Source organism: Pseudomonas ulcerans (assembly GCF_036324125.1).
In the GTDB taxonomy this organism is placed as follows: Bacteria; Pseudomonadota; Gammaproteobacteria; order Pseudomonadales; family Pseudomonadaceae; genus Aquipseudomonas; species Aquipseudomonas ulcerans.
In genome coordinates, this window is the sequence record NZ_JAZDQN010000007.1 from 171,819 (window position 1) to 226,740 (window position 54,922).

57 protein-coding genes and 1 pseudogene (2 of these 58 only partly in view) are annotated in these 54,922 nt (G+C 63.3%); 31 read left to right on the top strand and 27 right to left on the bottom strand.

Going from position 1 to position 54,922, the window contains the following annotated elements; genetic code table 11:
- The 9 genes from deoA to V0R59_RS09195 form a co-directional block, all read right to left on the bottom strand.
- A protein-coding gene (gene deoA, locus V0R59_RS09155) for a thymidine phosphorylase (protein ID WP_330076994.1) crosses the window boundary here: on the bottom strand, positions 1-491 show its start. The gene continues 832 nt to the left of window position 1, outside the view; 491 of the gene's 1,323 nt are visible here — the first part of the coding sequence; the start codon lies at positions 489-491; its stop codon lies beyond the left edge, outside the window.
- The gene (gene deoC, locus V0R59_RS09160) at positions 491-1,264 is read right to left on the bottom strand and encodes a deoxyribose-phosphate aldolase (protein WP_330076993.1); all 774 of its coding nucleotides are present in this window, start codon (positions 1,262-1,264) and stop codon (positions 491-493) included. The genes deoA and deoC overlap by 1 nt, the downstream gene beginning before the upstream one ends.
- A 31-nt stretch (positions 1,265-1,295) precedes the next feature.
- The gene (locus V0R59_RS09165; RefSeq protein WP_330076992.1) at positions 1,296-2,555 is read right to left on the bottom strand and encodes a NupC/NupG family nucleoside CNT transporter; all 1,260 of its coding nucleotides are present in this window, start codon (positions 2,553-2,555) and stop codon (positions 1,296-1,298) included.
- A gap of 63 nt (positions 2,556-2,618) precedes the next feature.
- Positions 2,619-3,035, bottom strand: a complete 417-nt coding sequence (locus V0R59_RS09170; protein ID WP_330076991.1) for a cytidine deaminase — start codon at positions 3,033-3,035, stop codon at positions 2,619-2,621.
- The gene (locus tag V0R59_RS09175; protein WP_330076990.1) at positions 3,025-4,737 is read right to left on the bottom strand and encodes a bifunctional metallophosphatase/5'-nucleotidase; all 1,713 of its coding nucleotides are present in this window, start codon (positions 4,735-4,737) and stop codon (positions 3,025-3,027) included. The genes V0R59_RS09170 and V0R59_RS09175 overlap by 11 nt, the downstream gene beginning before the upstream one ends.
- A gap of 16 nt (positions 4,738-4,753) precedes the next feature.
- A complete protein-coding gene (locus tag V0R59_RS09180; protein WP_330076989.1) occupies positions 4,754-5,395 on the bottom strand; it encodes a MotA/TolQ/ExbB proton channel family protein in 642 nt (213 codons plus the stop codon).
- A gap of 62 nt (positions 5,396-5,457) precedes the next feature.
- The gene (locus V0R59_RS09185; RefSeq protein WP_330076988.1) at positions 5,458-7,758 is read right to left on the bottom strand and encodes a TonB-dependent receptor; all 2,301 of its coding nucleotides are present in this window, start codon (positions 7,756-7,758) and stop codon (positions 5,458-5,460) included.
- Positions 7,759-7,876: 118 nt separating this feature from the next.
- Positions 7,877-8,644 carry an energy transducer TonB family protein gene (locus V0R59_RS09190; RefSeq protein WP_330076987.1) on the bottom strand — a complete coding sequence of 256 codons (768 nt, stop codon included), beginning with the start codon at positions 8,642-8,644 and terminating at the stop codon, positions 7,877-7,879.
- Between the two features lie 3 nt (positions 8,645-8,647).
- Positions 8,648-9,055 (bottom strand): ExbD/TolR family protein, encoded by a 408-nt coding sequence (locus V0R59_RS09195; protein ID WP_330076986.1) that lies wholly within the window; start codon positions 9,053-9,055, stop codon positions 8,648-8,650.
- 266 nt (positions 9,056-9,321) lie between these two features.
- On the opposite strand from V0R59_RS09195, the gene aphA reads away from it, so the two are divergent.
- Positions 9,322-9,963: an acid phosphatase AphA gene (aphA, locus tag V0R59_RS09200; RefSeq protein WP_330076985.1), complete on the top strand. Its 642-nt coding sequence runs from the start codon at positions 9,322-9,324 to the stop codon at positions 9,961-9,963.
- A 217-nt stretch (positions 9,964-10,180) separates the two neighbouring features.
- On the opposite strand, the gene V0R59_RS09205 is transcribed toward aphA, so the two are convergent.
- The 5 genes from V0R59_RS09205 to V0R59_RS09225 all read right to left on the bottom strand — a co-directional run bounded on the left by V0R59_RS09205 (position 10,181) and on the right by V0R59_RS09225 (position 16,808).
- A complete protein-coding gene (locus tag V0R59_RS09205) occupies positions 10,181-11,443 on the bottom strand; it encodes an NAD(P)/FAD-dependent oxidoreductase (RefSeq protein WP_330076984.1) in 1,263 nt (420 codons plus the stop codon).
- A 3-nt stretch (positions 11,444-11,446) separates the two neighbouring features.
- On the bottom strand, positions 11,447-13,024 hold the full coding sequence (locus tag V0R59_RS09210) for an aldehyde dehydrogenase (NADP(+)) (protein ID WP_330076983.1): 1,578 nt from the start codon (positions 13,022-13,024) through the stop codon (positions 11,447-11,449).
- Positions 13,025-13,117: 93 nt separating this feature from the next.
- Complete coding sequence (locus V0R59_RS09215; protein ID WP_330076982.1) at positions 13,118-14,065, bottom strand: dihydrodipicolinate synthase family protein; 948 nt, start codon at positions 14,063-14,065, stop codon at positions 13,118-13,120.
- Between the two features lie 154 nt (positions 14,066-14,219).
- Entirely contained in the window at positions 14,220-15,146 is a 927-nt protein-coding gene (locus V0R59_RS09220) for a 4-hydroxyproline epimerase (protein WP_330076981.1), read from the bottom strand.
- 33 nt (positions 15,147-15,179) lie between these two features.
- A complete protein-coding gene (locus tag V0R59_RS09225; protein WP_330076980.1) occupies positions 15,180-16,808 on the bottom strand; it encodes an APC family permease in 1,629 nt (542 codons plus the stop codon).
- A gap of 461 nt (positions 16,809-17,269) precedes the next feature.
- Here V0R59_RS09225 and V0R59_RS09230 point away from each other — a divergent pair, with 461 nt between their 5' ends.
- From V0R59_RS09230 to V0R59_RS09305, 16 genes are all read left to right on the top strand, one after another.
- Positions 17,270-18,154 carry an AraC family transcriptional regulator gene (locus V0R59_RS09230; RefSeq protein WP_330076979.1) on the top strand — a complete coding sequence of 295 codons (885 nt, stop codon included), beginning with the start codon at positions 17,270-17,272 and terminating at the stop codon, positions 18,152-18,154.
- Positions 18,155-18,200: 46 nt separating this feature from the next.
- On the top strand, positions 18,201-18,875 hold the full coding sequence (locus V0R59_RS09235) for a tellurite resistance TerB family protein (RefSeq protein ID WP_330076978.1): 675 nt from the start codon (positions 18,201-18,203) through the stop codon (positions 18,873-18,875).
- A gap of 137 nt (positions 18,876-19,012) precedes the next feature.
- Positions 19,013-20,635, top strand: coding sequence for a methyl-accepting chemotaxis protein (locus V0R59_RS09240; RefSeq protein WP_330076977.1), 1,623 nt, complete (start codon positions 19,013-19,015; stop codon positions 20,633-20,635).
- Between the two features lie 7 nt (positions 20,636-20,642).
- Entirely contained in the window at positions 20,643-21,170 is a 528-nt protein-coding gene (locus V0R59_RS09245; RefSeq protein WP_330076976.1) for a chemotaxis protein CheW, read from the top strand.
- Positions 21,167-22,429: a CheR family methyltransferase gene (locus V0R59_RS09250; protein WP_330076975.1), complete on the top strand. Its 1,263-nt coding sequence runs from the start codon at positions 21,167-21,169 to the stop codon at positions 22,427-22,429. The genes V0R59_RS09245 and V0R59_RS09250 overlap by 4 nt, the downstream gene beginning before the upstream one ends.
- Complete coding sequence (locus V0R59_RS09255) at positions 22,426-23,085, top strand: chemotaxis protein CheW (RefSeq protein ID WP_330076974.1); 660 nt, start codon at positions 22,426-22,428, stop codon at positions 23,083-23,085. The genes V0R59_RS09250 and V0R59_RS09255 overlap by 4 nt, the downstream gene beginning before the upstream one ends.
- Positions 23,082-25,367: a hybrid sensor histidine kinase/response regulator gene (locus V0R59_RS09260; RefSeq protein WP_330076973.1), complete on the top strand. Its 2,286-nt coding sequence runs from the start codon at positions 23,082-23,084 to the stop codon at positions 25,365-25,367. Before V0R59_RS09255 ends, V0R59_RS09260 begins: the two co-directional genes overlap by 4 nt.
- Positions 25,364-26,377, top strand: coding sequence for a chemotaxis response regulator protein-glutamate methylesterase (gene cheB / locus V0R59_RS09265; RefSeq protein ID WP_330076972.1), 1,014 nt, complete (start codon positions 25,364-25,366; stop codon positions 26,375-26,377). The genes V0R59_RS09260 and cheB overlap by 4 nt, the downstream gene beginning before the upstream one ends.
- A gap of 51 nt (positions 26,378-26,428) precedes the next feature.
- Entirely contained in the window at positions 26,429-27,433 is a 1,005-nt protein-coding gene (locus V0R59_RS09270) for a PleD family two-component system response regulator (protein ID WP_330076971.1), read from the top strand.
- Between the two features lie 209 nt (positions 27,434-27,642).
- Positions 27,643-28,738, top strand: a protein-coding gene (gene prfB / locus V0R59_RS09275; RefSeq protein WP_330076970.1) for a peptide chain release factor 2 whose coding sequence is annotated in 2 segments (ribosomal slippage) — positions 27,643-27,714 and positions 27,716-28,738 — 1,095 coding nt in all. Because the reading frame shifts where the segments join, the coding sequence is not laid out codon by codon here.
- A 92-nt stretch (positions 28,739-28,830) separates the two neighbouring features.
- A complete protein-coding gene (gene lysS / locus V0R59_RS09280) occupies positions 28,831-30,333 on the top strand; it encodes a lysine--tRNA ligase (RefSeq protein WP_330076969.1) in 1,503 nt (500 codons plus the stop codon).
- A gap of 237 nt (positions 30,334-30,570) precedes the next feature.
- Positions 30,571-31,275 carry a TetR/AcrR family transcriptional regulator gene (locus tag V0R59_RS09285; protein WP_330076968.1) on the top strand — a complete coding sequence of 235 codons (705 nt, stop codon included), beginning with the start codon at positions 30,571-30,573 and terminating at the stop codon, positions 31,273-31,275.
- Positions 31,276-31,302: 27 nt separating this feature from the next.
- Positions 31,303-31,848: a hypothetical protein gene (locus tag V0R59_RS09290; protein WP_330076967.1), complete on the top strand. Its 546-nt coding sequence runs from the start codon at positions 31,303-31,305 to the stop codon at positions 31,846-31,848.
- Positions 31,849-31,867: 19 nt separating this feature from the next.
- Entirely contained in the window at positions 31,868-33,145 is a 1,278-nt protein-coding gene (locus tag V0R59_RS09295; protein ID WP_330076966.1) for a flavohemoglobin expression-modulating QEGLA motif protein, read from the top strand.
- Entirely contained in the window at positions 33,117-34,040 is a 924-nt protein-coding gene (locus V0R59_RS09300; RefSeq protein ID WP_330076965.1) for an alpha/beta hydrolase, read from the top strand. Before V0R59_RS09295 ends, V0R59_RS09300 begins: the two co-directional genes overlap by 29 nt.
- The gene (locus tag V0R59_RS09305; RefSeq protein ID WP_330076964.1) at positions 34,037-34,363 is read left to right on the top strand and encodes a hypothetical protein; all 327 of its coding nucleotides are present in this window, start codon (positions 34,037-34,039) and stop codon (positions 34,361-34,363) included. The genes V0R59_RS09300 and V0R59_RS09305 overlap by 4 nt, the downstream gene beginning before the upstream one ends.
- A 25-nt stretch (positions 34,364-34,388) precedes the next feature.
- Here the strand turns inward: V0R59_RS09305 and V0R59_RS09310 are convergent, their stop codons facing one another.
- Positions 34,389-34,712, bottom strand: coding sequence for a type II toxin-antitoxin system RelE family toxin (locus V0R59_RS09310; protein ID WP_330076963.1), 324 nt, complete (start codon positions 34,710-34,712; stop codon positions 34,389-34,391).
- A complete protein-coding gene (locus V0R59_RS09315) occupies positions 34,675-34,950 on the bottom strand; it encodes a type II toxin-antitoxin system Phd/YefM family antitoxin (RefSeq protein ID WP_330077008.1) in 276 nt (91 codons plus the stop codon). Before V0R59_RS09315 ends, V0R59_RS09310 begins: the two co-directional genes overlap by 38 nt.
- An 80-nt stretch (positions 34,951-35,030) precedes the next feature.
- Between V0R59_RS09315 and V0R59_RS09320 the strand changes: the two genes are divergently transcribed.
- A complete protein-coding gene (locus V0R59_RS09320; RefSeq protein ID WP_330076962.1) occupies positions 35,031-35,153 on the top strand; it encodes a hypothetical protein in 123 nt (40 codons plus the stop codon).
- A 3-nt stretch (positions 35,154-35,156) separates the two neighbouring features.
- Here V0R59_RS09320 and V0R59_RS09325 read toward each other — a convergent pair whose 3' ends face one another.
- The 3 genes and pseudogenes from V0R59_RS09325 to V0R59_RS09335 all read right to left on the bottom strand — a co-directional run.
- On the bottom strand, positions 35,157-35,945 hold the full coding sequence (locus tag V0R59_RS09325; RefSeq protein WP_330076961.1) for an OmpA family protein: 789 nt from the start codon (positions 35,943-35,945) through the stop codon (positions 35,157-35,159).
- 45 nt (positions 35,946-35,990) lie between these two features.
- Entirely contained in the window at positions 35,991-36,419 is a 429-nt protein-coding gene (locus tag V0R59_RS09330) for a DUF4398 domain-containing protein (RefSeq protein ID WP_330076960.1), read from the bottom strand.
- A gap of 237 nt (positions 36,420-36,656) precedes the next feature.
- A pseudogene (locus tag V0R59_RS09335) lies at positions 36,657-36,755 on the bottom strand (pilin assembly protein); the annotation flags it as partial.
- Positions 36,756-36,966: 211 nt separating this feature from the next.
- Here V0R59_RS09335 and V0R59_RS09340 point away from each other — a divergent pair.
- Genes V0R59_RS09340 through V0R59_RS09350 form a run of 3 tightly spaced genes read left to right on the top strand, consistent with a single transcriptional unit; the run spans position 36,967 to position 41,343 of the window.
- Entirely contained in the window at positions 36,967-38,586 is a 1,620-nt protein-coding gene (locus tag V0R59_RS09340) for a hypothetical protein (protein ID WP_330076959.1), read from the top strand.
- Positions 38,579-39,571 (top strand): hypothetical protein, encoded by a 993-nt coding sequence (locus V0R59_RS09345; protein ID WP_330076958.1) that lies wholly within the window; start codon positions 38,579-38,581, stop codon positions 39,569-39,571. The genes V0R59_RS09340 and V0R59_RS09345 overlap by 8 nt, the downstream gene beginning before the upstream one ends.
- Entirely contained in the window at positions 39,571-41,343 is a 1,773-nt protein-coding gene (locus V0R59_RS09350; protein WP_330076957.1) for a P-loop NTPase fold protein, read from the top strand. Before V0R59_RS09345 ends, V0R59_RS09350 begins: the two co-directional genes overlap by 1 nt.
- A gap of 33 nt (positions 41,344-41,376) precedes the next feature.
- On the opposite strand, the gene V0R59_RS09355 is transcribed toward V0R59_RS09350, so the two are convergent.
- Positions 41,377-41,697, bottom strand: a complete 321-nt coding sequence (locus V0R59_RS09355) for a hypothetical protein (RefSeq protein ID WP_330076956.1) — start codon at positions 41,695-41,697, stop codon at positions 41,377-41,379.
- A 95-nt stretch (positions 41,698-41,792) separates the two neighbouring features.
- Positions 41,793-42,092, bottom strand: a complete 300-nt coding sequence (locus V0R59_RS09360) for a hypothetical protein (RefSeq protein ID WP_330076955.1) — start codon at positions 42,090-42,092, stop codon at positions 41,793-41,795.
- Positions 42,093-42,221: 129 nt separating this feature from the next.
- On the opposite strand from V0R59_RS09360, the gene ppc reads away from it, so the two are divergent.
- From ppc to V0R59_RS09395, 7 genes are all read left to right on the top strand, one after another.
- Positions 42,222-44,849: a phosphoenolpyruvate carboxylase gene (ppc, locus tag V0R59_RS09365; RefSeq protein ID WP_330076954.1), complete on the top strand. Its 2,628-nt coding sequence runs from the start codon at positions 42,222-42,224 to the stop codon at positions 44,847-44,849.
- Between the two features lie 266 nt (positions 44,850-45,115).
- A complete protein-coding gene (gene adk, locus V0R59_RS09370; protein WP_330076953.1) occupies positions 45,116-45,763 on the top strand; it encodes an adenylate kinase in 648 nt (215 codons plus the stop codon).
- 84 nt (positions 45,764-45,847) lie between these two features.
- Positions 45,848-46,525 carry a tRNA (adenosine(37)-N6)-threonylcarbamoyltransferase complex dimerization subunit type 1 TsaB gene (tsaB, locus tag V0R59_RS09375; protein ID WP_330076952.1) on the top strand — a complete coding sequence of 226 codons (678 nt, stop codon included), beginning with the start codon at positions 45,848-45,850 and terminating at the stop codon, positions 46,523-46,525.
- 126 nt (positions 46,526-46,651) lie between these two features.
- On the top strand, positions 46,652-46,945 hold the full coding sequence (locus tag V0R59_RS09380) for a hypothetical protein (RefSeq protein WP_330076951.1): 294 nt from the start codon (positions 46,652-46,654) through the stop codon (positions 46,943-46,945).
- Positions 46,946-46,949: 4 nt separating this feature from the next.
- Positions 46,950-47,819, top strand: a complete 870-nt coding sequence (locus V0R59_RS09385; RefSeq protein ID WP_330076950.1) for a DUF72 domain-containing protein — start codon at positions 46,950-46,952, stop codon at positions 47,817-47,819.
- Between the two features lie 30 nt (positions 47,820-47,849).
- A complete protein-coding gene (locus tag V0R59_RS09390; protein ID WP_330076949.1) occupies positions 47,850-48,680 on the top strand; it encodes an isocitrate lyase/PEP mutase family protein in 831 nt (276 codons plus the stop codon).
- A 6-nt stretch (positions 48,681-48,686) separates the two neighbouring features.
- Positions 48,687-49,379, top strand: coding sequence for an extensin-like domain-containing protein (locus V0R59_RS09395; RefSeq protein ID WP_330076948.1), 693 nt, complete (start codon positions 48,687-48,689; stop codon positions 49,377-49,379).
- Here V0R59_RS09395 and V0R59_RS09400 read toward each other — a convergent pair.
- Positions 49,376-49,996 carry an energy transducer TonB gene (locus V0R59_RS09400; RefSeq protein WP_330076947.1) on the bottom strand — a complete coding sequence of 207 codons (621 nt, stop codon included), beginning with the start codon at positions 49,994-49,996 and terminating at the stop codon, positions 49,376-49,378. The genes V0R59_RS09395 and V0R59_RS09400 overlap by 4 nt on opposite strands.
- Positions 49,997-50,087: 91 nt before the next feature.
- Between V0R59_RS09400 and V0R59_RS09405 the strand changes: the two genes are divergently transcribed.
- The gene (locus V0R59_RS09405) at positions 50,088-50,867 is read left to right on the top strand and encodes a class I SAM-dependent methyltransferase (protein WP_330076946.1); all 780 of its coding nucleotides are present in this window, start codon (positions 50,088-50,090) and stop codon (positions 50,865-50,867) included.
- A gap of 146 nt (positions 50,868-51,013) precedes the next feature.
- Here the strand turns inward: V0R59_RS09405 and V0R59_RS09410 are convergent, their stop codons facing one another.
- From V0R59_RS09410 to V0R59_RS09420, 3 genes are all read right to left on the bottom strand, one after another.
- Positions 51,014-51,649, bottom strand: coding sequence for a TetR/AcrR family transcriptional regulator (locus V0R59_RS09410; protein WP_330076945.1), 636 nt, complete (start codon positions 51,647-51,649; stop codon positions 51,014-51,016).
- 114 nt (positions 51,650-51,763) lie between these two features.
- A complete protein-coding gene (locus tag V0R59_RS09415) occupies positions 51,764-51,967 on the bottom strand; it encodes a tautomerase family protein (protein WP_330076944.1) in 204 nt (67 codons plus the stop codon).
- Between the two features lie 31 nt (positions 51,968-51,998).
- Positions 51,999-52,727 (bottom strand): SDR family NAD(P)-dependent oxidoreductase, encoded by a 729-nt coding sequence (locus tag V0R59_RS09420; RefSeq protein ID WP_330076943.1) that lies wholly within the window; start codon positions 52,725-52,727, stop codon positions 51,999-52,001.
- A gap of 120 nt (positions 52,728-52,847) precedes the next feature.
- Here V0R59_RS09420 and V0R59_RS09425 point away from each other — a divergent pair, with 120 nt between their 5' ends.
- Positions 52,848-53,774 carry a LysR family transcriptional regulator gene (locus V0R59_RS09425; protein WP_330076942.1) on the top strand — a complete coding sequence of 309 codons (927 nt, stop codon included), beginning with the start codon at positions 52,848-52,850 and terminating at the stop codon, positions 53,772-53,774.
- Between the two features lie 28 nt (positions 53,775-53,802).
- Here the strand turns inward: V0R59_RS09425 and V0R59_RS09430 are convergent, their stop codons facing one another.
- Entirely contained in the window at positions 53,803-54,087 is a 285-nt protein-coding gene (locus V0R59_RS09430) for a type II toxin-antitoxin system RelE family toxin (protein ID WP_330076941.1), read from the bottom strand.
- A gap of 10 nt (positions 54,088-54,097) precedes the next feature.
- Positions 54,098-54,331 carry a type II toxin-antitoxin system Phd/YefM family antitoxin gene (locus V0R59_RS09435; RefSeq protein ID WP_330077007.1) on the bottom strand — a complete coding sequence of 78 codons (234 nt, stop codon included), beginning with the start codon at positions 54,329-54,331 and terminating at the stop codon, positions 54,098-54,100.
- Positions 54,332-54,604: 273 nt separating this feature from the next.
- Here V0R59_RS09435 and V0R59_RS09440 point away from each other — a divergent pair, with 273 nt between their 5' ends.
- On the top strand, positions 54,605-54,922 hold the beginning of the coding sequence (locus V0R59_RS09440) for an efflux RND transporter periplasmic adaptor subunit (RefSeq protein ID WP_330076940.1). 783 nt of this gene lie beyond the right edge of the window; 318 of the gene's 1,101 nt are visible here — the first part of the coding sequence; its start codon is at positions 54,605-54,607; its stop codon lies off the right edge, out of view.

Here is a 54,922-nt window from a genome sequence, read left to right on the forward strand (position 1 = left end):
CGCTTGTCCGCCGGGGCCAGGTCGTTGGTCTGGCCGATGATGGCGCAGCCGACGTTGGCCACCACTTCGCGCAGGCGTGCCATGTCCGGCTGGCTGTCGTAGCCGGGGATGCTGTCGAGCTTGTCCAGGGTGCCGCCGGTATGGCCCAGGCCGCGCCCGGAAATCATCGGCACGTAGCAGCCGCAGGCGGCCAGCAGCGGGGCCAGGGGCAGGCTGACCAGATCGCCGATGCCGCCGGTGGAGTGCTTGTCCACCACCGGGCCCGGCAGGTTCCAGCCCAGCACCCGGCCAGAGTCGCGCATGGCCGTGGCCAGGGCGATGCGCTCGCCGACCTGCAGGCCCTTGAGCAGCACGGCCATGGCGAAGGCGGCGACCTGGCCCTCGCTGATGCTGAAGTCGGTGATGCCGCTGACGAAGCGGCGGATATCGGCGTCGTCGAGCACCTTGCCGTCGCGTTTACGCCGGATCACTTCCTGTGGCAGCCAGACCATCAGTAGCGCCCTCCGTCCGCCGGAGCCGGAACCCCGAGGCGGTTGAGCAGGTCGCCGAGCAGGCTGGACGCGCCGAAGCGCAGGTGCCGTGGCGAGATCCATTGCCCGCCGTTGATGGCCTCGGCCAGCTCCAGGTAGACCCGTGCATCGTCCAGGGTCTTCAGGCCGCCGGCCGGCTTCAGGCCGACATTGACGCCGCTGGACGCGATGCATTCGAGCATGATCCGCGCCGCCTCGGCGGTGGCATTGACCGCGACCTTGCCGGTGCTGGTCTTGATGAAGTCGGCGCCGGCCTCGATGGCGTCGAGGCTGGCCTGGCGGATCAGCGCCGGGTCGGCCAGCTCGCCGGTTTCCAGGATCACCTTGAGCAGCGCACGGTCGGCACACAAGGCCTTGCAGGCGCGGACCAGGGCGAAGCCGCGGTCGGCATCGCCGGCCAGCAGGGCACGGTACGGATAGACCACGTCGATCTCGTCGGCGCCGTCGGCCAGGGCCTGGCGCGTCTGCTCCAGCACCTCGTCCAGCGCGGCGTTGCCGGCGGGGAAGTTGGTCACGGTGGCCACGGCCACGGTCTGGCCGCCGAGGGCATCGAGGGTGCGTCGGGCCAGGGCCACGAAGCGCGGGTAGACGCACACCGCCGCCACCGGCCCCACCGGGGTCAGGGCGCGCTGGCAGAGGTCGATGATGCGCGCGTCGCTGTCGTCATCGTTGAGGGAAGTCAGGTCCAGCAGCGCAATCAGGTTGTGCGCCAGGGTCGTATCGAGTTCGGTCATGTCGGGTTCACGCGAATTCATGGGTTCAGGTTCACAGCGCCAGGAAGACCCCGGCGATTGCCGCGCTCATCAGGTTGGACAAGGTGCCCGCCGCCACCGCCTTGAGGCCGAGACGGGCGATGTCGGCACGGCGCTCCGGCGCCATCACCCCCAGGCCGCCGAGCTGGATGCCGATGGAGGCGAGGTTGGCGAAGCCGCACAGGGCGAACGTGACGATCGCCTGGGTCTGCGCCGAGAGCACGCTGACGCCTTTGGCAGCGGCCTGTGCCGGGTCGAGGTGGTTGGCGAAGTCGACGTAGGCGACGAATTCGTTGAGCACCAGCTTTTCCCCGATCAGTCCGCCGGCAGTGATCGCCTCGTGCCAGGGCACGCCCAACACGAAGGCTAGCGGAGCCAGCAGGTAACCGAGGAGCAATTGCAGGTTCAGCTGCGGAAAGCCGAACCAGTCGCCGGTCCAGCCAAGCAGGCCGTTGAGCAGGGCGATCAGGGCGATGAAGGTCAGCAGCATGGCGCCGACGTTGAGGGCCAGGCTGAGGCCTGCGGAAGCGCCGAGGGCGGCGGCGTCGATGACGTTGGCCGGCTTGCTGCCCGGCTCTTCCGGCAGGTCGTCCGGGTCGTCGTGGGGCTGTTGGGTTTCCGGTTCCATCAGCTTGGCCATCAGCAGGCCGCCGGGGGCGGCCATGAAGCTGGCGGCGATCAGGTACTTCAGCTCGACCCCCAGGCTGGCATAGCCGATCAGCACCGAGCCTGCCACCGAGGCCATGCCGCCGGCCATCACCGCGAACAGCTCGGAGCGGGTCAGGCGGCGGACGAAGGGGCGCACCACCATGGGCGCTTCGGTCTGGCCGACGAAGATGTTCGCCGTGGCCGACATCGCTTCGGTGCGGCTGGTGCCGAGCACACGTTGCAGGCCGCCGCCGATCACGCGGATGACCAGGCTCATGATGCCCAGGTAATACAGCACGGCGATGAAGCTACTGAAGAACACGATCAGCGGCAGCACGCGGATGGCGAAGACGAAGCCGCCGTTGCCGAACACTTCCAGCATCTTGCCGCTGCTCAGGCCACCGAAGATGAAATCGATGCCCTGGTTGGCATAACCCTGCAGCGAGCCGACCGAGTCGGAAATGCTGGTCAGCGTGCTCTGTCCCCAGGGCACATAGAGGGCGAAGGCGCCCAGCCCGGCCTGCAGGGCGAAGGCCGCGCCCACGGTGCGCAAACGAATGGCCCTGCGGTTGCTGGACAGCGCCACGGCCAACAGCAACAACACCACGATACCGATGAGACCCATCGATGTTTCCCCAGAGGATTCAAGTAGAGGCCGCCGTCCCTTGCAGCCGATCGTTTTTTATTGTCAGAACTCGCTGAAGGCGCCGGGCAGCAACTGCTCCACGGTCCAGTAGCGGGTGGCTGCGGCGTCATGCCCGACGCAGATCACCGGGCACTGCTGGTCGAGCAACTCGACCAGCACCTGGCGACAGGCCCCGCAGGGCGAGATCACCGGCACCCTCGGCGCATACACCAGCAGCGCCTTGAAGCTGCCGGGGGCGAGCCCCTGGCTGATGGCGCTGAACAGCGCGCTGCGTTCGGCGCAGTTGGTCAGGCCGTAGGACACGTTCTCGACGTTGCAGCCGCGGATGATCTCGCCGTCCGAGGTGAGCAGCGCGGCGCCCACGGGGAATTCCGAGTGCGGGCACCAGGCGCTGTCGGCGGCGGCGATGGCGTGGGGCAGCAGGCGGTGGTGCAGGGCTTGCCAGTCTTCAGGGCGCATTGCTGGCGACCTCCGCGCTGGCCTTCTGGATGCGTTGCCCGGCTTCGGCGAAGCCGGCCGGCTGGCCGGCGCGGTCGCGTTCCTGCAGGTAGGCGATCATCGCTTCGAGGTCGTTGATCCCGGTGTCCAGACGATCGCGGGCCTGCTTGAGCACGCCGAAGTTGTCGCCGCCCTCGGCGAGGAAGCTGTTCATCGCGATGCGGTAGTCCTGCTCCGGCTGCACCGGCTGGCCGTCCACCCGCAGGCTGTCGGCGAGCACGCGCTGGCCCTTGGGACGGCTGTCGTCATAGCGGTAGGTCAGCGAGGCGGAAGGTTGCAGCGGGTAGAAGCCCATGCCGCCGTCCTGCCATTGCTGCTCCAGCAGTTCCTTCAACTGCGCGCCGCTGAGGGTGAGCAGGGTCAGGCTGTTGTTGAACGGCTGCACCGTGGCCACCTGGCCGTAGTTCACCTGTTCCTGGCCTTCGTCGAGGCTGATGTCCATGCGCATGCCGCCCTGGTTCATCAGCGCCACCTGGGCGCCGAGGGCCCGGGTGGCGGCCAGTTGCGAGTCGGCGATCAGGTCGCCCATGGCCGATTCGCCGGCTTCGTTGGTGGCGCGCAGCACTTCGCGGGCGGCCAGGCGCGCGACCGGCTTGCCCAGTTGCGCCTGGCTGCGGCTTTCGACTTCGGCCAGCAGCGGGGCAACCTGGGCGGTGGCGCTGTAGCGCTGGGCATCCACCACCAGGTTCTCGGCTTTCACGTCGAGCAACTGATGCTTGGTGGTATCGACGGTCAGGGTCAGGTGGGTCAGCAGGCGGCCGAAGGAGGCACCCTGGGTCACCAGCTTGTCGCCCAGGCGGCACAGGTAGCCTTCGTGGGTGTGGGCGGTGACCACTACCTTGATCTGCGGGTCGAGACGCCTGGCCACGTCCACCACGTCGCCGCCGAGCTGGCTGCACTCCTGCTGGTCGAAGCGTTCCGGGGTGGCACCGCCCTGGTGGATCACCGCGACGATGGCATCGACCTGCTGCTGGCGCAGTTCCGTCAGCAGGGCGTTGATCGCCTCGGCCTCGTCGACGGTGTAGAGGTCGTCCATGTTCCTGGCGCTGACGTAGGCGCCGACGTTGCGCAGGGTTGCACCGACGAAGGCGATCCGGGCGCCGTGGGCCTCTTCGATGCGGTAGCCGGCGAACACCGGCTTGCCGCTTTGCTTGTCCATCAGGTTGGCGGAAATGTAGGGGAAGCCGGCCCCCTTGAAGTCCTTGTCGAACTGGCAGGCCTTGTCGGCGCGGTCGGAGTCGCAGCCGCCGTTGACCTGGCGCAGCAGCTCGGCCTTGCCGTGGTCCAGCTCATGGTTGCCGACCACGGAGAATTTCAGTCCGAGCAGGTTCAGGGCTTTCAGGCTCGGTTCGTCGGCCCACATCGAGGATATCGGCGGACTGCCGCCGACCATGTCGCCCGCGCCGATCAGCAGCAGTTGCGGATCCTGCTGGCGCAGCTCGGCCAGGGCGCCGCTGAGCGGGCCCAGGCCGCCGGCCTTGAGCTTCACCGTGCCGGTGGCGTCCGGGTACTGGAAGGGGCTGGCCAGCAGGTTGCCGTGGAAGTCGTTGAGAGCGGCGACAGTGACCTCGACCGGGGCCGGGGCTTTCTCGCAGCCGCTGGCCAGGAGCATGGCGGCCAGCAGCAGCGACAGCGGGCGTACAGCATTACTCGCGCGGGACATGGCGATCCTCGGCCTCTCAGGCGTGTTGCAGGCTGGTGGCCGGGGTTGCGACCGGCTTGCTGGCGAACGGGGTACCCATGCCGGCGCGCAGCAACAGCATCTTCAGGTGGTCGTTGATCAGTTCCAGGCGGTCTTGCAGGTGGTTGTTGAACACCAGGCCGACCAGGGCGATGGCGATCCCCAGGGCGGTGGCGTACAGCGCGGTGCCGATGCCGCGGGAGACTTCGCCCGGATCGGAAACCCCGGCTTCGGCGAGGGCCTTGAAGGTGTCGATGATGCCGAGGATGGTGCCCAGCAAGCCGAGCAGCGGCGCACCGGCGACCACCGCTTCGAGGATCCACAGGCTGTGGTTGAGCTTGCCGCGCATGGAGATGTAGATGGCCTGGCCGAGGTCTTCCAGTTCATTGTGCGAGTGCACCTGGCTGCGACCTTCGAACAACTGGCGCAGCAGTTCCAGGGGCAGGCTGTCGCGCTGGCGCAGTTCGCCGGGGAGTTCGTCGAAGTGGCGGACTTTCTTGTGCAGGGCCGCTTCCAGGCCACGGGCCTTGCGCAGGTTGTAGGCGAAGAAGATGCCGCGTTCCACCACCACGAAGGCGGCCAGGGCGGCGGCGCCGTACATGATGTAGAAGGTGATGTCGTGAAGCAGGTCCATGTTCATGCTGGGTTACCTCGGGTGCAGGGCATGGCCGGGGCCGGCGTGTTCGCCTGCCCCGGAGTTTTCTAGAAGTTGGCTTCCACGGAGAGCGCGACGGTCTGCTCTTCGCCGATGGTGTAGTAAGGCGTCTGGGCACCGGCGTAGGACGAACCGGTGCCGTTGTAGCGCGTCGAGTTGAACACCGTGGTCTGCACGCCCGACAGGTACTCGCGGTTGAACACGTTGTTCAGCGACAGGCGCACGGTGGCGTCCTTGACGAACTTCTTGTTCACCGGCAGGCGGTAGCCGACGTTCATGTCCACGGTGGTGTAGTGCGGGATGCTCTGGTCGTTGGTCAGGTCGCCGAACTGGTTGTCGACGAACTTGCCGATGACGTTGCCGTAGAAGCGCCCGTCGTCGTAGCCCAGGCTGAGGTTGAACATGTTCTTCGGCACGCCGGCGATCTGCTTGCCCTTGGTCGGCACGTACACGCCGTAGTAGAGGGTGTCGTTCTGCTGCTCGGCCTCGGTGTAGGTGTACGAGGCGTAGTAGTTGAAGTTGTGCGGAAGCAGGCCGCTGAACTCCAGTTCCACGCCACGGTTCTCGACCTCGCCGACGTTGAGCATCAGGTAGTCGCCGGTAACCTCGTCGCGGCTCGATACCTGGCGGTCCTTGAACTTGAGGTAGAACAGGGTGGCCGACAGGGCCATGTCTTCGGTGGCGTAGCGCCAGCCGAGTTCCTGGTTCCAGCTCAGCTCGGGCTTGAGGCTGATCGAGTCGCCGGCGTTGTAGAGCGCGTAGTTCGGTGGCGTGCGCATGTTGCGGGTGAGGTTGTAGAACGCCTGGTTCTCTTCGTTGACCTGGTAGCGCGCGCTGAAGCTGGGGAGGAACTGATGGTAGGTCTTCTCGCGTTTTTCCGGGGTGTCGTAGAGGCTGGCCCGCATGTCGCCGTCACGCTTGGAGTGCTCGTAGGCGATGCCGGCGGTCAGGGTCAGGTCGGGCGTGGCGCTCCAGGTGTCCTGGAGGAACAGCTTGTGCGACGGGGTGATGGTGAAGTAGTCGCGGCCTTGCACGGTATTGCCGTTGGCGTCCTTGACCTGGTTGGAGCCGTTGTAGTCGGGCCACATGTCGGTCGGGCTGCCATCGGCTTCGAGGTAGACGAAAGGCTGGCTCTGGCGCTGGCGGGCACGTTCGTACCAGTAGCCGACGTCGATGGTGTGCTCGTCGTTGAACGCCCAGCTCAGCTTGGTGTTGATGCCCGGACGCCAGGTTTCGCTCCAGGACGGCCGGGAGTAGCGGCCGCTGACCGGGTTGCCGTCGGCGTTGTACTGGGCGCTGGTGTTCAGGTTGCTGAAGTCGTAGTTGCCGGAGCTGTTGGTGGTGCGGTTGAGCGTGGCCGGCGAGCCGAAGGCCCGGTAGCTGCCGCCGCTGGCCCAGTAGTAGTACGGCGCGACGGTCAGTTGCAGGTCATCGCGCAACTGCCAGCGGCTGGTCACCGAGGCGGTCATGGTCTCGAACGGGTTGATGCTGGTCCTCCAGCTCGCCGTGGTGAGCTTGCCGGTGGTCGGGTTGTAGGTCGGCTCGTTGGGGAAGTCGTAGTCGTGGTCCGACTTGTACTGCGCCAGGCTTGGCGACACGTAGTTGTAGTTTTCCTGCTTGTGGTACTTGATGATGCCGTTGATCGAGTTGCCTTCGCCGAACTTGAACAGGCTGTTCAGTTCGAACTTCTCGGCATCCAGGTCGCCCTTGCCTTTCCACTTGTCGCTGTTGGTCTTCGACGCGGAAATGTAGTTGCTCAGGCCGTTGTATTCGCCGGTATTGAGGCGCACGAAGGTCTTGGTCAGGTTGTTGCTGCCGACGGTCTGCTTGAAGAACACGCCGGCGTCCTTGGTCGGGCTCATCGACACCAGGCCGATGTTGCCGCCACTGGAGCCGATATGCGGTGCGTCCAGTTCGGACGAGCCCTGGGTGACGAAGACTTCCTGGAGGTTTTCCGGGTCGCCCAGCAGGTTCGGGTACACCTCGTAGCTACCCGAGTCGTTGATCGGTACGCCGTCCATGGTCATGCCGATCTGGTCGGATTTCATGCCACGCATGGTGAAGTTGAAACCGGAGAGGCCGCTGCTGTCGTCGCTGGAGACGTTGATGCCGGGGGTGTACTTCAGCTTGTCGATGCCGTTGCCGGTGGGCGACATCTTTTCCAGGGCTTCCTTGGTCACCGTGGAGCGGGCCTTGGCCGCTTCTTCCTGGACCATCTGGCCATTGCCTACGGTCTGGCCGGTGACGTTCACGCTACCGATATCCACGGAATCCTCTGCCAGGGCCGAGGCGGTCCAACCGCCACAACCCACGGCCAACATCATGACGAACAGCCGATCAAGTTTCACCGAGCTTCCCTCCCATATCTGAATGTGGTTTTTGTCGAAGACAGGTTTTCAGCTTTCCGCGGGCAGCCGCCCGCACGACGCCAGGGGCGGGGCGTCGGCGAGCAGCGTTCCTTGGAAACTAGTTTTCTATGTTGTAAACAAGCGTCGCGATGAATCGGTACTTATCCCTGCCCTCGAAAACCGCATCGGGGAAGGGCCTTACTTGCTCGATGCGGCGCAAACTGGTTTGCGCCGCCTTGTTCAGCAGCATGTTCGCCGCCTTCTTCTCGATCCCTGAGTCGAGCACTTTTCCTCCCCGGTCGATCAGCAGCCAGACCACGACGTTGCCTTCCGGGCGTTGCAGCGAGGCCTCGCGGCCGCGCGGGTATTGCTTGTATTTCTCCAGCTCTGCATGCAGGGCGGCGATGTAGCTGTTTTCCAGTGCGGCCACGTTGACCGCAGGGGCCGCCGGAGGTGGTGGCGGTGCGGGCCTGGCGGCGACCGGCGCCGCGGCCGGTTTGCTTGGCGCCGGTGGGGTGACCGGCTGCGGTGGCGCGGGGGTGGGCGCCGGTTTTGCTGCGACTTGCGGTTTCGGCTTTGGCGGCTGCGGCTTGGGCTCAGGCGGCTTGGGCCTGGGCTTGGGCGGCGGCTCCGGTATTTCCACGATCGGTTCCGGGTCGGGCTCTGGCAGTGGCTCGGGCTCAGGCTCAGGCTCCGGCGGCGGTGCCGGTGGCGGCGGTTCCGGCTGCAACTCGGCCGGATCGATCAGCGCCACCTCCACGGTGCTCTCGTCGTACTTCGGGGTGATCTTCAGGTCCGCCTTCAAGGCGCTCTGCACGGCTATCGCCAACAGGCAGATCGCCGGCAGGCACGCGAGGGCTTTTCGCGATTTGAACAGGGCCGACATGACTTACAGCTTTCGCGTGGCGATGGAGACGGAGGCGAAGCCGTTGCTCTTGAGCAGGTCCATCACTGCCACGAGCCGACCCACTTCCACGTCCTGGTCGCTGTTGAGGATGATCACCAGCTTCTCGCTGGTGTTCTCCAGCGACTTCAACTGGCGCACCAGTTCGTCTTCATGCAGGTCCTGGCCATCCAGTTGCAGGCGGTCATTCAGGCCCAGGGTGATCACCGCCTTGTTCTGCGGCTTCAACTGCTGGGCATGGGCGGCGCCGGGCAACTGGGTCTTGATGCCCAGGGCCGGAATCACGTTCAGGCTGATCAGCACGAAAAACACCAGCAGGAACATCATCACGTCGATCATCGGAATGATCTCGATGTGCAGGCGTTTCTTTTTCGGTTCTTCCCAACTGCGCATTGCGGAGGCTCTCCACGCTTTCCTGGTTTGTGAGAGCCCCGTCACGGATTTTCCGAAAGCTGTCACTCGTGTCAGGAACAACCTAGTGGTGGAAAGTTACATTTTGATTAAGTGGCGAAACGCCAGATGTTTTTCCTGTGCTGCACCGGTTTGGTGCCGTATTTTCTGGCTATTCCTTCGAAGATGACCGCTCAGTCAGGTGCTGAAACATAATTGACATTGCTGTCAGGTATGAAGGTTTCCGTCTTTCCGTTCGTGAGGTTTCCGTGGGTATTTCCCGTTACACCCTGGCGGCCGTGCTGGCCGTTTCATTGCTGGGCTGTTCGCGTCCGGCACAGCAGCCCGAAGTGCGCTGGATCAGCGTCGAGCAGCTTTCCGCCAGCTTCGCCAAGGCCGCGCCGATGGCGGTGGGCTTCGATATCGACGACACCGTGCTGTTTTCCAGCCCGTGTTTCTACGAGGGCCAGCGCAAGTATTCGCCGGGTAGCAACGCGTACCTGAAGGACATGGCGTTCTGGACGGAAACCAATGGCGGCTGCGATCGCTATTCGATTCCCAAGGACGTGGCCCGGGCATTGATCGCCGAGCATCAGCGGCGGGGGGACCGGCTGTTCTTCATCACCGCGCGGCCGCAGACCGAGGGCGAGCAGCTCACCCGGATCCTGCGGGAGACCTTCGCCATCACCGACATGCAGCCGGTGGTGTTCACCTCGGGGCCGGACAAGACCCGCTTCATCCATGACCGGGGCCTGCAGGTTTACTACGGCGATTCAGACAACGACATCACCTCGGCGCGGGACGCTGGTGCGCGGCCGATCCGGGTGATGCGGGCGAGCAATTCGACCAACCAGCCATTGCCGGTGAACGGGGCGTTGGGGGAGGAGGTGCTGGTGGATTCGGCGCACTGAGCGAGATCCTGTCGCGGCGTAGATATCTACGCATCTCGGTCAATTGGAGCGCGAACTCTGTGGGAGCGGGTTCACCCGCGATTGCGTCGGTGAATCCACCACCGCAATCGCGGGTGAACCCGCTCCCACAGAGTTCGCGCAGCCTAGTCGGCTCTGTTATTTTGCTCGGGAAGAAATGTGTAGATAGCCAGAGCGCGATGAGGAGCGGATACCCGGCTCAGAACCTCCCCAACCGATACCACTCATACCCCGGCAGCCTATCCACCTCGGCACCCACCAACCCCGCCACCATCTCCGCTGTCACGGCCGCCTGGGTCAACCCCAGGTGCTGGTGCCCGAACGCGAGCAACACCTTGCCATCGCAGACCCGGTCGATCACCGGCAGCGAATCCGGCAACGACGGCCTGAAGCCCATCCACGGCGTGGCCCCGGCGGCGTCCAGCTCGCGCTTGAACAGACCCTGGCTCAGGCGCTGCAGTTGCCAGGCCCGGGCCATGTTCGGCGGACGCTGCAGCCCGGCGAACTCTACCGTCCCGGCCAGGCGCAGGCCGCCCGCCATCGGCGTCATGATGAACTTGCGTTCCAGCGAGGTGACGGCGAACGGCAAGCGCCCGTGTTCGTTGGGCAGCATCAGGTGATAGCCACGCTCGGTATCCAGCGGCACCCGTGTCCCGGTCAGGGCCTCGGTGAGCGGTGCCGAATGCGCGCCACAGGCCACTAGCACCTGTTTCGCACTCAGTTCGCCTTGCTCGGTCAGCAAGGCCACGCCATCGGCCGTCACCCGGCCACCGCGCACCTCGCGCTGGATGAAGCGCACACCCACGGCGCGGGCAGCTTCGTAGAGGGCGTGCACGGCCTGGAGCGGGTCGAGGAAGTGCCCGGTGGCGGGGAAGAACAAGCCGCCCAGCAGGTGCTCGCTGAGTTGTGGCGCCGCGGCTTTCACCGCGCTTGCCTGCCACAACTCCACGGCCACGCCCTGCTGGCGCATGCGCGCCTGCAGGGCGTCGATGGCCGGGCGTGATTCCGGCTTTTCGAATACCAGCAGCGAGCCATCCTCGCGCAGCAACTCGCTCTGCCCGACGGAGCCCAACAGGCGCTGCCACGCCGCCAGGCTGGCCTCGTTCAGCGCACGGATCCCGGCCACGCTGCGGCGAAATGGTTGGGCGCGCAGGTTCAGCAGCAGGCGCACGAACCACGGCATGGCCCTGGGCAGGTACTTCCAGTCCAGGCGCAGCGGGCCCATGGGATCCATGAGCATCGCCGGCAGGCGCTTGAGGATCGACAGGTCGGCGATGGGGAACACCTGCTCGGTGGCCAGGTGCCCGGCATTGCCGAACGAGGCGCCCATGCCGGGCGCCTGGCGATCCACCAGCACCACCCGCTTGCCGTGCCGGGCCAACTGCAGGGCGCAGGCGACACCGACGATGCCGGCGCCGACCACGGCGATATCCAGTTCACTGGCTGTGCAGGTCGTGGTCATGCTTCAGGCTTCCCGCTGGCCATCGAGCAGCCGCCGCAGGTGCAGCGGGTTGCCGTGCTGCAGGGCGACGGGCAGCAGGCTGTCGGGGAAGTCCTGGTAGCACACCGGCCGCAGGAAACGCTGGATCGCCGCGGTGCCCACCGAGGTACCACGCGGGTCCGAGGTGGCCGGGAACGGGCCGCCGTGAACCATCGCGTCGCACACCTCGACGCCGGTCGGCCAGCCATTGACCAGCAGGCGTCCGGCCTTGCGCTCCAGCACCGGCAGCAAGGCACGGGCGTCATCGAGGTCGGCGTCGTCCAGGTGCAGGGTGGCGGTCAGCTGGCCTTCCAGGTGCTCGGCGACCTGGCGGATTTCCGCGTCGTCGGCACAGGTGACCACCAGCGACGCCGAGCCGAAGACTTCGGCCTGCAGGCTCGGGTCGCCGAGGAAGTCCTGGGCACGGGTGACGAACAGGTGGGTCTGGCACTGGTTCGGACCGTCATCCGCCTTGCCGGCGGCGGCGATATCGGCATTGGGGTTGTTGCCCAGTGCTTCGACGCCGCTGCGGTAGGCGCTGAAGATGCCCGGGGTGAGCATGGTCTGCGCCGGGCTCTGCCAGATGTGCTGGGCAGCGCTGGCGATGAAGCGGTCGAGGTCCGCGCCCTGGCGGGCGATGACCAGGCCGGGGTTGGTGCAGAACTGCCCGGCGCCCTGGTTCAGCGAGGCGACGAAGCCCTGGGCCAGGGCTTCGCCACGGGCCTCAAGGGCGGCGGGGAAGAGGAACACCGGGTTGATCGAACTCATCTCGGCGTACACCGGAATAGGTTCTGAACGCGCTTGGGCAGCCTGGCACAGGGCGATGCCGCCACTGCGCGAGCCGGTGAAACCGACCGCCTTGATGCGCTCGTCGCAGACCAGCGCGATGCCCACTTCGCGGCCGGATCCGTAGAGCAGCGAGAACACGCCTTCCGGCAGGTTGCACTGCTTCACCGCACGGGCCACGGCGTGGCCGACCAGTTCGCTGGTGCCGGGGTGGGCGCTGTGGGCCTTGACCACCACCGGGCAGCCGGCGGCCAGCGCCGAGGCGGTATCGCCACCGGCTACGGAGAAGGCCAGGGGGAAGTTGCTGGCGCCGAACACCGCCACCGGGCCCAGGGGCACCTGGCGCTGGCGCAGGTCGGCGCGGGGCAGCGGCTGGCGCTCGGGCTGGGCGTTGTCGACCCGCACATCCAGCCATTCGCCGGCGCGCACGGTGCGGGCGAAGGTGCGCAACTGGCCGCAGGTGCGGCCGCGTTCACCCAGGAGGCGGGCGCGGGGCAGGCCGCTCTCCAGGACGGCGCGGTCGATCAGTGCGTCACCCAGGGCTTCGATCTGCGTGGCGATGCATTCGAGAAAACTGGCGCGGGCCTCCAGCGAGGTTTCGCGGAAGCTGTCGAAGGCCGTCCAGGCCAGGGCGCAGGCCTGTTCGACCTGTTCAAAGGTGCCGCCCGGATACGCCGGCTCCAGCATCTGGTTGGTGGCCGGATCGATCGCCCGGATGGCTTCGCGGATGCCGGCTACGGATTGCTGGCCGATCAGCAGGGTGCCTGTCAGGGTCATGGCGTCTCCTGAGTGGAATTCGGAGCCGGACGCGCCGCGCAGGGCGGCACGACCGGCGAAAAAGACAAGCGGTGCGCGACGCACCGCGGCGGATCAGACCAGGTTGTGCTGGACCGACCAGCTGGCGTACCAGGTGCGGAACAGGGCGTACTGGGTTTCAACGTAGTTGCGCTGGGCTTCGCCGAGCACGTCGGTGTCGTTGAAGTGCAGGGTGTATTCGTGGTCGCCGTTGAGCACCATCAGGTGCTTGTAGTACAGCACCAGGTCGCAGCCTTCGTCGAAGGACGACAGCACCTGCAGGGCCTCGGACAGTTCCAGCGCACGGCTGCGGGCCGCGACGTCGCCCTTGGCGGCTTTCTTGCTCAGTTCCACCAGCAGCAGGACTTCGCGCGGCAGGGCGTTGCCGATGCCGGTGATGGCGCCGGTCGCGCCGCAGTTGACGAAACCGTGCACCACCTGGGTGTCGACGCCGGCCATGAGGGTCACTTCAGCGTCCTGGGAGGTGATGTGCTCGGCGGCGTAGCGCATGTCGGCGGCGCCACCGAACTCCTTGAAGCCGATCAGGTTGGCGTACTTGCGACGCAGCTTGAAGAACAGCTCGGCGCGGGTGGCGAAGCCGTAGTACGGGCTGTTGTAGATCACCGCCGGCAGGTTCGGCGCGGCTTCGAGGATGGCCGCGAAGTGGGCTTCCTGAGCGGCCGGCGAGGCGCCGCGGGACAGCACGCGGGGGATGACCATCAGGCCGTGGGCGCCGACCCTGGCGGCGTGGGCAGCATGGGATACCGCTTCGCGGCTGTTGACCGCGCCGGTGCCGACGATGGTTGGCACGCCGGCGGCGACCAGGCGTGCCACGCCTTCCTGGCGCTCGGCCTCGGTCAGCAGCGGCCAGTCACCCATGGAGCCGCAGTAGACCACGGCGCTCATGCCGGTCTCGATCAGTTCCTTGCCCTTGCGCACCAGGGCGTCGAAATCGGGTTTGCGCTCCGGGGTGCAAGGGGTCATCAGGGCGGGGATGGTGCCGGTGAAGATGTTGGTGGTCATTGCGAGTGTTCCTTTGGTTTTTTCAGGTTGGTGCGGATCCTGTGGGAGCGGCTTCAGCCGCGATTGCGGTGGTGGATTCACCGGCGTCATCGCGGCGGTCCGGCGTTCCGGTGAACCCGCTCCCACAGGGTCCGTGCAAGGTCAGTGACGGGGATCAGATACCCCAGGTAAATGCATCGCTTTCATCGATCAGCAAGGTGCTGTCGGCGGTCATGAAGGCCTTGCCGGTAATGAAGGGGCGAATGCGCTCGCCGTCCCATTCGAAGCGGCCCTGGAAACGGCTGCCGGTGATGCTCGCCTGGACCCAGCTTTGCCCGGCGGCGAGCTTGCCGTCGGCGGCCAGGCAGGCCAGCTTGGCGCTGGTCCCGGTGCCGCAGGGCGAACGGTCGTAGGCCTTGCCGGGGCACATGACGAAGTTGCGGCTGTCGGCCTCGGCGTCGTCGGCGAACAGTTCGATATGGTCGATCAGCCCGCCGTCCTCGCCGGTGATGCCTTGCGCTTCGAGGGCGCGCAGCATCTTCCAGGTCAGGTCGGTGAGCCGCTCGACGTTGTCCAGGCGCAGGTCCTGGCCGTGCTCGGAGACCAGGAAGAACCAGTTGCCGCCCCAGGCGATATCGCCGAGGAAGCGCCCGTAGCCCGGTACTTCCACCGCGACCTTCTGGCGATGGCGCCAGGAGGGGACGTTGCCCACGGTGACCGTGCCGTCGTCGTGCAGGGTGGCGCTGACCTGGCCCACCGGGGTGTCGATCCGGTGCAGGCCCGGGCCTATCAGGCCCAGGTGCTGCAGCGAGTTGACCAGGCCGATGGTGCCGTGGCCGCACATGCCCAGGTAGCCGGCGTTGTTGAAGAAGATCACGCCGCAGGTGGCGTCCGGCGAGACCGGCTCGCAGTACAGCGCGCCGACCAGCACGTCATTGCCGCGGGGTTCCAGCAGGCAGGCGCGGCGCCACTGGTCATGGTGCTGGCGCAGGGCATCGCGCTTTTCCGCCATGCTCGTGCCGGCGAGGTCGGGGAAGCCCTTGAGCACCAGGCGCGTGGGTTCGCCGCCGGTATGTGAATCGATGACGTGGATCTGTTTCATGAAGCTGTCCCCTTCGTGAAGGCGTTTCAGGTGTCAGGAAAGCTGCACGCGAGTGCCGCTCGGCAGGCTCGCCTGGCCGGGCTCGATTTCGCTTTCGGTGTCTTCCGCGTCCAGGCGCACCAGGTGTGCCGGTACGCCGGTGGCCGCGCCCCAGTAGTAGATGCCGAGGGCACACAGCGCCACGACGACGGTGTCGAACGGATGGGTGATGACGCCCAGGCCGCCGAAGCTGCCCAGCCAGGACAGGAGGATGGTCACCGCGTAGAAGCCGATCAGCCACGCCGAGGAGCGCACCTGCTGGCCCAGGCTCAGGTGCATGGTCGGCACGAAGCGACCGCACAACAGGTAGATGACGAACATCAGGATCTGCAGGCTGAGCAGCCAGGACACGGTCTTCCAGCCGGACCAGTAGACGATCAGCGCGGCGATGATGAACGACAGCGGGCCGAGCAGGCCCATGTGCCGGACGCGGAACGGACGCACCAGTTCAGGGGCGTTGCGACGCAGCGCGGCGACGGTCACCGGGGCCACCGCGTAGCTGAGGATCAGGGCGGCGGAGACCACGTTGATCAGGGCTTCCCAGGACGGGAACGGCAGGGTCCAGAACACCGACAGGCCGAAGGTCAGCCACAGCGCCGGGCGCGGGATGCCGGACTTCTCGTCGATGCGAGTGAAGACGCTGAAGAAGGTCCCGGTACGGGCCCAGCCGTAGACCACGCGCGGAGTGGCGTTCATGTAGATGTTGCCGCAGCCGCTGGGCGAGATCACTGCGTCGGCCACCACCAGGTACGCCAGCCAGCCGACCCCGAGGGCGATGGCGATGTCGCGGTAGGGCAGGGCCAGTTCCTTGGTCACGCCGGCCCAGCCGTTGGCCAGCATCTCGCTGGGCACGCCGCCGAGGAAGGCGATCTGCAGCAGGACGTAGATCGCGGTGGAGAGTAGTACCGAGAGGATCAGGGCGATGGGAATGGTGCGTTGCGGGTTCTTCACTTCCGAGGCCACCGAGATGATCGGGGTCAGGCCCAGGTAGGCGAAGATGATGCCGCCGGCGGAGACCGCCATTTCCACGCCGGACAGGCCGAACGGGGCGAATTCGTGGGCGGTGAAGTTCTCCGGCTTGAAGAAGGTGAACAGCACGCCGATCACCAGCAGCGGGACGATGAACTTGAACACGCTGATCAGGTTGTTGGACTTGGCGAAGGTCTTCACGCTGTTGTAGTTCAGGGCGAAGAACAGGCACAGCAGGCCGAACTGGACCAGCCAGCCGAGCAGGGTCGGATCGCTGGAGCCGGTCTTGGTCAGTTCCGGGAACCAGGCCGCGGCGTACTGGCGCGCGGCGACCACTTCAATGGCCACCAGGCTGGAAAAGGCGATCAGGGTGATGAAGCCCATCAGGTAGCCCAGCAGCGGGCCGTGGGAGTACACCGGGTAGCGCACCACGCCGCCGGCGCGGGGCAGGGCGGCGCCCAGTTCGCAGTAGACGATGCCCAACAGCAGGACGGCGAAACCGCCGAGCAGCCAGGAGAAGATCCCGGCGGGACCGGCGATGGCGGACACGTGGCTGGCGGCGAACAGCCAGCCGGAGCCGAAGATCGCTCCCAGTCCGATAAAGGTGAGGTCTATCAGTGAAAGTTGTTTCTTGAACTTGCCTTTGCCTGACATGGGCGTCGCCTTCTTGTGGGTTATTGGATAGGCAGAATGAATGTCGTTGCAGCACGGCGTGGGGATCACCCGGGACCGTGTTTGCGGCTGTAGGCAGCCGCGCATTTTTATTGAGGTCCGTCTTCAAGAGTCATTTCGTGCGATCGCAGGACACACCTCCCGCGACCACTGACGCACTTTCGCCATCGCTCGCCGAAATTTCCGACGACCCGGTCGATGGGCGATACAGTGGACTCATCGGCGCGCCGGCGCTTGATGGTTTTCTTCAAGGAAGATGACGAAATCGGCATAGTTAGGAAATTTCCCTATGACTCTTCGGAAATTTTCCGAGGCCTTGCAGGCCACGCCCAATAAGGCCTCCAGCGAAGCTCGACAGGGCGCCGGGGCTGCGGCAAGCTGGCCGCCACTTTTCGCTGCGGTGGCAGTTTTTACCAGTCGGTCAGGAAACGGGAGCCAGGCACATGACCCCAAGCGCGTTTGCCATCCTCTGCGACGGCGATGCTCGATGCCGTCCGCAGAGCATCGAGGAACTGTTGTCCGGGCTGGCCTTCCTGCTGCCGCTGTTCGATGCGCTGCCCAATGCCACGGTGTTCATCAAGGACCTGCAGGCGCGCTACCTGCTGGCCAACCAGGCGCTGGTCCAGCGCTGCGGGAAGAAGCACCTGAGGCAGATGCTCGGCAAGACCAGCGCCGAAGTGTTTCCGTCGCACCTGGGGCCGGGCTACACCGATCAGGACCGGCGGGTGCTGGAGGAGGGGCGGGTGCTGGAGGACCAGCTTGAGTTGCACCTTTATGGGACCCGGGAGCCAGGCTGGTGCCTGACCCACAAGCGGCCGCTGTACGACCGGCGAGGGGAGATCATCGGCCTGGCGGGGATTTCCGTGGACCTGCAGTCGGCCAGCGAAACCCACCCGGCGTTCCAGCGTCTGGCGCAGGTGGACGAGTACATCCGCACGCACTTCCACCGGCCGGTGACCCTGGGCGAGCTGACGAAGATCGCCGGGGTGTCGGTGGCGCAGCTGGAGCGCTACTGCAAGCGGGTGTTCCACCTGACGCCGCGGCAGATGATCCACAAGGTGCGTCTGGAGCATGCGCATCGACTGCTGCACACCGACCTGCCGATCACCGAGGTGGCGTTGCAGTGCGGGTACAGCGACCACAGCGCGTTCACCCGGCAGTTCAGGATGCTGACCGGGTTTACGCCGCGGCAGTATCGGCAGGTAACGGGGGGGGTGATTGAGGCTTGCAGAAACCTTCAGTGCCGCATATGTCATCAACTGAAATATATTTTCACCCAGCCCCGCCAAAACCTCCGGCTACGATCCGCTTCCTATAAGCACCGATGAACATTCATCGGCACTTTTCCGAAAACGCCATTTGCGGAGGCCTGCAATGAACACCCGCGGATTACTCGATCAACTGCTCAAGTCCGGCCAGGACCTGCTGCAGAAACAGTCTGGCAGCGCGCCCAAGAGCAGTGGCGGTCTTGGCGGCCTGCTTTCCGGTGTCGGTGGTGGCGCAGCGGCGGCCGGTGCCCTGGGCCTGCTGCTGGGCAGCAAGAAAGCCCGCAAGTACGGCGGCAAGGCGCTGACCTACGGCGGCCTGGCGGCCCTCGGCGTGCTGGTCTACAAGGCCTATGGCAACTGGCAGGCCCAGCAGGCGGCAGCGCCCAGGGGCGAGCCGCAGACCCTCGACCGCCTGCCGCCGGCCCAGGTCGAGCAGCACAGCGAGGCGATCCTCAAGGCCCTGGTGGCCGCGGCCAAGGCCGACGGCCATGTCGATGCCCGCGAGCGCGAGCTGATCGAAGGCGAGTTCGTCAAGCTTTCCGGCAACGACCGCGACCTGCAGCACTGGCTGCACGCCGAGCTGAACAAGCCGCTGGATCCGGCCGACGTCGCCCGCGCCGCCGCGACCCCGGAAATGGCTGCGGAAATGTACCTGGCCAGCGTCCTGCTGGTGGACGAGCAGCACTTCATGGAGCGCGCCTATCTCGACGAACTGGCCCGCCAGTTGCGCCTCGATCCGGCACTCAAGCTGGAGCTGGAACGCCAGGTGCAGACGACCTGAGTCAATAAAATGGGTGAATGTCCACAAACGTAGTCATTTTGCCCAATCAACCCTGTAGGATCAGCCCCATCGGTACGTAGGCCGTGGGCTATAATCAGCCCATTTTTCCTGCCGCGTAGAACGCTTGAGGGCTGATTGTGAAGAACTGGACATTGCGCCAACGGATCCTGGCAAGTTTCGCCGTGATCATCGCCATCATGTCGTTGATGGTCATCGCCGCGTACTCGCGCCTGCTGGCCATCGAAGAGAGCGAGCAGGCGGTCCGTACCGACAGCATTCCCGGCGTCTACTACAGTTCGATGATCCGCAGCGCCTGGGTCGACAGCTACGTGCAGACCCAGCAGCTGGTAGGCCTGAGCAACCAGCGCGACCTCACCGACGCCGACATGGCCCTGTACAAGAGTTTCGACGATCGTCTGCACCAGCAGATGGAAAACTACCGCCAGACCATGGACGACGAGGAAGACAAGGCCAACTTCGAAACCTTCAAGGGCATGGTGCAGAACTACCAGGCCACCATGGCCTCGGTGCTCAATGCCTACCGCAAGAAAGACTACCCCGAGGCCCAGCGCCTGCTGCTCTCGGACATGACCCCGGCCTGGGCCGAGGGGCGCAAGCACCTCAACAGCCTGATCGACTGGAACCGCCGCTACGCCGATAGCGCCACCGACAATATCGTTGCCGCCGTCGCCACCGCCAAGCTCAGCATGGGCATTTCCCTGGTCCTGGCGATTATCGCCGCGGCCATCTGCGGCCTGCTGCTGATGCGGGTCATCACCGAACCGATGCAGCGCATCGTCCGCGCCCTGGAAACCCTGCGCGGCGGCGACCTCAGCGTACGCATGAACCTGGAGCGCAACGACGAGTTCGGCGCCGTGGAAACCGGCTTCAACGAGATGGTCAGCGAACTCACCGGGCTGGTGTCCCAGGCCCAGCGGTCCTCGGTGCAGGTGACCACCTCGGTGACCGAGATCGCGGCCACATCCAAGCAGCAGCAGGCCACGGCCACCGAGACCGCCGCCACCACCACCGAGATCGGCGCCACCTCGCGGGAAATCGCCGCCACCTCCCGCGACCTGGTGCGCACCATGACCGAAGTGACCTCCGCCGCCGACCAGGCCTCGGTGCTCGCCGGTTCCGGCCAGCAGGGCCTGGCGCGCATGGAAGAGACCATGCACCAGGTGATGGGTGCCGCCGACCTGGTCAACAACAAGCTGGCGACCCTCAACGAGAAGGCCGGCAACATCAACCAGGTGGTGGTGACCATTGTCAAGGTCGCCGACCAGACCAACCTGCTGTCGCTCAACGCCGCCATCGAGGCGGAGAAGGCCGGCGAGTACGGCCGCGGCTTCGCCGTGGTCGCCACCGAGGTACGCCGCCTCGCCGACCAGACTGCAGTCGCCACCTACGACATCGAGCAGATGGTCCGCGAGATCCAGTCGGCGGTGTCCGCCGGGGTGATGGGCATGGACAAGTTCTCCGAGGAAGTGCGTCGCGGCATGTTCGAAGTGCAGCAGGTCGGCGAGCAGTTGAGCCAGATCATCCATCAGGTGCAGGCCCTGGCGCCGCGGGTGCTGATGGTCAACGAGGGTATGCAGGCCCAGGCCACCGGCGCCGAACAGATCAACCACGCCCTGGCCCAGCTCAGCGATGCCAGCAGCCAGACCGTGGAATCACTGCGCCAGGCCAGTTTCGCCATCGACGAGTTGAGCCAGGTTGCGGTCGGTTTGCGCGGCGGTGTGTCGCGGTTCAAAGTCTGACGTGGCAATGAACGAATTCACGCCTCGCCGCCAGCAGGACGCGGCTCGCCAGGGACGTCTGTTCCTGGTGTTTCGCGTGGGCGGCGAACGCTTCGCGCTGGATACCCGGGACGTGGTCGAAGTGCTGCCGTACCTGCCGCTCAAGCCGATCGCCTGTACCCCGGCCTGGGTCGCCGGGGTGCTCGCCCATCGTGGTGCGCTGGTGCCGGTGGTGGATGTCAGCGCCCTCAGCTTCGGCACGCCGGCGCCACGCCGCACCAGCACGCGCCTGGTGCTGGTGCATTACCGCGCCGACCCGCTGCGCCCGGACCTGCTGCTCGGGCTGATCCTTGAACAGGCCAGCGACACCCTGCGTTGCGATCCTGCGGAGTTCCGCCCCTACGGCCTCGACAACCGCGATGCGCCCTATCTCGGCCCGGTGCGCGAGGATGCCCAGGGGCTGCTGCAGTGGATCGGCGTGCAGGACCTGCTCGACGACCAGGTCCGCAGCCTGCTCTTCCCCGATGACGGCAGCGCCCTGGAGGTGCTGGCATGAGCATCGAGCGGCGCTTCTTCCGCTTTCTCCAGGAACGTATCGGCCTGGACGTCGCTTCGGTCGGCGAGCCGATGGTCGAGCGTGCGTTGCGCCAGCGCTGCGCGGCGCTGGAGGCGGCGGACCTCGACGATTACTGGCTGCGCCTGCAGCAGTCGCACAGCGAGCAACAGGCGCTGATCGAAGCGGTGATCGTTCCGGAAACCTGGTTCTTCCGTTATCCCGAATCCTTCAGCGCGCTGGCGGAGCTGGCGCGCAAGCGCCAGGTCGAGCTGGGCGGTGCGCGTGCACTGCGCATCCTCAGCCTGCCGTGCTCCACTGGCGAGGAACCCCATTCCATCGCCATGGCCCTGCTCGACGCCGGCTTGCTGCCGCACGCCTTCCGCGTCGACGCCATGGACATCAGCCCCAATTCCATCAGCCGCGCCGAGCGTGCGGTGTACGGGCGCAACTCCTTCCGTGGCACCGACCAGGCCTTCCGCGAGCGGCATTTCAGCGAGGACGAGGACGGTCACCATCTCCACGAGCGAGTGCGCAAGCAGGTGCACTTCGCGGTGGGCAATGTCCTTGATCCGGCGCTGCTGGCGCGGGAAGGCAGCTACGATTTCGTGTTCTGCCGCAACCTGCTGATCTATTTCGACCTGCCGACCCAGCAGCGGGTGTTCGAAGTCCTGAAGAACCTGACCCACGCCGATGGCGTGCTGTTCATCGGCCCGGCCGAGGGCAGCCTGCTGGCGCGGATGGGCATGCGCCCGCTGGGCATCGCCCAGTCATTCGCCTATGTGCGCCAGGTGCGGGAAGCCCGCCCTGCGCCACCCAAGACGGTGGCGCCGGTCGCACCGGCGCCACGTCCGGCCGTCGTGCCGGCCGCCCCGGCGCCACGCCGCACGATCACGCCGATTGCGCCACCGCCATCCCGTGCCCCGATCCCGGTACGCGGCGAGCAGGCCGGCGAGCTGCTGGCGCAGATTGCCGTGCTGGCCAACGGCGGCAACAGCAGCGAGGCGCGTGCCGCCTGCCAGCGCTACCTGACGCAGTTCGAGCCCTCGGCACAGGTGTTCTACTGGCTGGGCCTGCTCAGCGACACCGCTGGCGACAGCGCCGATGCCATCAGCCAGTACCGCAAGGCGCTGTACCTGGAACCGCAACACCCCGAGGCGCTGGCGCATCTGGCCGCGCTGCTGGCCTCCCAGGGCGACACCGTGGGCGCCCGGCGCCTGCAGGAGCGCGCTGCGCGTCGCGAGCGGGAGGCTGATCGATGATCGATGAAATGAATGTGCTGACCGGCGATGTCGAGCAGATCGACGATTGCTGGAACCGTATCGGCGTGCACGGCGACAAGAGCTGCCCGTTGCTCGCCGAGCATGTGCATTGCCGCAACTGTCCCGTCTACGCCGCCGCCGCCACGCGCCTGCTCGATCGCTACGCCCTGGCCCAGGATGCCCATGTCCGGGACACCATCGAGGAAGAGGTGAAGCACGGGCCGTCGCTGCTGCTGTTCCGTCTCGGCGAGGAATGGCTGGCCCTGGCCACCCGCAGCCTGGCCGAGGTCGCGCCGCAGCAGCCGGTGCATTCGCTGCCTCATCAGCGTTCGCGGGTGCTGCAGGGCGTGGCCAACGTGCGCGGTGCGCTGGTGCCCTGCCTGTCCCTCAGCGACCTGCTCGGGCTGGAACTGACCCAGGCTGTGGCAACCTCGGCGCGGGTCATGCCGCGCATGTTGATCCTCGCTGCCAAGGGCGGCGCGGTGGTGCTGCCGGTGGACGAGGTCGATGGCATCCACGCCCTCGACCAGCGCCTGCACGGCGAGACCGGCCATGAAAACCGCTTCACCCGCCAGGTCCTGCAGTGGCGCGGGCGAAGCGTGCGAATCCTGGATGAAGAGCAGGTGTTGTCCGCCGTTGACCGGAGCCTTTCATGACCCCAGAGCAAATGCGCGACGCCTCGTTGCTGGAACTGTTCAGCCTGGAGGCCGAAGCCCAGACCCAGGTGCTCAGCGCCGGGTTGCTGGCGCTGGAGCGCAATCCGACCCAGGCCGATCAGCTGGAAGCCTGCATGCGTGCCGCGCACTCGCTCAAGGGCGCGGCGCGGATCGTCGGCATCGATGCCGGGGTCAGCGTTGCCCATGTCATGGAAGATTGCCTGGTGGAAGCCCAGGAAGGCCGCCTGCGCCTGCGTCCCGAACATATCGACGCCCTGCTGCAGGGCACTGACCTGCTGATGCGCATTGCCACGCCGGGGGATGTTTCCACCGAGGCTGCGGTGCAGGGCTTCCTGGTGCAGATGGCCAGCCTTCTGCAGCCTGGCGCGGCACCCGCGCCGGCCCCTGTGGTGGCGCCGAGCCTGCCACCGGTATTGGCCGAGCCTGAACCTCTGGTGGTCGAGGCGGAAGTCGAGCCCGAACCCGAACCCGAGCCGGAACCGCGCCCGGCGCGCAAGGGCAAGAGCACTGAAGGTAGCGACCGGGTCCTGCGGGTCACCGCCGAGCGCCTCAACAGCCTGCTCGACCTGTCCAGCAAGGCGTTGGTGGAGACCCAGCGCTTCAAGCCGTTCCTCGCTACCTTGCAACGCCTCAAGCGCGTGCAGGGGCAAAGCCTGCGCGCCCTCGACGGGCTCAAGGCGCAGATCGAGGCGGGCGAGCAGGGCGAGGAGGTCAGCCAGGCCCTGGCCCTGACCCAGCAACTGCTGGGCGAGGCGCAGCAGATGCTGTTGCAGCAGGTGGTGGATTTCGACGAGCTCGGCTGGCAGGCCGGGCAGCGCGCCCAGTTGCTCTACGATACGGCCCTGGCCTGCCGCATGCGCCCCTTCGCCGACGTGCTCACCGGGCAGAGCCGCATGGTGCGCGACCTCGGCCGTTCGCTGGGCAAGCAGGTGCGCCTGGAGATCGAAGGCGAGAAGACCCAGGTCGATCGCGACGTCCTGGAAAAGCTCGAAGCACCGCTGACCCACCTGCTGCGCAACGCCGTCGACCATGGCATCGAAATGCCCGAGCAGCGCCTGCTGGCGGGCAAGCCCAGCGAAGGCACCATCCGCCTGCGTGCCTCGCACCAGGCGGGGCTGCTGATTCTCGAATTGAGCGATGACGGCGGCGGTGTCGACCTCGACCGCCTGCGCCGCAGCATCGTCGAGCGGCACCTGTCGCCCGCCGAGACCGTGGCGCAGATGAGCGAGGCGGAATTGCTCACCTTCCTGTTCCTGCCCGGCTTCAGCCTGCGCGACAAGGTTACCGAGGTGTCCGGCCGCGGCGTCGGCCTGGATGCGGTGCAGCACATGGTCCGCCAGTTGCGCGGACAGATCGAGATGACCCAGGGCGGCGGCGAGGGCAGCCGTTTCCACCTGGAAGTGCCGCTGACCCTGTCGGTGGTGCGCAGCCTGGTGGTGGAAGTCAGCGGCGAGGCCTACGCCTTCCCCCTGGCCCATATCGAACGCACCCTGGAACTGCCGCCCGAAGCCATCGTGCAGATCGAGGGGCGCCAGCAGTTCTGGCATGACGGCCGGCATATCGGCCTGGTCTCGGCCAGCCAGTTGCTCAACCGCCCGGTCAGCCAGAACGGCGACCAGCGCATCAAGGTGGTGGTGATCCGCGAGCGCGACACCCTCTATGGCGTGGCCGTGGACCGCCTGATCGGCGAGCGGGTACTGGTGGTGATGCCGCTGGACGCGCGCCTGGGCAAGATCCAGGACATTTCTGCCGGCGCTCTGCTGGACGATGGTTCGGTGGTACTGATCGTCGACGTCGAGGACCTGCTGCGCTCGGTGGAAAAGCTCCTCAGCACCGGGCGCCTGGAGCGCATCGAGCGCCGTGGCGCCGCCCGCGAGGTGGCGCGCAAGCGCGTGCTGGTGGTGGACGACTCGCTGACCGTGCGCGAACTGCAACGCAAGCTGTTGAGCAACCGCGGCTACGAAGTGGCCGTGGCGGTGGATGGCATGGACGGCTGGAACGCCCTGCGCAGCGAGGATTTCGACCTGCTGATCACCGATATCGACATGCCGCGCATGGACGGCATCGAGCTGGTCACCCTGCTGCGCCGCGACAGTCGCCTGCAATCGTTGCCGGTGATGGTGGTGTCGTACAAGGACCGCGAGGAAGATCGTCGGCGCGGCCTGGACGCCGGTGCCGACTATTATCTGGCCAAGGCCAGCTTCCATGACGATGCCTTGCTGGATGCCGTGGTCGAGTTGATCGGAGGAGCGCAGGGATGAAGATCGCCATCGTCAACGACATGCCCCTGGCCGTGGAGGCCCTGCGCCGGGCGGTGGCCTTCGAGCCGGCGCACGAGGTGATCTGGGTCGCCAGCAATGGCCTGGAGGCGGTGCAGCGCTGCGCCGAGCAGACCCCCGACCTGCTGCTGATGGACCTGATCATGCCGCAGATGGACGGGGTCGAGGCGACGAAGCGGATCATGGCCGAATCGCCTTGCGCCATCGTCATCGTCACCGTGGATCGCCGGCAGAACGTGCACCGGGTGTTCGAGGCCATGGGCCACGGCGCGCTCGATGTGGTCGACACGCCCGTGCTCGGCGGTGGCGATCCGAAGGAGGCGGCGGCGCCGCTGTTGCGCAAGATCCTCAATATTTCCTGGTTGATCGGGCAGCAACGTGCGAGCAGCGTGCGTCCGGTCTCCACGCCGCTGCGCCAGGCCGCGCAGCGCCAGGGCCTGGTCGCCATCGGCTCGTCCGCAGGCGGGCCGGCGGCCCTGGAAGTCCTGCTCAAGGGGCTGCCCAAGGCGTTCCCGGCGTCCATCGTGCTGGTCCAGCACGTCGACCAGGTGTTCGCTGCGGGCATGGCCGAATGGCTCGCCAGCACGTCGGGACAGGACGTGCGCCTGGCCCGCGAGGGCGAGCCGCCGCAACCCGGCCGGGTCCTGCTGGCCGGCACCAACCACCATATCCGCCTGCTCAAGGACTGCACCCTGGCGTATACGGCGGAGCCGGTGAACGAGATCTACCGCCCCTCGATCGATGTGTTCTTCGAGAGCGTGGCGCGGTTCTGGCGCGGCGATGCAGTGGGCGTGCTGCTCACCGGCATGGGCCGGGATGGCGCGCAGGGGCTCAAGCTCATGCGCGAGCAGGGTTTCCTGACCATCGCCCAGGACCAGCAGAGCAGTGCGGTGTACGGCATGCCCAAGGCGGCCGTCGCCATCGACGCGGCCGTGGAAGTGCGTCCGCTGGAACGGATCGCCCCACGACTAATGGAAATTTTCCCGAAATGACGATATGTATTGCGTCACGCCGGCGTGCCGGCAGTGCCCAGGTGACAACGGATGAATGATCTACCGATCGACGGCTTTTTAACCGCTGACGAGAATTCGGCGATGGTCCTGCTGGTCGACGACCAGGCGATGATCGGCGAAGCCGTGCGCCGGGGCCTGGCCCAGGAAGAGAACATCGACTTCCACTTCTGTGCCGACCCGCACGAGGCGGTGGCCCAGGCCATGCGCATCAAGCCGACGGTGATCCTCCAGGACCTGATCATGCCGGGCCTCGACGGCCTGACCCTGGTCCGCGAGTACCGCGCCAATCCGGCGACCCAGGACATCCCGATCATCGTCCTGTCGACCAAGGAAGACCCGCTGGTGAAGAGCGCGGCGTTCGCCGCCGGGGCCAACGACTACCTGGTCAAGCTGCCGGACAACATCGAGCTGGTGGCGCGCATCCGCTATCACTCCCGCTCCTACCTGACCCTGCTGCAGCGCGACGAAGCCTACCGTGCCCTGCGGGTCAGCCAGCAGCAGTTGCTCGACACCAACCTGGTGCTGCAGCGACTGATGAACTCCGACGGCCTGACCGGGCTGTCCAACCGCCGGCACTTCGACGAATACCTGGAGCTGGAATGGCGCCGGGCCATGCGCGAGCAGTCGCAGCTGTCGCTGCTGATGATCGACGTCGACTACTTCAAGGCGTTCAACGACACCTTTGGCCACCTGGCCGGCGACGAGGCCCTGCGCCAGGTCGCCGAAGCGATCCGCGCCTGCTGCGCGCGGCCCAGCGACCTGCCGGCGCGCTATGGTGGCGAGGAGTTCTCCCTGGTCCTGCCGAACACCTCGCCGGGCGGCGCGCGGCTGGTGGCGGAAAAGCTGCGCCAGACCGTCGAGGCGGCGCGCATTGCCCACACCAGGCCGACCGAGGATTCCTGGCTGACCGTGAGCATCGGCCTGGCCACCCATGTCCCGGCCATCGGCAGCCATTGCCGGCAGTTGATCTCGGCGGCGGACGATGCGCTTTACCAGGCCAAGAACAACGGTCGCAACCGGGTCGGTGTGGCCTGAGGATAGCCTCGAACCCTGTGGGAGCGGGTTTACCCGCGATTGCGATAGTGGATTCACTACCGTCATCGCGGGTGAACCCGCTCCCACAGGTACTCGCCGAACCAATCCCCAAATACCTGCCACTGGTAGCTTGACCCTTGTAGCTGCTCCCCCCGCCTGCGTTATACTCCCCGGCTTTTCACCGAATTACGCACGAGAGCTGCCCGCCCATGGAAATCAACCCGATTCTGAATACCATCAAGGACCTCACCGAGCGTTCCGAGTCCATTCGGGGGTATCTTTGACTACGATCACAAGCATGACCGCCTGATCGAAGTCAACCGCGAGCTCGAAGACCCGAACGTCTGGAACAAGCCGGAATATGCCCAGGCCCTGGGCCGCGAGCGCGCCATGCTGGCGCAGGTCGTCGAGACCCTGGACAAGCTCTCCGGCGGCCTGGCCGACTGCAAGGACCTGCTCGACATGGCCGTCGAGGAGAACGACGAGGGCGCCGTCGAAGACGTCGTGACCGAGTTGCAGAACCTCGAAGAACAACTGGCCAAGCTTGAGTTCCGTCGCATGTTCAGCGGCGAGATGGACATGAACAACGCCTACCTGGACATCCAGGCCGGCTCCGGCGGCACCGAGGCGCAGGACTGGGCCAACATCCTGCTGCGCATGTACCTGCGCTGGGCCGACAAGCGCGGTTTCGACGCCACCATCATCGAGCTGTCCGAAGGCGAGGTCGCCGGTATCAAGGGCGCCACCGTGCACATCAAGGGCGAGTACGCCTTCGGCTGGCTGCGCACCGAGATCGGCGTGCACCGCCTGGTGCGCAAGAGCCCGTTCGACTCCGGCGCCCGTCGTCATACCTCGTTCTCGGCGGTGTTCGTCTCGCCGGAGATCGACGACAAGGTCGAGATCGAGATCAACCCGTCCGACCTGCGCATCGATACCTACCGCTCCTCGGGTGCGGGTGGCCAGCACGTCAACACCACCGACTCGGCGGTACGTATCACCCACGTGCCGACCAACACCGTGGTTGCCTGCCAGAACGAACGTTCCCAGCACGCCAACAAGGACACCGCCATGAAAATGCTGCGGGCCAAGTTGTATGAGCTGGAGATGCAGAAGCGCAATGCCGCGTCCCAGGCGCTGGAAGACAGCAAGTCGGACATCGGCTGGGGCCACCAGATCCGTTCCTACGTGCTGGACGACTCGCGCATCAAGGACCTGCGGACTGGCGTCGAGCGCAGCGACTGCCAGAAGGTCCTGGACGGCGACCTCGACCAGTACCTGGAAGCGAGCCTCAAGCAGGGGCTGTAAGCCGCACAACACTGCCGTGATCCCGGCCATGCGCCGGGATTGCGTGCCCTGCCCGGAAAGGGCAACGAATACCTGATGGAAAGAATGACGACATGAGCGACCTCAAGACCGAATCGCAAGACCTGCAACAGGAAGAAAACGCCCTGATCGCCCTGCGCAAGGAAAAACTTGCCGCCGAGCGCGCCAAGGGCCAGGCCTTCCCCAACGACTTCCGCCGCGACAGCTACTGCAACGACCTGCAGAAACAGTATGTCGACAAGACCAAGGAAGAGCTGGAAGCAGCCGCGATCCCGGTCAAGGTTGCCGGTCGCATCATGCTCAACCGCGGTTCGTTCATGGTCATCCAGGACATGACAGGGCGCATCCAGGTCTACGTCAACCGCAAGACCCTGCCGGAAGAAACCCTGGCTGCGGTGAAGACCTGGGACCTCGGCGATATCATCGCTGCCGAAGGCACCCTGGCCCGTTCCGGCAAGGGCGACCTGTACGTGGAAATGACCAGCGTGCGCCTGCTGACCAAGTCGCTGCGCCCGCTGCCGGACAAGCACCACGGCCTGACCGACACCGAGCAGCGCTATCGCCAGCGCTACGTCGACCTGATCGTCAACGAGGAAACCCGCGAAACCTTCCGCGTGCGTTCCCTGGTCATCTCGCACATCCGCAGCTTCCTGGCCAAGCGCGACTTCCTCGAAGTCGAAACGCCGATGCTGCAGACCATTCCTGGCGGCGCCGCGGCCAAGCCGTTCGAAACCCACCACAACGCCCTGGACATGCCGATGTTCCTGCGTATCGCACCGGAGCTGTACCTCAAGCGCCTGGTGGTCGGTGGCTTCGAGAAGGTCTTCGAGATCAACCGCAACTTCCGTAACGAAGGCGTTTCGACCCGGCACAACCCCGAGTTCACCATGCTCGAGTTCTACCAGGCCTACGCCGACTACACCGACAACATGGACCTCACCGAGGAACTGTTCCGCGAGCTGGCGCAGCTGGTCCTGGGCAGCACCGACGTGCCGTACGGCGACAAGGTGTTCCACTTCGGCGAGCCGTTCGTGCGCCTGTCGGTGTTCGACTCGATCCTCAAGTACAACCCGGAACTGACCGAAGCCGACCTGCTTGACGTCGACAAGGCCCGTGACATCGCCAGGAAAGCCGGTGCCAAGGTGCTGGGTCACGAAGGCCTGGGCAAGCTGCAGGTGATGATTTTCGAAGAGCTGGTGGAGAGCAAGCTGGAGCAGCCGCACTTCATCACCGAGTACCCGTTCGAAGTCTCGCCGCTGGCCCGTCGCAACGATGCCAACCCGAACGTCACCGACCGCTTCGAGCTGTTCATCGGTGGTCGCGAGATCGCCAACGCCTACTCCGAGCTCAACGACGCCGAAGACCAGGCCGAGCGCTTCCTCGCCCAGGTGGCCGAGAAGGATGCCGGTGACGACGAAGCCATGCACTTCGACGCCGACTTCGTTCGCGCCCTGGAATACGGCATGCCGCCGACCGCCGGTGAAGGCATCGGTATCGACCGCCTGGTGATGCTGCTGACCAACTCGCCGTCGATCCGCGACGTGATCCTGTTCCCGCACATGCGTCCGCAGGCCTGATCGATCTGAACAAGCCGCCTTTCGAGGCGGCTTTTTCATGCCCGAGAAAAACGCGGTCTGCAGTTGGAACGGGGCCCTGTGGGAGCGGGTTCACCCGCGATGACGTCGGTGAATTCGCCACCGTAATCGCGGCGGTCCGGCGTTCCGGTGAACCCGCTCCCACAGGGTCCTGCTGAATCAATCAGCTATGTGTTGTCTGTGATTCTTTGATATGAGGTAACCCCAGTGACTCCCGCAATGGCTCAACAAGGCGCCGCCGGCGTCGCCACCGCGGTCGCCGAAAGCGTCCAGTACCAGGGCCGCAAGGCCAGCCGCCAGGGCAGCGAGCAGCGCCGCCAGCAGATCCTCGACGCCGCCATGCGCATCGTCGTCCGCGATGGCGTGCGTGGCGTGCGCCATCGTGCCGTCGCGGCGGAGGCGGGCGTGCCGCTGTCGGCCACCACTTACTATTTCAACGACATCCAGGACCTGCTCAGCGACACCTTCGCCCAGTACGTCGAACGCAGCGCTGCCTACATGGCCAAGCTGTGGGAGAACACCGAGGTGGTCCTGCGCCAGTTGCTGGCCCAGGGCGATGGCAGCCCGGCCTCCCGCGCACGGCTGGCCGACGAGGTGGCGAAGATGACCGCCGAGTACGTCCAGCGTCAGTTGCACAACCGCCGCGACTTCCTCATGGCCGAACAGGCCTTCCGCCAGGAAGCCCTGCTGTGCCCACGCCTTGCCGAGTTGGTGAAGGCCCACGAGCAGATTCTCCTGCGCGGTACCTGCCAGTTGCTGCAGGTCGTGGGCTCGCGCCAGCCACAACAAGACGCCATTGTATTGACGGCAATCATCGAGCAGATGGAGTATCAGGGCCTGCTCGATGCCGCAAAACCGCAGGCTGAAGGGCAGATGCTCGCTATTCTTGTCCGTTACCTGCATCTGGTGCTGGCGGCGGAGTAAGTCGCGGGCGCCTTCAAGGAGATTTCGATGAACCCCTGGCGTGTGCTCCTGGCCCTGTCTTTCCTGCTGTTGAACGGCTGCCTGGTGACCTTCAACGAACCGATCCCGAGCAACCAGGCGGCGCCCAAGGCCCTGCTCGGCACCTGGTCGAGCAAGGACGCCTGGGGCGAGCCCCTCACCTTGCAGATCAGCCGTTCCGGCGGCAACGCCTACAAGGCGGTGGCCACGGCCAAGGGCAAGCCCCGCGAGGAATATGCCTTCACGGTGTCGCGCCATGGCAACCGCTGGTACCTGTCCGCCGGCGTGCCGAAGAAACTCGGCGGCAATTTCCTCATCGGCGGCTTCGAAGTGATCGATAACAAGGAACTGGTGGTCTACAACCTCGACGTCGAGCAGGTGACCCAGGCCCTGGACAAGAAAGAACTGAGCGGACGCACCCTCTCGGTGCCCGACGAGAACGGCGACGGGGTGTTGATCGACAGCCCAGCCGAGCGTGTGCTGGCATACCTGGATGATCCGGCCAACTCCGACCTGTTCGTCGAAGTGGCGCGGTTCCAGCGGGCTGGCAAATGATGAGGAACAAGGAGTGAGCGTGGACGAGTACCAGCAGACGATCCGGACCCTGTCCGACCGCATTGTCCAGGCACAGACGCCGATTCGCGTGCTCGACGCGGTGAAGTGGGACGACAGCATCCGCCAGGGTTTCCTCAAGGCCAAGGGCAAGGAGCCGCCGGCGGTGGACCGCGCCTATTACCTGAACCGGCCGTTGTCCTTCGACTCGGCGGCGTTGAAGCTGGAGTTCCAGAACATCGAGCGTGACATCACCCGCCAGTTGGGCCAGTTCAACCCGGTCGGACAGATCATGCGGCGCATGTGCAAGGAATACCGCATGGTGGTGCGCATGCTCGAAGCGCGCGGCACCGAGGACTTCGGCCTGATTTCCCAGGAGCTGTACGGCGCGGCGTCCGACGCCTTCCACGCCGGCGACCCGACCCTGGCCGACCTTGGCCTGATGCTCTCCGACTACCTGAACAACATCGACGGCCGCGGCGACCTCAAGGACGAGCCGAAGAACCTCAACGCCAAGCAGGCCGTGGAAATCCTCCAGCAGCGCCTGAACAAGACGTTCGGCGAGGCCGAGGGCACCATCCGTGTGTTCGAGTCCGACGGTATCGTCGCCGATGCCGCTGCGGGCGCCGACTACATCAAGATTCGCGCCGACGCCATGTTCAACGGTCGCGACGTGCGCGCCCTGGAGGTCCACGAGGGGCTGGTCCACGTCGGCACCACCCTCAACGGCCTCAACCAGCCGATCTGCACCTTCCTGGCCAAGGGCCCGCCCTCGTCGACGGTGACCCAGGAAGGCCTGGCGATCCTCATGGAGGTAATCGCCTTTGCCTCCTACCCGAGCCGCCTGCGCAAGCTGACCAACCGCACCCGCGCCATCCATATGGTCGAGGAGGGCGCCGATTTCCTGCAGGTCTACGAGTTCTTCCGCGCCCAGGGCTTCGAGATGCCGGAAAGCTACTCCAACGCCAGCCGCGTGTTCCGCGGCTCGGTGCCCAATGGCATGCCGTTCACCAAAGACTTGTCCTACCTCAAGGGCTTCATCATGGTTTACAACTACATTCAGTTGGCCGTGAGAAAGGGCAAGCTCGAACAGATCCCGTTGCTGTTCTGCGGCAAGACCACCCTGGAAGACATGCGCACCCTGCGCCAGCTGGTGGACGAGGGGCTGGTGGAGCCGCCCAAGTACCTGCCGGAGCAGTTCCGCGACCTCAACGCCCTGTCGGCGTGGATGTGTTTCTCCAACTTCCTCAACCATCTGAGCCTGGACCGGATTGAAGCCGACTACTCGAACATTCTCTGAGCGCTGGCGCGGGACCCTGGTCCTGTGCCTGGTGCTGCTGGGCCTGTCCGGGTGCAGTTCGCTGTTGTTCTATCCCGAGCCCGGGCAGCCATTCACGCCTGAAAAAGCCAGCATCGCCTGGCGCGACGTGACCCTGACCGCCGCCGACGGCACCCGCCTGCATGGCTGGTGGTTGCCGGCCAAGGAGGGCGTCGAGGTGAAGGGCACCGTGCTGCACCTGCACGGCAACGGCGGCAACCTGGCCTGGCACCTCGGTGCCAGCTACTGGCTGCCGGAGCAGGGTTACCAGGTGCTGATGATCGATTACCGTGGCTACGGGCTGTCCCAGGGCAAGCCGACGCTGCCGGAGGTCTACCAGGACATCGGCGCCGCGTTCGACTGGCTGGACCGGGCACCGGCGGTGCGCGGCAAGCCCCAGGTACTGCTGGGACAGAGCCTGGGTGGCGCGATGGCGATCCATTACCTGGCGCAGCATCCCGAGCAGCAGGCGCGCTTCAAGGCAATGGTGTTCGATGGCGTGCCGGCGAGTTACCGCGACGTTGGCCGCTTTGCCTTGAGCACGTCATGGCTGACCTGGCCATTGCAGGTGCCGCTGTCGTGGCTGGTGCCGGATGGCGACAGCGCGATCCGCTCGATCGCGCAGCTCAGGACCACGCCGAAACTGATCTTCCATAGCATCGACGATGCCCTGGTGCCCATGGACAACGGCATCCGCCTGTACCAGGCCGCGCCACCGCCGCGGGTGCTGCAACTGGTACGGGGTGGGCACGTGCAGACCTTCGGCGACCCGACCTGGCGCCAGGTCATGCTGCGTTTCCTCGAAGATCCCAAGCATTTCAACGGCCTGCGCCGGCTGGCCGAAGTTCCCAATTACCCTGACGAGAAGTCGCAATGAGTGAAGAACGCAACGCCATTCCCCTGATCATCACCGGAGTCTGCAGCATCGTCGGCACGGTCTGCGCCCTGTGGTACTACGGCTATCTGCATTTCGCCAAACCGGAGGATGCGCTGCTGCTCTCGGAATTCACCATGCTCAAGACTGTCCCGGGCGAGGACTACAAGCTCTCCATCAACCCCGCGCCGCAGATGGCCCAGTGCATCGATGGCGTGCTGGTGCTGTTCGACATGCAGCAGAAAGGACTGACCGGCGTGCTGGTGGACAACAAGAAGCAGGCGGTGCGCTGTATGGGGCAGGAGACGCCGCAGGAGGTCAAATGACCTTGTGTTGAGTTTTCCGTCAATCTCAGTGGGTAACCCGGGAGATGGCCGTTTCATAAACCTGGTTCTTCTCCCGTTTGCCCACCGCAATCACCAGTACCACCAAGTGCCTGTCGATGACCTGGTACACCAGCCGGTGGCCAGAGCTGCGCAGCTTGATCTTGTAGCAGTCTGGCATCCCTGAAAGCTTGTCGGATTCAACCCGCGGCCCTGCAAGCCTGGATTTCAGCTTTTTGGCCAGTTGCAGGCGGATCGCCGCATCCAGCCTGTCGAACTCCTTCCTCGCTCTCAGATTGAATTCCAGTACGTATTCATTTGCCGCTTCCTTCGGCATCTGCGATGAGCTCATCGATGTCTACCCTGACGGTGGGCTCGCCACGCCGCTGGCGTACCAGCTCCGCCAGTTGGGCATCATCGATCAGGTCCATCATCGCTTCGTAGCGGTCCGGTGGGACCGCGTAGAAAGCAGGTGCGTTCCTGTTGAGGATGACCACGGTTTCGCCTTTGCCTTCGCGCAAGGTGCCCATTGGATCTTTCTTGAGGTCGGTGACCGATGCGGCTATATCGGCCAGCACCGCAAATGTCATTGCCATGGCAACACTTCCTGTCGAGTTCTGCTGTCAGGGGAAGGCCTTATGATCGGTAGTCTCCATCCGGATCAAAGCCGATGAAACAGGATGGAGATGTTAGCTCTTTGAAAGGTGTCTTTAAAGGTGCTTTTAAAGCGGCCTTTCTTGAGGTTTCTCAAAAAAAATCCCGCCAACTGGCGGGATTTTTCGTCACAGCCTGAACGTTATTGCACGCTGCTCATGCTGCGAGGCGCCACCGGCTGGTTGTCGTTGGAAATGGTCACTTCCACCCGACGGTTCTGCGCGCGGCCCGAGTTGCTGGTGTTGTCCGCCACCGGATATTCCTTGCCATAGCCCTGGGCGACGATACGGGCCGGGTCGACGCCGGCACGCACCAGCGCCATGCGCACCGAGTTGGCGCGACGTTCGGACAGGCTCTGGTTGTAATTGGCGCTGCCGACGCTGTCGGTGTAGCCCTCGACGATCACCTTGCGGTCAGGGTTTTCCTGGAGGAACTGCGCCAGCTTGGTGATGTTCGGGTAGGCGCTGCCCTTGAGCTCGGCCTTGTTGAAGTCGAACAGCACGTCACCGAAGGTCACCAGGGTGCCGCGGTCGGTCTGCTTGGCGTTGAGGCTTTCCTGCAGCTTCTTGATCTGCGCGTCGCGGGCGTCGAGGCGGGCCTGGGCGCGCTGGGCGGCGGCGTTCTTCAGGTTGGCTTCGGCCGTGCGCAGGGCGATGGTCTGCTTGGCCACCTCGACGCGCTGGTTGGTCAGGTAGGCCAGTTGGTCGACCTTCTTCGCGTCTTCCTTGTCCATGTAGGCCTTGTCGGCCTTGTTCAGCCAGTCCTGGGCGTCCTTGGTCTCGAGGGCCGCGACCTTGCTCGACTGCGGGTCGCTTTGCAGCGCGGAGAAGTTGGTCCGGGCCGACTCCAGGTTCGGGTTCGGCTGCGTGGCGCAGGCCACCAGGCCCATGCTCATGGCCAGGAGGGCGGGGATCATCACGTGATTACGCATAATGTTCATCCTTTGATCGATTACGAATGCTCGGGGCGGCGGCGCTTACGGCTGCGGCTGCATCGGGTCGGCGGCGCGCATGCCTTCCTCGCGCACGTCCTCGACACCCTGGCGGGCATCCTGCAGGGCTTTCTGGGCTTTCATGGCCTGGGCCTTGCGTTCGGCGACGCGGGCATCCCACTCAGCCTGTTCGGCGAGGAGCTTCGCTTCGTCGTACTTCTTGTCGTGCATGGCGATTTCGGCCTGCTTGAACTTGTCCTGCGCGGCTTTCATTTCCACGGCGGCATATTCGGTGCCGCCGGCGCTGACGGCCGAGTTCACCGCCGACTGGGTCACGGCGTACTGCTCGGTAGGCGGCTTGCCAGCGCAACCGGCCAGAACCAGGCTGCTGCCCAGGGCCAGGGCGGCGAGTTTGATCCCGCGCAGTTGGAACGGGGATTTCTCGATGCGGGTCTTCATGGTGGTCAACTCCATTGGATCACTCCTGATGAACGACGAGGTCCGTAACAGTCCATCGACACGCCTCACCGGATCAGGGCCCGGGAGGTGATTTTGCCGTAGTGGCTAATGGCTCGGAGTCAGGCGTTTTCGCAAAAGTTCAGAAAAAGTGCCGCTTGATGGCGACTTTTTCTGACTGAATGGTCAGTGGAGAAAGGCGGGAACTTTTGTTGTGAAACGAGGGTAGGGGGCCGGCTTGCGACCCCCTTGGACTCAGTGCTTCGAGCCGTCCGCAGCCTGGCTCAGGGCCTGCAGGTGGCGACGGGAAAGGGCGAGAAAACGCGGGGTAGGGCCGACATCCTCGGAAAGCGGGGCTACAAAGGAAAATTTTGCGGTCGAGGTAAGCCAGCACAGCCCAGCTTAGACCAAGTCTGTGGAGGGCAGTGGTCTCATCAGGGTGGCAAGCTCAGCACCGTTTCGTGGTGTGCCTGAGCGTTCGATGTTAAAACGCCTGTATAGGATTCCCCTGAATGATGGCGAGCTATGAGCGATGGCACCAAGGAAGAGCAAGGAGGCAGAGGTCGTGGGAGAAGGGCCGAGCGTTGGCACCCGTGATGACTTTTCTGAAACCACCAAAATCGAGCTACTGATAAGAGCTGCAAACCTGTGTTCGCGTTGCCGTGTCTTCACGGTCGGCTCAACTCATGCTGGTGACAGGAAAAACAGCATTGGAGTCGCTGCACATATTTGTGCCGCTGCCTCTGGACCGGGGGCTAAACGGTATGACCCAAACCAAACCAAAGCCGAAAGAAAACACCTCGATAACGGCATTTGGATGTGTTATTCGTGCTCCAAGCTGATCGATAACGAAGAAACCTTCCATACGGCTGATCGTTTAAGAGAAATGAAGGCCGCTCATCAAGCCTACGTTTCGTCTTTGGTTGGCGTAATTCCGATGGCACCGTTTGAGGCTGAAAACAAAATTCGTGCTGGTATTATCGAAGCTACTACATTTTTGATTTGTAAAGCTGGTAGTCCAGCTAGGTTTGACGTTTCAGCCGTTGTTGAAGGTTATGAGGATTCCATAAATAGTCTTGATCCAAATTTTAGAGTGGAGGTTACTGCTACGAGTGATGCGGTGGTGCATCAGTTGATTCCCATAGTAAGTCCCGCTCCAGAAATTCAGATGGTTTTCAATGATGATGCAGTTGAAGCCGCTGATTTGGCATGGCAACACATGACAGAAGTGGGCGACTCCATCCACATACCCACCAAAAATTTTAAATTTGTCGGGTCTAAGCTTTTTGAGCATCTTAGTGAAGTGAGTGATGGGGGGACGTTGACACTGACCCCCCTTAAAAGACGACTTGAGACGACCATCTATTTTAAAGGTGATGGGCAGGAGTTCGAGTTTGCCTCTACTGAGTCTCTGATGGGAAGAGGCTCCAAGCAATTCGATATCGAAGGCTCTGCGTTAGGTGGTTTTTTCACATATCGCTACTTCATTCGTAGTGAGTCCACGATAGATGCAAGCTTTACGTTTGATGTTGCTGGATGGTTGGGGCAGTCGCTTGATAACTTGAGTCATTATTATCGTATTAAGCGGGCCTATGATTTCTTATTGAAGTATCCAGATTTAAGTGTGGTAATCGAGATTGTCTTGAACGGAAAGCCTTTGCGGCTTTGGGAGGGAGCTGAAACAGACTATTCATCATTATTTTCCCGATTGAAAGAAATTGTGGAGATAGCTGAGTTTTCCCGAACGATAGCGTCAAAGCTCTCGCAACAGGTGGTTTTGAAACGCTTGGAGTTGACAAGGCAAGATGAAAGATTTGTTGAGCTATACGGCAATCTGTACAAAGGTGAGGTTGTACGGAAGCTTGATTATGGCGAAAAGATATTCACTGCTCGTATAGCTGATGCACAGCGTGAGAGTATTAAGGTGTTCTGCTCAGAAGAAGAGTCAGAAGTCAAAATTCAGAAAGCTCCCATAATAGATTTCTTTGGCAACTTAATTAGAATGCCAACGATGACTAAAACGGTTTCATGTTTTGACATGGTTTTTTTCTCCAGCATCCGTCAAGATGATAGGGGGAGTCTATGGTGCATCGGATTAGCAAATCATTCTAGTGAATCGATAATTTCAATTACTCCCGATGAAATTCCCCTGCTTTGCGATGATGAGAATTTTGCACATGGATGAGGTTACGCTGATGGATCGAAGTCGCGTCCTTCATGAAGCACTTGAACAGTGTGGGCGGGAGAATCCAGAGGAAGTCATCCAACGTGTGAAACGTCTCGACCTAGGGCTACCAGCCGAGGATGAATTCGCCGTCATCTGTAGCTGGCTCGGGAAGTGCTCGCTGGTCCATAAACTGGATCAGCAGCAAATTCCGAAATCTTCCCGAGAAACCTATCAGGTTCCCGATTTACTGGCAGTTTTCAACACTGCAAATAACCAGTATAGGGTTCTCGTTGAAGTCAAAACTAAGCAAGAAAAAATCCTCACTCTCAGAGCGAAAGACAGGGAAAAATTGCTCAAGTATGGTGAAATGCTTGGGCTGCCTGTCTTGTTTGCGTGGAAGTATCACGGCCTTTGGATGTTGTTTGACATTTCGTTGTTCGAGCGATTTAACAAAAATTATCGAATCGACTTATTTACTGCTATATCTAATAGCTTGATGAGTCTCCTAGCGGGTGACATGAATTATCAGCTAGGGGAGGGTGTAGGTCTTTATCTAAAATTTAAAAAAGACGAAATACATGGCAGTGATGAAAGCGTAGAGACTTGGAAAGCAAAAATTGAAGACGTTTATCTTCGTGATTTCAATGGTGAAAAACAATACAGATTTTCGCCCAAAACCCTTTCGATTCTGAACACTTGCGAGATTGAAGAAAATACAGAAGTAGATGAGGAGTACATCAGTCAAAGTTTCGTCGTTCGTCCAGACACAGGGAATATGGCACATAGAGCCATGGAAAAACTACTGAAGATGGCTGATGCTGACACAAACATTCATTGGCGGTCTCTGCTGGTTGATGAGTCACCTCTTCACTCTATAGCTGATTTTCAAAGTGCCTTAGATGAAGCTTTGAAGCAGAAATTTGTAAAATATATTCTTATCCAACATCCTCGGCAATATCCAGCTTTCATAAGGGATGATGATAAAGCTCAAGGGGTTGATTGATGTCTGTTATCCAAGTTGAAAAAGCATTACATGATTTCGCCGTTAGGAAAACGGGTTCTGCAATTGTCTTGAAAGGGGAGTGGGGGACTGGTAAGACTTATCTTTGGAACTCCATAATCAAGAAATATAGCTCAAATTTTGGTCGTGGTAATTACTCATATGTGTCATTGTTCGGTATTAACTCACTGGCCGACTTGAAGCGTTCGATTTTTGAGAATACGGTGCCATCTGCTAAGGCGAATACTGTCACCAGTAAAGATTCTGTCATCGAAAATTTAAAGAAGTTAGATTTTAGCGATGCACTAGGCGGGCTGAGAAAAATATTTAGCTTTGGGAAGGAAGCTAAAATTCCATTTGTGGGAAGTTTTGGTGGTGTAATTGATTCAATTCAGTATTCTTTGGTATCAGATACCATCATCTGTATCGACGATTTTGAACGTCGAGGTAAATCGCTATCAGCGAGAGACGTTTTAGGTTTGGTTTCAAATCTGATCGAGTCTAAAGACTGCTCAGTTATTCTAGTCCTCAATGAGGGGTCGCTAGATAAAGACGATGAATTCTTCATCTTCAGCGAAAAAGTTTTTGATTACGAAGTAGCATTTAGTCCTTCCGTGCAAGAGTCGGTTAAACTTGTTTTCGACTGTGCAGGGGAGGATCGTAAAGAGATAGCTGAGAATGCGATAAAATTAAATATAAATAATATACGGTTGTTGAAAAAAATTGCCCTATTTGCAGACGTGCTCGATGGTGCTTTGAAAAATTCTCATTCTAGAGTAATTCAGCAGGCTCATAATACATTGCCTCTAGCAGTGCTTGCTGTGTATGGAGGGGACAAGAGTAAGGTTGATGTTGATTTTATCTTGACTTATCAAGGTAGTTTGTTTTCATATATGCCAGATGATCCTAATGCATCAGCAGATGAACTAGAAAGCAAGCGAATTGAGAAGGAAAAAAGTAGTTATCTTGATGAATACGGCTTTGGAAGGTGTGATGAGTTTGATGTTGCAATAATTAATCTGATAAAGAAAGGTTATGCAGATGAAGAAGCATTAGGGGTCCTTGTCGATGCTTTAGAAAAAAAGATAAAACATGATGCGGATATTGCTCTTCTTGGGCGAGCATGGGATTTGTTTCATTCGTCTTTCGGTAATAATGAAGAGGAGGTTTTTAGTGCATTTGAACAGGCGATTTCTAAGGCCTTGCAATATTTCACGTTAAATGATCTAGATTCGATTGCGTCTATTTATTATGATGTGGGTCGAGAGGGGGTGATTAACTCAGTGATTGATAATTACTGTTCTAATACCCTTCCTGTATCTGGGGTTCGGGAAAAAGATGAAGTTTATCCTTGGCCGCGTAATTCTTATCTGGTAATGAGGCTTGATGAATATTTTTCTAGCTTAGCAGTGAAGGGGGACTTGTCTGATCTCGTTCTCGCAGTCGTAAAGGGGGCGGGCTTCCCAGATGGGGATCTTAGAAGAGGGATAGCCCAAAAAGGGGATAATGAATTTTATGAGTATTTTGGTGGTTTGGAAGGTAAGGACTTCACACGGCATGCTAGAGCTTTACTGAAGTGTGGTGAGGTTCGTTCGCATGACAAGGATATTACGGACGATTTTAGAGGTATTTTTATGAAAACTTATGGTGCGTTGCTGAAGCTTTCAGAGCTGACACCGTTGAATCGGGTTCGGATGAGTAAGTTTAAAGAATACGAAAAACTTTACGCTCAGGTAGAGGAAGAGTCGCGTCTTGAACAGAATCAACCTGAATAGCTCCAAGCTAGGCTAGATTCAGTCTTTCAGACCCTATTCCCGGAGGGCCTTTGAAATTGCTTTCTCAGCTTCGACGTATGCAGGTGTCTTACCAGCATCTGCATAAACCTCTTCACCTTCTTCGATTCTGATGACTTGAGAGCCTTTCTCGTAGGGAATAGCTTGCTCTGCTTCCTGTACAGCGGATTGCAAAAGGCCTTCAGTGATGGTGGCCTCATCGAGTCCATACGCCTCTGCGAAAGCCTTAATTTTGACAAGATCGTGCTTTCTGAGAGTCAGGGTGTACTCCACTCGATCAGCAGCTTCTTGGGATTTGCTTTCCCACCGGTCGAGCATTTTTTTGAAGGTGTCCATGGTCTACCTCTCTATATATGCAGTGATTCCAAAGTCAGATCGACATAGCGGCTTACGGTTCGGGCTGGCCCCAGCAAACCCAAGGGGTACGTGGCCTAAGCCGGTTTTCGTATTTTTCCTATCGTGTGCTCGCTTTCCTCATACAGCGGATCGCCTTCCTCGTCGGTAGCGATCACCTGCTGTCCCTGGATGTAGGGGAAGCTGGCCTCCAGTTCTTCCAGGGCTGCGCCGAGCAGTTCGCCGAGCAGTTCTTCAGGGCTGCGCTTGGGGTACATCTCGGCCAGCGCAGCCAGGCGCGCCGTCGCTTCGACGTCAAGGTGCAGGGTGTGACCGGTGGGGCTCAGGCGGCCTTTGGCGTTCTGTTCCCAGGACTGTGCAAGTTCGCGAATCTTCATGATGTCCTCCGTAAATCCATTGGGACTGGTTAAAGCGTAGCCAGTTCGTCCGCGCCCGTGCCTTGAAAGCACCACCGGTAGTGGGGCACTCTGCAAGAAAGGCGGTTTTTCCAGGGTATGGAGAAGGTGATGACCGATATCGATGTGCGCTTGCGGGAAGATGTCCATCTGTTGGGCGAGCTGTTGGGAGACACCGTGCGCGACCAGCACGGCGACGCTTTCCTGCAGAAGATCGAGGCGATCCGCCATAGCGCCAAGGCCGATCGCAGTGGCGGCGAGGAACAGCTCAGCTCGACCCTCGCCGACCTCGCCGACGACGAGTTGCTGCCGGTCGCCCGGGCCTTCAACCAGTTCCTCAACCTGGCCAACATCGCCGAGCAGTACCAGTTGATCCGTCGCCGCGATGCCGACCAGCCGGAGCCGTTCGAGGCCCGGGTCCTGCCGGAGCTGCTGGCCCGCCTCAAGGCGGCCGGGCACAGCGACGACGCCCTGGCTCGCCAGCTGGGCAAGCTGAGCATCGAACTGGTACTGACCGCCCATCCCACCGAAGTGGCGCGGCGCACCCTGATCCAGAAATACGACGCCATCGCCGCGCAACTGGCAGTCCAGGACCACCGCGACCTGACCCCCGCCGAGCGCGAGCAGGTCCGCGAGCGCCTGCAACGGCTGATTGCCGAGGCCTGGCATACCGAGGAAATCCGTCGTACCCGGCCGACTCCGGTAGACGAGGCCAAGTGGGGCTTCGCCGTGATCGAGCATTCCCTCTGGCATGCCATTCCCAGCCATATGCGCAAGGCCGACCAGGCCCTGCATGCCGCCACCGGCCTGCGCCTGCCGCTGGAAGCGGCGCCGATCCGCTTCGCCTCGTGGATGGGCGGCGACCGTGACGGCAACCCCAATGTCACGGCCGCGGTGACCCGCGAAGTACTGCTGCTGGCGCGCTGGATGGCCGCCGACCTGTTCCTGCGCGACGTGCATTCTCTCGCCGCCGAATTGTCGATGCAGCAGGCCAGCCCCGCGTTGCGGGCCAAGGTCGGCGACTGCGCCGAGCCTTACCGCGCGGTGCTCAAGCCGCTGCGCGAACGTCTGCGCGAGACCCGCGCCTGGGCCCAGGCCGCCCTGACCAGCGCCCAGGTGCCCGGACCACAGGTGCTGCAGGACAACCGCGAGCTGTTCGAGCCGCTGCACCTGTGCTTCGAGTCCCTGCATGAATGCGGCATGGGTGTTATCGCCGACGGCCCTCTGTTGGACTGCCTGCGCCGCGCGGTGACCTTCGGCCTGTTCCTGGTCCGCCTCGATGTGCGCCAGGACTCGTCCCGGCACAGTGCCGCCCTCAGCGAAATCACCGACTACCTCGGCCTTGGCCGCTATGCGGAGTGGGACGAAGACACCCGCATCGACTTCCTCCAGCGCGAACTGCAAAGCCGTCGGCCGTTGTTGCCGGCGCACTTCAAGCCCCAGGACGACACCGCCGAGGTGCTTGCCACCTGTCGCGAGATCGCCGCAGCGCCAGCAGCCTCGCTGGGTTCCTACGTGATCTCCATGGCCGGCGCCGCTTCCGACGTGCTGGCGGTGCAACTGCTGCTCAAGGAGGCCGGTCTGTTGCGGCCGATGCGCGTGGTGCCGCTGTTCGAAACCCTCGCCGACCTGGATAACGCCGGCCCGGTGATGCAGCGCCTGCTCGGCCTGCCGGGCTATCGCGCCGGTTTGCATGGCCCGCAGGAGGTGATGATCGGCTACTCCGACTCCGCCAAGGATGCCGGCACCACCGCCGCAGCCTGGGCGCAGTACCGGGCCCAGGAAACCCTGGTGCGGATCTGCCGCGAGCAGGAAGTCGAACTTCTGCTGTTCCACGGTCGTGGTGGCACCGTCGGCCGTGGCGGCGCGCCAGCGCATGCGGCAATCCTCTCCCAACCACCGGGCTCGGTGGCCGGGCGCTTCCGTGCCACCGAACAGGGCGAGATGATCCGCTTCAAGTTCGACCTGCCGGATATCGCCGAGCAGAACCTCAACCTCTACCTGGCCGCCGTGCTCGAAGCCACCTTGCTGCCGCCACCGCCGCCGCAGCCGGCGTGGCGCGAACTGATGGACCAGCTGGCTGCCGACGGGGTCAAGACCTACCGCGGCGTGGTGCGGGAGAACCCGGACTTCGTCGAGTACTTCCGCCAGTCGACGCCCGAGCAGGAGCTCGGCCGCCTGCCGCTGGGCAGTCGCCCGGCCAAGCGCCGTGCCGGGGGGATCGAGAGCCTGCGGGCGATCCCGTGGATCTTCGGCTGGACCCAGACCCGCCTGATGCTGCCGGCCTGGCTTGGCTGGGAGGCGGCCCTCAACAATGCCCTGGCCCGTGGCCAGGGGCCGCTGCTGGCGCAGATGCGCGAGCAATGGCCGTTCTTCCGCACGCGCATCGACATGCTGGAAATGGTCCTGGCCAAGGCCGACGCGGAAATCGCCCGTTCCTACGACGAACGTCTGGTGCAACCGCAACTGCGACCTTTGGGTGAGCATCTGCGCGACCTATTGTCGCAGGCGTGCCAGGTGGTGCTGAGCCTGACCGGCCAGTCGGTGCTACTGGCGCACAGCCCGGCGACCCTGGAGTTCATCCGCCTGCGCAACACCTACCTGGACCCGCTGCACCTGCTCCAGGCCGAGCTGCTGGCCCGCTCGCGGGAACGCGAAGCCGCTCTGGACAGCCCGTTGGAGCAGGCCCTGCTGGTGACCGTGGCGGGTATCGCGGCGGGATTGCGCAACACGGGTTGAGTGTCAGATGGATAGCTTCGGGGTGTCAGATTGCGCCCCGAAGCTTGTAATAAATGTCTGTATGAGTGGTCGGTTGCGCTGGGCGCAACCTGTATGCGCCGTGGCTTCTTGTCGCAGGTTTTTCCGACTTTCGACCGCTTGTATGGTCCCGGTGCGCTGTGTATCTTGGGCAGCCTTTTGACCGATTTATGGTCATCGCCCGATTTCCTGCGATTCGCCAATCCTGCGAATCCATTGATTTGCTTATAAAAAATGAGGAGCACAAGATGCGCGTAATTCTGCTGGGAGCTCCCGGGGCCGGTAAAGGTACTCAGGCAAAGTTCATCACCGAGAAGTTCGGTATTCCGCAGATCTCCACCGGCGACATGTTGCGTGCCGCAGTCAAGGCCGGCACTCCGCTGGGCCTGGAAGCCAAGGCCGTGATGGACGCTGGCAAGCTGGTCTCCGACGACCTGATCATCAACCTGGTCAAGGACCGTATCGCCCAGCCGGACTGCGCCAACGGTTTCCTGTTCGACGGTTTCCCGCGCACCATTCCTCAAGCTGAAGCCATGGTCGCCGCCGGTGTCTCGCTGGACGCCGTGGTCGAGATCGCTGTCGACGACGAAGAGATCGTCCAGCGTATCGCCGGCCGCCGCGTGCACCTGGACTCCGGTCGCGTCTACCACGTGGTCTACAACCCGCCAAAAGTGGAAGGCAAGGACGACGTCACCGGCGAGGACCTGATCCAGCGCCCGGACGACAACGAAGAAACCGTGCGTGGCCGCCTGAAGGTCTACCACGAGCAGACCAAGCCGCTGGTGGACTTCTACCAGAAGCTGGAAGCCGCCGACGGCAAGCCGAAGGTCAGCCACATTCCTGGTGTCGGTTCGGTCGAAGCCATCACCGCCAAGGTACTGGCAGCCCTGAGCTGATCCCCGCCTCGTATCGCCAACGGCCCGCTTGCGGGCCGTTGTCGTTTATACTGCCGCTCTTTTTTCTCTCGCCTGGAACCCCCGATGACCACCTTGCTGGCCCTGGATACCGCCACTGAAGCCTGCTCCGTCGCCTTGCTGCACGATGGCAAGATCACGAGCCACTACGAGGTGATCCCGCGCCTGCATGCACAGAAGCTGCTGCCGATGATCCAGGCCCTGCTGGCCGATGCCGGCGTTGCCCTGAAGGATGTCGATGCCATCGCCTTCGGTCGCGGCCCGGGGGCCTTCACCGGGGTGCGCATCGCCATTGGCGTGGTTCAGGGCCTGGCCTTCGCTTTGGAGCGTCCGGTGTTGCCGGTGTCCAACCTGGCGGTGCTGGCCCAGCGCGCCTTGCGCGAGCATGGCGCCCACCGCGTAGCCGCTGCCATCGATGCGCGAATGGACGAAGTCTATTGGGGCTGCTATGAGGAAGTAGAAGGGGAGATGCGTTTGCAGGGGGCAGAGGCCGTATTGCCGCCCGAGCAGGTTGCGCTTCCCGCAGGTGCCGGCGGTCCATGGTTTGGTGCCGGTACCGGCTGGGGTTACGCAGAGCGCCTGGCGGCCAAGGTGGATGGCCAGGACGCCAGCATGCTGCCTCACGCGCTGGACCTGCTGACCCTGGCGACATTCGCCTGGCATCGTGGTGAAAGGGTGCCGGCGGAGCAGGCCCAGCCTGTCTACCTGCGCGACAAAGTGGCGACGCCGAAGAAGAGCGGATGACCTCCGGTCGGTTATCGCCGTTTGCCGTAAACCAAATTGTGTATATGTGGTCCAGTTATCAGTAGCGCATTTGCAAGGGAACTCAGGTGCCGCTAAATTGCCATCATCGGCCCTGAGTACATCTGCATGCGTATCGACGGCTTTTCCTCATCGAGTTACCCGCTCAAGCGCCCTCAGCGCAAGGGACCGGTGCGCGTGGAAGAGTCGGATGACGACATCGTCGCCGAAGTCGAGGCGCAGCCTGCGGGCAACCCGGGCAACGCCCAGCGCAGTACGCCCAACCTGCCGGCCCGGCCGCAGGACATGATCTTTCCCCGCGCACGCGACCGCCGCACCGCCGGTGCCCTGGCCAGCTACCTGACCACGGCCGGCTTCGTCGATTGGGAGATGGAAGTACTGGGGCTGGATCTGTACATTTGAGCCAATGAGCTCACTATCCCTGCCTTATTTCCTCGGTTGTCCCTCCTGGAGCGAAAACGCCTGGCGCGATTACCTGTATCCCGCCGCCGCGAAGAGCACCGATTTCCTTGGTCTGTACTGCCAGGTCTTCAATGCCGTCGAAGGCAATACCACCTTCTATGCGCGGCCCGCACCGGCCACGGTCGAGCGTTGGGCGCAGATCATGCCCACGCATTTCCGCTTTACCGCCAAGTTTCCCGGCGATATCAGTCATAGCGGCGATCTGCGCGCGCAGCTGGATGCCGCGCGCAGCTTCGTGCAACTGCTCAAGCCCCTTGGCGGTCGGGTCGCGCCGTACTGGTTGCAACTGCCGGCGAGCTTCGGTCCGGCGCGCCTGGGCGAGTTGCTGCACTTCGTCGACGAGATCGGCGTGTCGGTGGCGGTCGAGGTGCGCAACGATGCCTTCTTCGCCAAGGGCGAGGAGGAGCGCCAGCTCAACCGCCTGCTGCATGAGCGTGGCATCGAACGCATCTGCCTTGACCCGCGGGCACTGTTCAGTTGCACTTCTCGCGAGGCCAGCGTGCTGCACGCTCAATCCAAGAAGCCGCGGGTGCCACCGCGGCCCACGGCGTTCAGCCAGCACCCGCAGGTGCGCTTCATCGGGCATCCCAAGCTTGAGGCCAACGAATCTTTCCTCCTGCCGTGGCTGGACAAGGTCGCCGCGTGGATCGAGGAAGGCCGTAGCCCCTATGTCTTCCTGCATACCGCCGACAACCGCCTGGCTGCGGCCCTGGCCCAGCGTTTCCATCATGGCCTGATGGAGCGCCTGCCGGGGTTGCCGAACCTGCATGAACCCGAGCGGGGACCGCAGGTCGAACAACTTGGCCTGCTCTGATTTCCCGCCGTCTGCCCTGGGAGTACCACCATGGATGTGCAAACCCTGCGTGCCGAAGCCTTCAAGGCGCTGCATGAGCGCCCCGGAACCTTCGTGATTCCCAACCCCTGGGATGCCGGTTCGGCGAAGATGCTCGCCAGCCTTGGCTTCGAGGCGCTGGCCACCAGCAGCGCCGGCCTGGCGTTTTCCCTTGGCCGGCCGGATGCTGAAGGGGCGATCAGTCGCGACGAGACCCTGGCCAATGCCGGGGCCATTGTCGATGCCACGGCATTGCCCGTGGCCGCCGACCTTGAGAACGGCTTCAGCGACGACCCCGCCGGGTGCCACGAAACCATCCTGCAGGCGGCGCGGATCGGCCTGGTCGGCGGTTCCATCGAGGACGCCACGGGGCGCAGTGACGAGCCGATCTACAACTTCCATCGCGCAGTGGAGCGGGTCGAGGCCGCCGTGGCCGCCGCCCGCAGCCTGGACTTCCCCTTCATGCTCTGCGCCCGTGCGGAAAACCTGCTGCACGGGCGCAACGACCTCGACGACACCATCGCCCGCCTGCAGGCCTTCGCCGAAGCGGGTGCCGATGTGCTCTACGCGCCCGGCCTTCGCACTGCAGAAGATATCCAGCGGGTGGTCAGGGCAGTGGCGCCGAAGCCGGTCAACGTGTTGATGGGGCTGGCCGGAGTCAACCTGGGCTTCGACGATCTTCAGGCCCTGGGCGTGAAGCGCATCAGCGTTGGCTCGTCCCTGGCCCGGGTCGCCTATGGCGCGTTCTTCGAGGCGGCGACGCGGATTCGCGGGGAAGGGCGCTTCGACCACGGTGACAAGGCGCTGTCCTTCGACCAGCTCAATAGCCTGTTCAGGCGCTGAACCGCCATGCGCCATGGCCCACTGGTACTGCTCACGGTGCTGGCCGGCGTGGCGCTGTTCGGTTGGTGGCAGGGCTGGCGCCTGCCTGAGCAATGGAATCCCTGGGCGCCGCTGGATGTACGCCAGCCGCCCAATCTGCTGACCTCATGGAAGCTGGGGCGGCTGCGCGACGATCCGCAGCTGTGTGCCACCGCCCTTGCTACCTCCGGCCTGCGCCACAGCCCGCAGGCCGATACGCCCGCCAACGCCAACTGTCCCTTGACCAACGTGGTGCGCGTTCAAGGCGCGGCGGTGCGCCTGAGCAGCAGCTTCCTAGCCACCTGCCCGGTCGCCGTGGCCTTCGCCCTGTTCGAGCGCCATGCGCTGCAACCAGCGGCCCGGCAGGTCCTGGGACAGCCCGTGGTGCAGATCGACCATCTCGGCAGCTATGCCTGTCGCAACGTCTATAACCGCGCCGACGGGCGTCTGAGCCAGCACGCCACAGCCAATGCGCTGGATATCGCCGGCTTTCGCCTGAAGGATGGGCAGAGGATCGAACTGCAACGGGACTGGAGCGGCGACGGTGCGAAGGCGCGATTTCTCCGCCAGGTCCGCGATGGGGCCTGCGAAAGCTTCAATACGGTGCTGGGGCCGGACTACAACGCGGCGCACCATAACCATTTCCACCTGGATATGGGGCGTTGGCAGGTCTGCCGTTAGGCGGCGATACGCACGTTGTTGAGTACTACCGGACGCGCCCACTGGATATCGAAGTCCAGGTCGTGCTGCTGCTTGGCCAGGGTGGCCTCGTCGAATGGCTCTGGCGCCGGATCCAGCAGCTTGCGCTCCAGTTCGGCGATCGGCAGGTGCAGCGGATAGGAGGCTGGCGCCGGACCTGGTTCCGGGTGCGGATGGCCCTGGCTCATGACCACCGGGCGAACCCAGTTGTTGCTGATGTCCAGCTGGCGCTGCTGCTCGATCAGTTCGGCGGCGCTGAAGGGTGGTGCGGGCTTGTCCAGCAGGTCCAGCTCGAACTCGGCGATCGGCAGGAATAGCGGTTCCGGCGGCGCGACTTCGCTGTCGGTGACATTGCACAGGCGCTGGGTCTGGATCTGCGCCAGGGTCTGGCTGCCGGTGATCGGCTCACCGGTCGCGACATCCACTTCTTCCACCGGCAGCGGCTCGCGCACCACGCCTTCTTCCTGCTGCGCGGCCAGGGCACGGGCGAAGAAGTCCTGCCACAGGTGGCTGACGCCGCCCAGGGCCTGGGTGTTGTGGCGGCTGTAGTCACCGACGGGTGACAGGTAGCCTGAGGGAAGTTGAAGAATCTCTGACATCGTTGTCGAAGAGCTCTGGCAAAATGGCGCGTACTTTGTGTATCGGCCACGGGCGCCGATCTTTAACTTTTTTTGCAGCAGGAAGGTGAGCGTGGAGCAGCAGGTCGAAGGCGGGATCCGGGTCGAGGCACTGACCGCCGACTATCAGGCGCGGGCCGAGGAATGGGCGGCGCGGCTGGGCTTGCCGATGCAGGACGAAGCGGCTGCCTTCGCCGTGCAGGTCGGGCCGGAGGGCTTGCAGATCCAGCAGCTCGGCCCGCAGGCGCCGGGGCCGGTGCGGGTCGACTTCCTCGAAGGCGGTGCCGCCCATCGGCGCCTGTATGGCGGCGGTGCCGGGCAGATGATCGCCAAGGCGGTGGGCATCGCCCAGGGTGTGCGCCCGCGGGTGCTGGATGCCACGGCGGGGCTGGGCAAGGACGCGTTCGTCCTGGCCACCCTGGGGTGCGACATGCAGTTGATCGAGCGCCAGCCGCTGGTGGCGGCGCTATTGGAGGATGGGCTTGCGCGGGCGGCGGCGGATGACGAGGTCGGGCCGATCGTCGCGCGCATGCAGTTGCTGCATGGCAACTCCATCGAGACCATGCGCAACTGGCAGGGCGAGCCGCCGCAGGTGGTCTACCTCGACCCGATGTTCCCGCACCGCGACAAGAGCGCCCTGGTGAAGAAGGAAATGCGCGTGTTCCGCCCGCTGGTGGGGGATGACCTGGACGCCCCGGCGCTGCTGGAGGCTGCGCTGGCCCTGGCGACGCATCGGGTGGTGGTGAAGCGTCCGCGCAAGGCGCCGATCATCGACGGGCCGAAGCCGAGTCATAGCCTTGACGGGAAATCCAGCCGGTATGACATCTACCCGAAGAAGGCCTTGAAGCCCTGACGCAAAGCGCGACGCGCAACCCTGTGGGAGCGGGTTTACCGGATCGCCGGACCGCCGCGATTGCGGTAGTGAATTCACCGCCGTAATCGCGGGTAAACCCGCTCCCACAAGGTCCCCACTGAATCAATGGGTCATGTGTCGTTCAATCAGGCGCGATAGGCACGCAGGAACAGCTCCACCACCTCCCGCACATGCGCCTCGGCAGCCTCTGCCGTCAACGGCTCCGCGCATCCCAGCAACAGCCGGAAATTCGCCCCGCCCTTGAGCAGGCAGAAAAAATGCTCCGCCGCCGTGGACGGATTTGCAATCCGGAGCATGCCGCGTTCACTGGCCAGGCGCAGCAGCGCCTCGGTTTCGCCGAGGATCCGCTGCGGTCCTGCCTCGTAGAAAATCTGTCCCAACTGGGGATCCTGCGGGCCCTGGGTGATGATCAGGCGATGCAGCTTGATCGAGTGATCGCTGTTGATCAGTACCTGGAAACCCCGGCCGATATTGATCAGCACCTGTTCCAGCGGCACGCCCTCGGGCAGCTCGAAGATCAGCCCGGGCAATTGCGCCTGGCAAGTGGCGAGGATGGCCTCGGTAAACAGGTTTTCCTTGTCGTTGAAGTGACTGTAGACCGTCAGTTTCGATACACCCGCCGCTGTCGCGACCGCATCCATGCTGGTGCTGGCATAACCATTGGTGAGAAACAGGTCCTTGGCGGCTTCGAGGATGGCATGGCGCTTGGCCAGATCCTTGGGCCGTCCTGGGCCGCTGGATACGGTGGATTCTTGGGACATGGGGCACGTTTGCAGGATTCGAAGCGCTAGATAGTACAACGCCCGGACGGTGCGGTCAGGTCGGTCTGCCGAACCGTCGGGCTCATCGCCACCCGCTCGGCCAGCGATCCGGCGCTATCCCTCCCTGGCGCGATACTCGGTGGTGGTCATACCCGCATAGCCCCAGTTATCCGTGTCCACTTCCTCGATCACGATATGGGTCAGGTCCGGGCGCTTGCCGAGGACCCGCTCCAGGGTCTCGGTGAACTCCCTGATGACTTGGGCTTTCTGTTCCCGTGTCACTCCGTCGCGGGTGATGCGAAGGCTTACGAAAGGCATGTCGTGCGCTCCTGTCTGATGGGTTTTCCGCTTACCACTTGCCTGTGCTCATGCCGCCATCCACCGGCAGGATCACGCCGGTGGTGAAGTCGGCACCGGCCAGGTACAGCACGGCTTCGGCGATGTCCTCGATGCGTCCGATGCGACCGCTCGGCTGCAACCCGGCGAGGAAGCCGTGGATCTCCGGGGCGTGCATCGGCGTCTCGATGATCCCGGGGGCCACCGCGTTGACCTGGATATTGTGCGGCGCCAGTTCCAGGGCCAGGGCGCGGGTCATCTGGTTCAGGCCGCCCTTGATCAGCACCGGCAGGGCCGCCGGCACCGCCTGGTTGGCCTGCAACGCCACGGCCGCGGTGATGTTGACGATATGTCCCTGCTGGCGGCCGATCATGTGCCGCGCCGCGACCTGCGAAGCGTAGACCACCCCCTTGAGGTTGGTTTCCAGCAGGTTGTCCAGCTCCGCCGGGGTGTAGTCGGTGAAGGGCTTGGGCAGGAAGAAGCCGGCATTGTTGACCAGCACATCCACCGCGCCGAAGGTCTCGATCGCAGCATTGAACAGCTGTTCGGCGGTCTCCGGCCGGGCGATGTCGCCGGCAACGCCGATGTAGTTGGCCGGATTGCCGAGGGCTTGTTTGCTTTCCCACAGCCGTTCTTCGCTGCGGGCATTGCCGACGACGTTGTAGCCGCGCGCCAGGAAGGCCCGGGCCAGTCCCAGGCCAATACCGCTGGAAGTGCCAGTGATCACGACGGTCTTGCTCATGGTATTTCTCCGCAAAGGTTTCGAAAGGGTGATCAGCGCGCTGTTGGTCGCCACTATATTTTTGCGGAAGAAAGGGATAAACAGGCCGTCGGGCACTTCAGTTGATACATGGTGTAACTAATGCCGAAACGACAATTCGACGATGTTTTGCTGGGCAGCATCGAGCTGTTCTGCCTCGCGGCGGAAGAGGGCAGCTTCACTGCGGCGGCGTTGTCCGCCGGCGTGACGCCGGCGGCGGTGAGCCGTTCGGTGGCGCGCCTGGAAGAGCGGCTCGGTGTGCGCCTGTTCGTCCGCACCACCCGCAGCATCCGCCTGACCGAAGGCGGCCGCAGTTATTACGAGCAGAGCCGGCAGGCCCTGACCCAACTGGTCGATGCCGAGCGCGAGGTCATGGGGCAGCAGGCCCAGCCCGCCGGTACTCTGCGCATCAGCCTGCCCACCACTTACGGCCATCACCGTATCCTGCCGCTGCTGGCGGAATTTCGCGGGCGTTATCCGAAGGTCAGCATCGATATCAACCTGAGCAACCAGAACATCGACTTCGTGGGCGGGGGCTATGACGCGGCCATTCGCGTGCGGGCGCAGCCGGATTCGACGCTGATTGCGCGGCTGCTGGAGGACGCCCCGCTGGTGGTGATCGCCGCCCCCGAATACCTGGCACGGGTGGGTGAGCCGCTTGTGTTGGCCGATCTGGAGCAACATGAATGCATCCAGTTCGAACTGCCCAGCAGCGGGCGGCGGATATCCTGGCTGTTCAACGAGAACGGCGAGCTGCGGGAGATTTTCGCCAGTGGCAGCTATGTCTGCTCCGAAGACGTGCTCGGTGGCGTGACCCTGGCCAAGAGCGGGGTGGGGTTGTTCCAGACCTATCGCTTCATCGTCGAGCGGGAACTGGCCGACGGCACGCTGGTGGAGGTGTTGAAGGACTTCGGTGGGTGTTCGCGACCGTTCAGCCTGCTGTACCCGCACGGACGGCATGTGCCGCTGCGGTTGCGGGCGTTCATCGATTTCCTGATGGAGAAAAAGGGCGCCTGGGAGCGCCCTTGAGTCCCTGCTGGCACAACTCCCCGGCAGGTCAGATGCGCCACGTGGCAGCCTTGTAGACTTCGTCGTCGCGTCGAGCGCCGATGCAAAGGATCAGCACGATCTCGACGCCATCGATCCGGTAGACGATGCGAACATCTCCGGTGCGGATTCTGCGATAACCGGCAAGCGCTCCACTCAGCGGCTTGCCGGTCTTGTCGGGTTCTCCCTCGGCGATGCGCTCGCGTACCACCTTCAGGACTCTTCTTGCCTCGGCCGTTCCCAACTGCTTGAGGTCCTGCTCGACTTCAGGGTGAAAGCGTACGATCCATCGCATCGGTGCCTGCCTACTTGAAGCGAGCCTCCATGTCCTTGAGGCTCACTGTCTTTTCTTCGTCCAGTGTGGAAAGCCGGTCAATGGCCTTGCGCTCGGCGCGCAGGTCGTCGAGTTCATCCTGGAGTGCCTGGAAGGTTGCGACGCCCATCAACACAGCGGCTGGCTCGTTGTCTTTGAAGATCACCAGGTGGGAGACCTTCCCGCTGGTAACTTCCTTCAATTTCGCACTGAAGCCGCGAACCATCGCGGTAGCAGACACCGCCTGCTCGGCACGGTCAAGAAGTGCGCTCATGGGTTTTGCCTCAATTTGTTTGCCTGGGGCTGTCACCAGAAACGGTGACGCATGCCGTGCAGTATATGCAATGTAATACGCAAAACAATACGCATACGTATTGCTCACCTTCTCAGAGATCCGCTGTGGCAAAGTGCCTGTCGCCATCTTTCGCAGCGCAACACGCTGATTTAATATACCCGCCAGTCCAAGAATTCGAAGTACCCTCGCGAAAGGTCATTTCCCATGTTGCGCCATGCCTTGCCCCTCGCTCTGCCCGCCGTTCTCGTCGCGCTGTTGTCTGCCTGCGGGCAGGAAAGCGTTCCGCCCTCCGTCATCCGTCCCGCCATGGTGGTGCAGCCGCAGCCTGCGGCGGCGGCGGTGGACAGTTACCCCGGCGAGGTGCGCGCGCGCTTCGAGCCGGAGCTGGCGTTCCGCATCGGCGGTAAGGTGAGCAAGCGCCTGGTTGAGGAGGGGCAGCGGGTCAAGGCCGACCAGCCGCTGGCCGAACTGGACCCGCAGGACGTGCGCCTGCAACTGGAAGCCACCCGTGCCCAGGTCGCC

Excerpts from the sequence above, each read along its gene's own strand:
- V0R59_RS09245 (WP_330076976.1), top strand. The coding sequence starts at position 20,643 with ATGAACGAATTCACGCCTCGCCGCCAGCAGGACGCGGCTCGCCAGGGA.
- V0R59_RS09165 (WP_330076992.1), bottom strand. The coding sequence starts at position 2,555 with ATGGGTCTCATCGGTATCGTGGTGTTGTTGCTGTTGGCCGTGGCGCTG.
- V0R59_RS09195 (WP_330076986.1), bottom strand. The coding sequence starts at position 9,055 with ATGCGCAGTTGGGAAGAACCGAAAAAGAAACGCCTGCACATCGAGATC.
- V0R59_RS09225 (WP_330076980.1), bottom strand. The coding sequence starts at position 16,808 with ATGTCAGGCAAAGGCAAGTTCAAGAAACAACTTTCACTGATAGACCTC.
- V0R59_RS09210 (WP_330076983.1), bottom strand. The coding sequence starts at position 13,024 with ATGACCCTGACAGGCACCCTGCTGATCGGCCAGCAATCCGTAGCCGGC.
- tsaB (WP_330076952.1), top strand. The coding sequence starts at position 45,848 with ATGACCACCTTGCTGGCCCTGGATACCGCCACTGAAGCCTGCTCCGTC.
- ppc (WP_330076954.1), top strand. The coding sequence starts at position 42,222 with ATGACCGATATCGATGTGCGCTTGCGGGAAGATGTCCATCTGTTGGGC.
- V0R59_RS09315 (WP_330077008.1), bottom strand. The coding sequence starts at position 34,950 with ATGACATTTGCGGTGCTGGCCGATATAGCCGCATCGGTCACCGACCTC.
- V0R59_RS09235 (WP_330076978.1), top strand. The coding sequence starts at position 18,201 with ATGAACACCCGCGGATTACTCGATCAACTGCTCAAGTCCGGCCAGGAC.
- V0R59_RS09230 (WP_330076979.1), top strand. The coding sequence starts at position 17,270 with ATGACCCCAAGCGCGTTTGCCATCCTCTGCGACGGCGATGCTCGATGC.
- V0R59_RS09430 (WP_330076941.1), bottom strand. The coding sequence starts at position 54,087 with ATGCGATGGATCGTACGCTTTCACCCTGAAGTCGAGCAGGACCTCAAG.
- V0R59_RS09255 (WP_330076974.1), top strand. The coding sequence starts at position 22,426 with ATGATCGATGAAATGAATGTGCTGACCGGCGATGTCGAGCAGATCGAC.
- V0R59_RS09435 (WP_330077007.1), bottom strand. The coding sequence starts at position 54,331 with ATGGTTCGCGGCTTCAGTGCGAAATTGAAGGAAGTTACCAGCGGGAAG.
- V0R59_RS09310 (WP_330076963.1), bottom strand. The coding sequence starts at position 34,712 with ATGAGCTCATCGCAGATGCCGAAGGAAGCGGCAAATGAATACGTACTG.
- V0R59_RS09260 (WP_330076973.1), top strand. The coding sequence starts at position 23,082 with ATGACCCCAGAGCAAATGCGCGACGCCTCGTTGCTGGAACTGTTCAGC.
- V0R59_RS09305 (WP_330076964.1), top strand. The coding sequence starts at position 34,037 with ATGAGTGAAGAACGCAACGCCATTCCCCTGATCATCACCGGAGTCTGC.
- lysS (WP_330076969.1), top strand. The coding sequence starts at position 28,831 with ATGAGCGACCTCAAGACCGAATCGCAAGACCTGCAACAGGAAGAAAAC.
- V0R59_RS09215 (WP_330076982.1), bottom strand. The coding sequence starts at position 14,065 with ATGACCACCAACATCTTCACCGGCACCATCCCCGCCCTGATGACCCCT.
- V0R59_RS09385 (WP_330076950.1), top strand. The coding sequence starts at position 46,950 with ATGAGCTCACTATCCCTGCCTTATTTCCTCGGTTGTCCCTCCTGGAGC.
- V0R59_RS09290 (WP_330076967.1), top strand. The coding sequence starts at position 31,303 with ATGAACCCCTGGCGTGTGCTCCTGGCCCTGTCTTTCCTGCTGTTGAAC.
- V0R59_RS09410 (WP_330076945.1), bottom strand. The coding sequence starts at position 51,649 with ATGTCCCAAGAATCCACCGTATCCAGCGGCCCAGGACGGCCCAAGGAT.
- V0R59_RS09320 (WP_330076962.1), top strand. The coding sequence starts at position 35,031 with ATGAAACAGGATGGAGATGTTAGCTCTTTGAAAGGTGTCTTTAAAGGT.
- V0R59_RS09205 (WP_330076984.1), bottom strand. The coding sequence starts at position 11,443 with ATGACCACGACCTGCACAGCCAGTGAACTGGATATCGCCGTGGTCGGC.
- V0R59_RS09400 (WP_330076947.1), bottom strand. The coding sequence starts at position 49,996 with ATGTCAGAGATTCTTCAACTTCCCTCAGGCTACCTGTCACCCGTCGGT.
- deoC (WP_330076993.1), bottom strand. The coding sequence starts at position 1,264 with ATGACCGAACTCGATACGACCCTGGCGCACAACCTGATTGCGCTGCTG.
- V0R59_RS09250 (WP_330076975.1), top strand. The coding sequence starts at position 21,167 with ATGAGCATCGAGCGGCGCTTCTTCCGCTTTCTCCAGGAACGTATCGGC.
- V0R59_RS09420 (WP_330076943.1), bottom strand. The coding sequence starts at position 52,727 with ATGAGCAAGACCGTCGTGATCACTGGCACTTCCAGCGGTATTGGCCTG.
- V0R59_RS09270 (WP_330076971.1), top strand. The coding sequence starts at position 26,429 with ATGAATGATCTACCGATCGACGGCTTTTTAACCGCTGACGAGAATTCG.
- V0R59_RS09350 (WP_330076957.1), top strand. The coding sequence starts at position 39,571 with ATGTCTGTTATCCAAGTTGAAAAAGCATTACATGATTTCGCCGTTAGG.
- V0R59_RS09220 (WP_330076981.1), bottom strand. The coding sequence starts at position 15,146 with ATGAAACAGATCCACGTCATCGATTCACATACCGGCGGCGAACCCACG.
- V0R59_RS09360 (WP_330076955.1), bottom strand. The coding sequence starts at position 42,092 with ATGAAGATTCGCGAACTTGCACAGTCCTGGGAACAGAACGCCAAAGGC.
- cheB (WP_330076972.1), top strand. The coding sequence starts at position 25,364 with ATGAAGATCGCCATCGTCAACGACATGCCCCTGGCCGTGGAGGCCCTG.
- V0R59_RS09170 (WP_330076991.1), bottom strand. The coding sequence starts at position 3,035 with ATGCGCCCTGAAGACTGGCAAGCCCTGCACCACCGCCTGCTGCCCCAC.
- V0R59_RS09330 (WP_330076960.1), bottom strand. The coding sequence starts at position 36,419 with ATGGAGTTGACCACCATGAAGACCCGCATCGAGAAATCCCCGTTCCAA.
- V0R59_RS09345 (WP_330076958.1), top strand. The coding sequence starts at position 38,579 with ATGGATGAGGTTACGCTGATGGATCGAAGTCGCGTCCTTCATGAAGCA.
- V0R59_RS09390 (WP_330076949.1), top strand. The coding sequence starts at position 47,850 with ATGGATGTGCAAACCCTGCGTGCCGAAGCCTTCAAGGCGCTGCATGAG.
- V0R59_RS09425 (WP_330076942.1), top strand. The coding sequence starts at position 52,848 with ATGCCGAAACGACAATTCGACGATGTTTTGCTGGGCAGCATCGAGCTG.
- V0R59_RS09395 (WP_330076948.1), top strand. The coding sequence starts at position 48,687 with ATGCGCCATGGCCCACTGGTACTGCTCACGGTGCTGGCCGGCGTGGCG.
- V0R59_RS09285 (WP_330076968.1), top strand. The coding sequence starts at position 30,571 with ATGGCTCAACAAGGCGCCGCCGGCGTCGCCACCGCGGTCGCCGAAAGC.
- V0R59_RS09380 (WP_330076951.1), top strand. The coding sequence starts at position 46,652 with ATGCGTATCGACGGCTTTTCCTCATCGAGTTACCCGCTCAAGCGCCCT.
- V0R59_RS09415 (WP_330076944.1), bottom strand. The coding sequence starts at position 51,967 with ATGCCTTTCGTAAGCCTTCGCATCACCCGCGACGGAGTGACACGGGAA.
- V0R59_RS09175 (WP_330076990.1), bottom strand. The coding sequence starts at position 4,737 with ATGTCCCGCGCGAGTAATGCTGTACGCCCGCTGTCGCTGCTGCTGGCC.
- V0R59_RS09355 (WP_330076956.1), bottom strand. The coding sequence starts at position 41,697 with ATGGACACCTTCAAAAAAATGCTCGACCGGTGGGAAAGCAAATCCCAA.
- V0R59_RS09190 (WP_330076987.1), bottom strand. The coding sequence starts at position 8,644 with ATGTCGGCCCTGTTCAAATCGCGAAAAGCCCTCGCGTGCCTGCCGGCG.
- adk (WP_330076953.1), top strand. The coding sequence starts at position 45,116 with ATGCGCGTAATTCTGCTGGGAGCTCCCGGGGCCGGTAAAGGTACTCAG.
- V0R59_RS09325 (WP_330076961.1), bottom strand. The coding sequence starts at position 35,945 with ATGCGTAATCACGTGATGATCCCCGCCCTCCTGGCCATGAGCATGGGC.
- V0R59_RS09180 (WP_330076989.1), bottom strand. The coding sequence starts at position 5,395 with ATGAACATGGACCTGCTTCACGACATCACCTTCTACATCATGTACGGC.